Annotated in this window: 52 protein-coding genes and 1 pseudogene; 19 read left to right on the forward strand and 34 right to left on the reverse strand. The window is 64.3% G+C overall.

The window, feature by feature from the left end; all coding sequences use genetic code 11:
• From F0Q45_RS03105 to F0Q45_RS03155, 11 genes are all read right to left on the reverse strand, one after another.
• Window positions 1-825, reverse strand: an 825-nt coding sequence (locus F0Q45_RS03105) for a M56 family metallopeptidase (RefSeq protein ID WP_149652517.1), incomplete at its 3' end; no start/stop codon positions are given.
• Window positions 822-1,196, reverse strand: coding sequence for a BlaI/MecI/CopY family transcriptional regulator (locus F0Q45_RS03110; protein ID WP_149652518.1), 375 nt, complete (start codon window positions 1,194-1,196; stop codon window positions 822-824). The genes F0Q45_RS03105 and F0Q45_RS03110, both read right to left, overlap by 4 nt.
• Before the next feature lie 148 nt (window positions 1,197-1,344).
• Window positions 1,345-1,992 (reverse strand): hypothetical protein, encoded by a 648-nt coding sequence (locus F0Q45_RS03115; protein WP_262490848.1) that lies wholly within the window; start codon window positions 1,990-1,992, stop codon window positions 1,345-1,347.
• Window positions 1,993-2,002: 10 nt separating this feature from the next.
• Window positions 2,003-2,971 (reverse strand): MlaD family protein, encoded by a 969-nt coding sequence (locus tag F0Q45_RS03120; protein WP_149652519.1) that lies wholly within the window; start codon window positions 2,969-2,971, stop codon window positions 2,003-2,005.
• Window positions 2,968-4,017, reverse strand: coding sequence for an MlaD family protein (locus F0Q45_RS03125; RefSeq protein ID WP_149652521.1), 1,050 nt, complete (start codon window positions 4,015-4,017; stop codon window positions 2,968-2,970). Before F0Q45_RS03125 ends, F0Q45_RS03120 begins: the two co-directional genes overlap by 4 nt.
• Complete coding sequence (locus F0Q45_RS03130; protein ID WP_149652522.1) at window positions 4,014-5,147, reverse strand: MlaD family protein; 1,134 nt, start codon at window positions 5,145-5,147, stop codon at window positions 4,014-4,016. The genes F0Q45_RS03125 and F0Q45_RS03130 overlap by 4 nt, the downstream gene beginning before the upstream one ends.
• A gap of 1 nt (window position 5,148) precedes the next feature.
• Window positions 5,149-6,156, reverse strand: coding sequence for an MlaD family protein (locus F0Q45_RS03135; RefSeq protein WP_149652573.1), 1,008 nt, complete (start codon window positions 6,154-6,156; stop codon window positions 5,149-5,151).
• Complete coding sequence (locus F0Q45_RS03140; protein WP_149652524.1) at window positions 6,156-7,166, reverse strand: MlaD family protein; 1,011 nt, start codon at window positions 7,164-7,166, stop codon at window positions 6,156-6,158. Before F0Q45_RS03140 ends, F0Q45_RS03135 begins: the two co-directional genes overlap by 1 nt.
• Window positions 7,163-8,155, reverse strand: coding sequence for an MlaD family protein (locus tag F0Q45_RS03145; RefSeq protein ID WP_149652525.1), 993 nt, complete (start codon window positions 8,153-8,155; stop codon window positions 7,163-7,165). Before F0Q45_RS03145 ends, F0Q45_RS03140 begins: the two co-directional genes overlap by 4 nt.
• Window positions 8,156-8,158: 3 nt before the next feature.
• Window positions 8,159-9,040: an MlaE family ABC transporter permease gene (locus F0Q45_RS03150; RefSeq protein WP_149652526.1), complete on the reverse strand. Its 882-nt coding sequence runs from the start codon at window positions 9,038-9,040 to the stop codon at window positions 8,159-8,161.
• Window positions 9,040-9,945 (reverse strand): MlaE family ABC transporter permease, encoded by a 906-nt coding sequence (locus F0Q45_RS03155; RefSeq protein WP_149652527.1) that lies wholly within the window; start codon window positions 9,943-9,945, stop codon window positions 9,040-9,042. Before F0Q45_RS03155 ends, F0Q45_RS03150 begins: the two co-directional genes overlap by 1 nt.
• 522 nt (window positions 9,946-10,467) lie before the next feature.
• Here F0Q45_RS03155 and F0Q45_RS03160 point away from each other — a divergent pair.
• A complete protein-coding gene (locus F0Q45_RS03160; RefSeq protein WP_149652529.1) occupies window positions 10,468-12,195 on the forward strand; it encodes a GMC family oxidoreductase N-terminal domain-containing protein in 1,728 nt (575 codons plus the stop codon).
• A 468-nt stretch (window positions 12,196-12,663) separates the two neighbouring features.
• Here the strand turns inward: F0Q45_RS03160 and F0Q45_RS03165 are convergent, their stop codons facing one another.
• Window positions 12,664-13,272 carry a hypothetical protein gene (locus F0Q45_RS03165; protein ID WP_149652530.1) on the reverse strand — a complete coding sequence of 203 codons (609 nt, stop codon included), beginning with the start codon at window positions 13,270-13,272 and terminating at the stop codon, window positions 12,664-12,666.
• Between the two features lie 504 nt (window positions 13,273-13,776).
• Here F0Q45_RS03165 and F0Q45_RS03170 point away from each other — a divergent pair.
• Window positions 13,777-14,538, forward strand: coding sequence for a hypothetical protein (locus F0Q45_RS03170; RefSeq protein ID WP_262490849.1), 762 nt, complete (start codon window positions 13,777-13,779; stop codon window positions 14,536-14,538).
• Between the two features lie 28 nt (window positions 14,539-14,566).
• Here the strand turns inward: F0Q45_RS03170 and hsaB are convergent, their stop codons facing one another.
• The 4 genes from hsaB to hsaA are packed head-to-tail and all read right to left on the reverse strand — an operon-like array spanning window position 14,567 to window position 18,119.
• Window positions 14,567-15,133, reverse strand: coding sequence for a 3-hydroxy-9,10-secoandrosta-1,3,5(10)-triene-9,17-dione monooxygenase reductase subunit (hsaB, locus tag F0Q45_RS03175; protein WP_149652531.1), 567 nt, complete (start codon window positions 15,131-15,133; stop codon window positions 14,567-14,569).
• An 11-nt stretch (window positions 15,134-15,144) separates the two neighbouring features.
• Entirely contained in the window at window positions 15,145-16,059 is a 915-nt protein-coding gene (gene hsaC, locus F0Q45_RS03180) for an iron-dependent extradiol dioxygenase HsaC (protein ID WP_149652532.1), read from the reverse strand.
• Window positions 16,056-16,931: a 4,5:9,10-diseco-3-hydroxy-5,9,17-trioxoandrosta-1(10),2-diene-4-oate hydrolase gene (gene hsaD, locus F0Q45_RS03185; protein ID WP_149652534.1), complete on the reverse strand. Its 876-nt coding sequence runs from the start codon at window positions 16,929-16,931 to the stop codon at window positions 16,056-16,058. The genes hsaC and hsaD overlap by 4 nt, the downstream gene beginning before the upstream one ends.
• Before the next feature lie 3 nt (window positions 16,932-16,934).
• Complete coding sequence (hsaA, locus tag F0Q45_RS03190) at window positions 16,935-18,119, reverse strand: 3-hydroxy-9,10-secoandrosta-1,3,5(10)-triene-9,17-dione monooxygenase oxygenase subunit (RefSeq protein WP_149652536.1); 1,185 nt, start codon at window positions 18,117-18,119, stop codon at window positions 16,935-16,937.
• A 177-nt stretch (window positions 18,120-18,296) separates the two neighbouring features.
• Here hsaA and F0Q45_RS03195 point away from each other — a divergent pair, with 177 nt between their 5' ends.
• From F0Q45_RS03195 to F0Q45_RS03210, 4 genes are all read left to right on the forward strand, one after another.
• Complete coding sequence (locus F0Q45_RS03195) at window positions 18,297-19,382, forward strand: ferredoxin--NADP reductase (RefSeq protein ID WP_149652537.1); 1,086 nt, start codon at window positions 18,297-18,299, stop codon at window positions 19,380-19,382.
• Between the two features lie 38 nt (window positions 19,383-19,420).
• Window positions 19,421-19,960 (forward strand): hypothetical protein, encoded by a 540-nt coding sequence (locus F0Q45_RS03200; RefSeq protein ID WP_149652539.1) that lies wholly within the window; start codon window positions 19,421-19,423, stop codon window positions 19,958-19,960.
• 109 nt (window positions 19,961-20,069) lie between these two features.
• Window positions 20,070-20,414, forward strand: a complete 345-nt coding sequence (locus F0Q45_RS03205; RefSeq protein ID WP_149652541.1) for a hypothetical protein — start codon at window positions 20,070-20,072, stop codon at window positions 20,412-20,414.
• Between the two features lie 14 nt (window positions 20,415-20,428).
• Window positions 20,429-21,790 (forward strand): DUF2254 domain-containing protein, encoded by a 1,362-nt coding sequence (locus F0Q45_RS03210; protein ID WP_149652543.1) that lies wholly within the window; start codon window positions 20,429-20,431, stop codon window positions 21,788-21,790.
• 231 nt (window positions 21,791-22,021) lie between these two features.
• Here F0Q45_RS03210 and F0Q45_RS03215 read toward each other — a convergent pair whose 3' ends face one another.
• The 4 genes from F0Q45_RS03215 to F0Q45_RS28570 all read right to left on the reverse strand — a co-directional run bounded on the left by F0Q45_RS03215 (window position 22,022) and on the right by F0Q45_RS28570 (window position 24,110).
• Window positions 22,022-23,344 (reverse strand): APC family permease, encoded by a 1,323-nt coding sequence (locus F0Q45_RS03215; RefSeq protein WP_262490850.1) that lies wholly within the window; start codon window positions 23,342-23,344, stop codon window positions 22,022-22,024.
• Window positions 23,345-23,448: 104 nt separating this feature from the next.
• Window positions 23,449-23,577, reverse strand: coding sequence for a hypothetical protein (locus F0Q45_RS28985; RefSeq protein WP_262490851.1), 129 nt, complete (start codon window positions 23,575-23,577; stop codon window positions 23,449-23,451).
• 115 nt (window positions 23,578-23,692) lie between these two features.
• Window positions 23,693-23,881 (reverse strand): hypothetical protein, encoded by a 189-nt coding sequence (locus tag F0Q45_RS28565; RefSeq protein ID WP_223163867.1) that lies wholly within the window; start codon window positions 23,879-23,881, stop codon window positions 23,693-23,695.
• A complete protein-coding gene (locus F0Q45_RS28570; protein ID WP_223163868.1) occupies window positions 23,865-24,110 on the reverse strand; it encodes a mechanosensitive ion channel domain-containing protein in 246 nt (81 codons plus the stop codon). Before F0Q45_RS28570 ends, F0Q45_RS28565 begins: the two co-directional genes overlap by 17 nt.
• A 231-nt stretch (window positions 24,111-24,341) precedes the next feature.
• On the opposite strand from F0Q45_RS28570, the gene F0Q45_RS03225 reads away from it, so the two are divergent.
• Window positions 24,342-24,629, forward strand: a complete 288-nt coding sequence (locus tag F0Q45_RS03225) for a GlsB/YeaQ/YmgE family stress response membrane protein (RefSeq protein ID WP_149652545.1) — start codon at window positions 24,342-24,344, stop codon at window positions 24,627-24,629.
• Window positions 24,630-24,643: 14 nt separating this feature from the next.
• Here the strand turns inward: F0Q45_RS03225 and F0Q45_RS03230 are convergent, their stop codons facing one another.
• Window positions 24,644-25,384 carry a hypothetical protein gene (locus tag F0Q45_RS03230; protein WP_149652547.1) on the reverse strand — a complete coding sequence of 247 codons (741 nt, stop codon included), beginning with the start codon at window positions 25,382-25,384 and terminating at the stop codon, window positions 24,644-24,646.
• Between the two features lie 107 nt (window positions 25,385-25,491).
• Window positions 25,492-25,914, reverse strand: coding sequence for a YqhA family protein (locus tag F0Q45_RS30075; protein ID WP_149652576.1), 423 nt, complete (start codon window positions 25,912-25,914; stop codon window positions 25,492-25,494).
• A 298-nt stretch (window positions 25,915-26,212) separates the two neighbouring features.
• Between F0Q45_RS30075 and F0Q45_RS03240 the strand changes: the two genes are divergently transcribed.
• The 3 genes from F0Q45_RS03240 (at window position 26,213) to F0Q45_RS03255 (ending at window position 29,423) form a co-directional block, all read left to right on the forward strand.
• Window positions 26,213-27,577 (forward strand): cytochrome P450, encoded by a 1,365-nt coding sequence (locus F0Q45_RS03240; RefSeq protein ID WP_373424908.1) that lies wholly within the window; start codon window positions 26,213-26,215, stop codon window positions 27,575-27,577.
• A gap of 389 nt (window positions 27,578-27,966) precedes the next feature.
• Window positions 27,967-28,575 (forward strand): TetR/AcrR family transcriptional regulator, encoded by a 609-nt coding sequence (locus tag F0Q45_RS03250; RefSeq protein ID WP_262490853.1) that lies wholly within the window; start codon window positions 27,967-27,969, stop codon window positions 28,573-28,575.
• Entirely contained in the window at window positions 28,572-29,423 is an 852-nt protein-coding gene (locus tag F0Q45_RS03255; protein WP_149652549.1) for a phytanoyl-CoA dioxygenase family protein, read from the forward strand. The genes F0Q45_RS03250 and F0Q45_RS03255 overlap by 4 nt, the downstream gene beginning before the upstream one ends.
• Window positions 29,424-29,767: 344 nt before the next feature.
• Here F0Q45_RS03255 and F0Q45_RS03260 read toward each other — a convergent pair whose 3' ends face one another.
• The 5 genes from F0Q45_RS03260 to F0Q45_RS03280 form a co-directional block, all read right to left on the reverse strand.
• A complete protein-coding gene (locus F0Q45_RS03260; RefSeq protein WP_149652551.1) occupies window positions 29,768-30,412 on the reverse strand; it encodes an SOUL family heme-binding protein in 645 nt (214 codons plus the stop codon).
• 245 nt (window positions 30,413-30,657) lie between these two features.
• A complete protein-coding gene (locus F0Q45_RS03265) occupies window positions 30,658-31,242 on the reverse strand; it encodes a fasciclin domain-containing protein (protein WP_149652553.1) in 585 nt (194 codons plus the stop codon).
• A gap of 121 nt (window positions 31,243-31,363) precedes the next feature.
• On the reverse strand, window positions 31,364-33,118 hold the full coding sequence (locus F0Q45_RS03270; RefSeq protein ID WP_149652555.1) for a cytochrome c biogenesis protein DipZ: 1,755 nt from the start codon (window positions 33,116-33,118) through the stop codon (window positions 31,364-31,366).
• A 112-nt stretch (window positions 33,119-33,230) separates the two neighbouring features.
• A complete protein-coding gene (locus F0Q45_RS03275; protein WP_149652556.1) occupies window positions 33,231-33,896 on the reverse strand; it encodes a fasciclin domain-containing protein in 666 nt (221 codons plus the stop codon).
• A 135-nt stretch (window positions 33,897-34,031) separates the two neighbouring features.
• A complete protein-coding gene (locus F0Q45_RS03280) occupies window positions 34,032-36,155 on the reverse strand; it encodes an acyl-CoA dehydrogenase (protein WP_149652578.1) in 2,124 nt (707 codons plus the stop codon).
• A 280-nt stretch (window positions 36,156-36,435) separates the two neighbouring features.
• Here F0Q45_RS03280 and kstR point away from each other — a divergent pair, with 280 nt between their 5' ends.
• Entirely contained in the window at window positions 36,436-37,035 is a 600-nt protein-coding gene (kstR, locus tag F0Q45_RS03285) for a cholesterol catabolism transcriptional regulator KstR (RefSeq protein ID WP_188112767.1), read from the forward strand.
• A 6-nt stretch (window positions 37,036-37,041) separates the two neighbouring features.
• Here kstR and F0Q45_RS03290 read toward each other — a convergent pair whose 3' ends face one another.
• The gene (locus F0Q45_RS03290; RefSeq protein ID WP_149652558.1) at window positions 37,042-38,121 is read right to left on the reverse strand and encodes a LacI family DNA-binding transcriptional regulator; all 1,080 of its coding nucleotides are present in this window, start codon (window positions 38,119-38,121) and stop codon (window positions 37,042-37,044) included.
• A 111-nt stretch (window positions 38,122-38,232) separates the two neighbouring features.
• Between F0Q45_RS03290 and F0Q45_RS03295 the strand changes: the two genes are divergently transcribed.
• From F0Q45_RS03295 to F0Q45_RS03320, 6 genes and pseudogenes are all read left to right on the forward strand, one after another.
• The gene (locus F0Q45_RS03295; RefSeq protein ID WP_373424909.1) at window positions 38,233-39,153 is read left to right on the forward strand and encodes a metal ABC transporter solute-binding protein, Zn/Mn family; all 921 of its coding nucleotides are present in this window, start codon (window positions 38,233-38,235) and stop codon (window positions 39,151-39,153) included.
• On the forward strand, window positions 39,154-39,927 hold the full coding sequence (locus F0Q45_RS03300; protein WP_149652560.1) for a metal ABC transporter ATP-binding protein: 774 nt from the start codon (window positions 39,154-39,156) through the stop codon (window positions 39,925-39,927).
• Window positions 39,927-40,784, forward strand: a complete 858-nt coding sequence (locus tag F0Q45_RS03305; protein ID WP_149652561.1) for a metal ABC transporter permease — start codon at window positions 39,927-39,929, stop codon at window positions 40,782-40,784. The genes F0Q45_RS03300 and F0Q45_RS03305 overlap by 1 nt, the downstream gene beginning before the upstream one ends.
• Window positions 40,785-40,822: 38 nt before the next feature.
• Window positions 40,823-41,581 (forward strand): LamB/YcsF family protein, encoded by a 759-nt coding sequence (locus F0Q45_RS03310; protein WP_149652562.1) that lies wholly within the window; start codon window positions 40,823-40,825, stop codon window positions 41,579-41,581.
• Entirely contained in the window at window positions 41,581-42,501 is a 921-nt protein-coding gene (locus F0Q45_RS03315; RefSeq protein WP_149652563.1) for an MBL fold metallo-hydrolase, read from the forward strand. Before F0Q45_RS03310 ends, F0Q45_RS03315 begins: the two co-directional genes overlap by 1 nt.
• 46 nt (window positions 42,502-42,547) lie before the next feature.
• Window positions 42,548-42,763 (forward strand): annotated as a pseudogene (locus F0Q45_RS03320) (hypothetical protein); the annotation flags it as partial.
• Between the two features lie 77 nt (window positions 42,764-42,840).
• Here the strand turns inward: F0Q45_RS03320 and rlmB are convergent.
• From rlmB to F0Q45_RS28990, 6 genes are all read right to left on the reverse strand, one after another.
• The gene (rlmB, locus tag F0Q45_RS03325) at window positions 42,841-43,773 is read right to left on the reverse strand and encodes a 23S rRNA (guanosine(2251)-2'-O)-methyltransferase RlmB (protein WP_149652565.1); all 933 of its coding nucleotides are present in this window, start codon (window positions 43,771-43,773) and stop codon (window positions 42,841-42,843) included.
• Entirely contained in the window at window positions 43,773-45,191 is a 1,419-nt protein-coding gene (gene cysS, locus F0Q45_RS03330; RefSeq protein WP_149652566.1) for a cysteine--tRNA ligase, read from the reverse strand. Before cysS ends, rlmB begins: the two co-directional genes overlap by 1 nt.
• 42 nt (window positions 45,192-45,233) lie before the next feature.
• On the reverse strand, window positions 45,234-45,731 hold the full coding sequence (gene ispF / locus F0Q45_RS03335) for a 2-C-methyl-D-erythritol 2,4-cyclodiphosphate synthase (RefSeq protein WP_149652567.1): 498 nt from the start codon (window positions 45,729-45,731) through the stop codon (window positions 45,234-45,236).
• The gene (gene ispD, locus F0Q45_RS03340; RefSeq protein ID WP_149652568.1) at window positions 45,728-46,411 is read right to left on the reverse strand and encodes a 2-C-methyl-D-erythritol 4-phosphate cytidylyltransferase; all 684 of its coding nucleotides are present in this window, start codon (window positions 46,409-46,411) and stop codon (window positions 45,728-45,730) included. The genes ispF and ispD overlap by 4 nt, the downstream gene beginning before the upstream one ends.
• Window positions 46,412-46,429: 18 nt before the next feature.
• Window positions 46,430-46,918 (reverse strand): RNA polymerase-binding transcription factor CarD, encoded by a 489-nt coding sequence (gene carD, locus F0Q45_RS03345; protein ID WP_003419482.1) that lies wholly within the window; start codon window positions 46,916-46,918, stop codon window positions 46,430-46,432.
• A 323-nt stretch (window positions 46,919-47,241) separates the two neighbouring features.
• Window positions 47,242-50,268 (reverse strand): PE family protein, encoded by a 3,027-nt coding sequence (locus F0Q45_RS28990; protein WP_188112765.1) that lies wholly within the window; start codon window positions 50,266-50,268, stop codon window positions 47,242-47,244.
• 656 nt (window positions 50,269-50,924) lie between these two features.
• Here F0Q45_RS28990 and F0Q45_RS27490 point away from each other — a divergent pair.
• Both F0Q45_RS27490 and F0Q45_RS03375 read left to right on the forward strand, forming a co-directional pair.
• Complete coding sequence (locus tag F0Q45_RS27490; RefSeq protein ID WP_188112766.1) at window positions 50,925-51,617, forward strand: hypothetical protein; 693 nt, start codon at window positions 50,925-50,927, stop codon at window positions 51,615-51,617.
• Window positions 51,618-51,729: 112 nt separating this feature from the next.
• Window positions 51,730-52,287, forward strand: a complete 558-nt coding sequence (locus F0Q45_RS03375) for a hypothetical protein (RefSeq protein WP_149652572.1) — start codon at window positions 51,730-51,732, stop codon at window positions 52,285-52,287.
• Window positions 52,288-52,346 lie beyond the last annotated feature (59 nt).

A 52,346-nucleotide genomic window follows, 5' to 3' on the forward strand; every position in this document is an offset into this window, starting at 1 on the left:
AGCGAGCCGGGTGGCCCGGGCCAGCGTCGCGGTACCGGCGGCTCCCAGCGCCGCTGAGGCCATCGCCGGCGGCGCGGTCAGTGCCAGTAGTCCACGCACCAGCGCTATTTTCCCGTGGCGTCGCACCGCAGCATCATCAGCACACATCTCGAGCAGGTCTGCCACCACGTCGGCTGCTGCGGAGAACAAGGTAAGTCGTGGCAGGCTGGCGGCAATAGCACGCAGCGCCATGAGCAGGTCATGGTGACGACCTGCCAGGTGCGCATATTCGTGGGCCAGCACAGCTGCTAGCTGCTGCTCGTCGAGCCGGCCCAGAGCGGCGGTGGTGACCACTACCAGTGCGTGGGGTCGACCAGTTACGCAGTATGCGACTGGTTGCGGCGCCGGGACGACGACCACGTTCGGCCAGGCGCCGACGCCGCCGATCGCCCGAGCAGTCGCTGCATGCAGGCGACTGCGTGTTCTTTGCCTGAGCAGGTGATTGCCGATACGCCAACAGACGACAGCGGTGGTTATCAGGCCGGCAAACAACAGGCAGATCGCCAGCGCTGAGGCAATTGCATGCGGCAATCCCAATTGGCCGGTGAGTCCTAACGTCTCCAAGCACAAGGCCAGTGTCCGGTGGCGCCCCACGCTGTGCACGACGGCGATGCCCAATATCACCAGCGCAGCACCCCACGCGGCTATCGCTGCACAGACCATGGTCAGCCAACCCATCACGGCCAGCTGAGGATGCACACCCGTGCCGGTGACCCGGCGTAGCAGCAGCGGGCCGAACCAGGTCAACGCCGAGCCATACCCCAGCAACAGCAGGGCCACGTTCACGATTCATGCCGATCGATGATCCGGCGCAGCACGTCGCGAACCCGTGTTGATTCGTCCTGGTCCAATTGCTTGAGAAAAAACGTCAACACCAAGTCGGAATCTCCCCCGGCGTCGAAGGCGTCTCGCATGAGTCGGGCCGAATGTTCCTCGCGGGTCATGGTCGACCAGTAGCGAAATGCCTTTCCCGCCCGCTCACGCTGTAGCCAGCCTTTGCGGTACAAGTTATCCATGGTGGACATGACTGTGGTGTAGGCGATTTGGCGATCATGCGCCAAGTTGTCGAACACATCGCGAACGGTGACGACCTCACCACGCTTCCATACGCGGTCCATAATGACCGCCTCCAGCTCGCCGAAGCGCCGAACCTGCACAGCTCTACTCTCTTGAACGTCTCGATGTGTCGACCCTGACCACTGTAGTCACATCGCTCGCCGTTCGGGGTCCACGAGCGTAACGCCAGCGCGAAAAATCACGCGGAATAACGCAGTAGCGTTACGCTCGCGGATAATTCGAGCAGCACTACGGCCCTGCGTTCGGCGCATGGCTGCCGGTCTTAGGGCCAATATCGGAGACCTGCCAACTTTCGCCAACCTTGTTGATTGTGATCTGCAGCAGGATGAGCGATACTCGCGGCTCCGGATTTTGCAGGTTGCGAGTGGTCTGGGCCGCCGAAACCACCACCTGGTACACCTGGCCGGGCTGGGCAACCGCATCGGTGGCCAGCACCTCGCCGGTGGAGGTGACCTGAGCCTGCAGCATGACGCCCTTGAGCAGGTCGGTGGCATTGACGTACTTGTCCTGCAGCGCCTGCGAAACACCGCTCTCCACCGACCGGAAGAAGGCGTCCGGGTCCTCGAAGCTGTAGGTCAGCGACTTCAGCGCGTAATCCCTGGCCAGCTTGGCCGCTGTGGCCCGATCGGACTGGGCCCCGCGCAGCGCCGCCAACTCGTCGGCCACCTCGCGGTATTTAGCAAACCCGAATACACCACCGCCGAGCACCGTAGTGACAACGACGGTCGACACCCAGCGCCATGGCCGCTTCGGCCGAAACCGCAGCCGTGGCGGCCGTGGCAGCCAGCGGCGACCGCTATCGCCGGCAACGTCGCTTTGCTCGACATCCTCGACCAGGTCCGGCGATTCGGCCTCGCAGATGGTGTCCGTGGTCATCGGTGATCCTTCACTGTTGGTGCCATTCCGGCACGTTCACTTGCACGCGCAGTCCGCCGTTGTCGTTGCAGGTCGACTCCCAGAAATCGAGCCAATGCCCGGCGTCGACCTTGAAACCGCGCAGCGGCGCGGTGGCCGGCTCGAGGACTGTCGCGAAGGTACTCAGAGGTCCGGACAACATGTCCAGGTACTGGCCGAGGTTGGCCACCAGTGTGGGCAGTGCCGCCCCCGGCGCTAGGGCTCCGTCCAGCATGTGGGTGTACTCGTCGGTGTCGCGTACCAGCCTGGTCAGCGCCAGCACCGCGCCCGGCGTGAGGGTGCCGGCCTCGCTCAGCACCTCACCGGCGTGCAGGTCGCCCAGGCCGTTCGTCATCGTCGAGACATTGTTGAACAGCGTTGCCAACAGTTGCCTGTTCTCCCACTCCATCTTGGCGACCAACCCCGCCGAAGTGGCCAGCGAATCCAGGGTAGCGTCGCTGCCGGCGAGCGCTTGTGAGACGTTGGTGACGATGGTGCGGACATAACTCGGATTCACCGCCGCCAGCAACGTGTTAGCCCGGGCGAGCAGATCGCTGACCGTGACCGCCGCCGCGATCCGATCAGCCGGTATCACCGTGCCCTCGCTGAAGTATGGCGGCGCAATATGTTTCGGCTTGAAATCGATGTACTGCTCCCCGACGAGGGAAAGGTTTTGCACACTGATCACGCTGTTCGCGGGAATCGGATGGGCCGGGTCGAGGTCGATCGACACTTTCAGTCCGGTCGGCGTGGTTCGGATTCCCGTCACCCGGCCCACCTGGATACCGCGCATCGTGACCTGCGACGTGGGCAGTAGTCCGCCCGAGTTGTCCAGCAAGAGAGTGATCCGGGTGGGTTGTGCGGCTGGATTGATATCGAGCACGCCGAGCGACAAATAGGCTGCGCCGAGCACAGTGATGACCGCCAGGATCACCAAAGTGGTTGCGGCATTGAACTTCATGGCAGCAATCCCATCGTTCGCATCGCCGATATCGCTTGGTCGGCTTTGTCGGCGGGATCACCTACCCCCGGGTTGCCACGTGGCGAATGCACTGCAGAGACGCTGAATTTCGGCCCGCCATTGCCGAAGAACGGAACGAGCTTGTCCCGGATCAATCCGACCAGCTTGTCGGCAACCACCGGCACCGTGGTGTCAGCTGCCGCCATGGAGCCGACCAGCGGCGTGATGTAGGAAAGCATCTGGATGAAGTCAGACGTGTTGGGCACCAGCAATTCCGCGCCGCTGCGGCCGAGGTCCTGGAAGTCGACGGCCAGCTCGATGATGTCCGGTAACACTTGCGACATCGCGTCCAGCTTGCCCGGTCCTTCGGTGATCAGTCGGTCCAAGGCTCCCGTATTAGTGATCAGGCCCCGGCTGATGTTCTGGGTGCTGGAAAGGATTTTGTCGATCGCATCCTGGTTAGCCGCCAGGTCGTGCAGCACTCCGGCCAGCTTCGCCCGGATCCGGTCCTGCTCGGCCGGGTCTTTCGGGAACGCCTTGTTGAGGTTGATCACCGTTTCTTGCAACGTGTTCAGGTCACCGCCGGTGACCAGGTTCGACACCCCCCGCAAGATGTCCTCGACGTTGTCGGCCGGGACCGTATTGTGCAACGGAATGGTGTCACCGTCGTGTAAGGGAGTGGGGACTGGTTGCTCCGGTGGCAGCAGGGCGATGTAGATGTCGCCGAGCACGGTGGCCTGACGCAGTTCGGCGTGGGTGTTTTGCGGCAGCTTGACACTGCTGGACACGTCGACGTAGGCGACTGCCGTGCTGCCGACCAGCTTCACTCGGTCCAGGACGCCAACGCGTATGCCACCGAAGTCCACTTTGGCCCTGGCCGGCAGGTTGAGCACACTGGAAAATTCGACTTTGATGGTGTACTTGTCCCCCGGGACATAGGAACCGGGTACCGGCAACCGGGTCGGGTCCAGTGAGCACGCCGCCACCAGGCTGATGAGCAGGGCGCCGAGCAGCGCCCGCAGTGTGCGTGAGGTTGGTCGGGTCATGGCAACGCAGCCCCCAGGAGGAGATCGGTCAAGCCGAGGGTGACTGGGTCGGAGGCGGTACCGGGCGCACATGCTGCCTCGCTGCCGGGGGTGTTCCGTTGCCGCAGCACGCTACAGACGGCGCTGGCCTGCGATGGTGAAAGCGCAACTTGCGGTGGGATGTAGGTGACGTTGTGGGTACCCCAAGCCGGTTCGTACTTCGAGGCGAGCCAGTTGGTCAACGGCGGCAAGGCATTGATGAAGCCCACGATGTGCGGGGTGTAGGCGTTGAGGATATCCCGGATCCATGGGATCAGCTTGTCGGTGATGTTGTGATAGACCCGCGGCGCAAACCGATTCAACGCATCGATCAGGATCGGCAGCGCGTGCGCCAGATGGTCGAGCGCAGCCGCAAAGCCGTCCGCGAGCCCCTGCGTCATTTTCAGGCTTTCGGGCAGGGTGTGGATCACTGAGGAGATGGTGTCCCAGTGTTGCAGCAACGTCGATGTCAGGATCTCGCCGTTCTCGACGAGCTGGCGGGCGTCAACGTCGGCCTGATAGGGGTCGCCGATAACGGCTGCCAGGTCTCGCATCGTGTGGTTGAGTTGTCCGCCGGTGCCCTCCAACGAACGGCTTGCTGCTTGCAGGCTGTCGTTGATGGCTTGCGCGCCGGGCGAATCCGAAGGGTTTTTCCCGTCTGCGGATCCCACGATGGCGGTGGCGAGTTTGTCGACGGCAGAGAATGTTTCGCTGACGCCGATCGGTGTCTTGGTGGATTCCAGCTTGATGCAGTGCGGGCCGGTGAACTTGGGGCCGCTGGCATAGGTCTTGGTGAGCTCGACATGCCGATCGCTCATCACCGACTGCGAGTAGGTGACCGCGCCCACATCGGCTGGCAAATCGAGTTCCTTGGCGACGGTGAAGTCGACTCGAACATGATCGGGCATGTTGGTGATCGCGGTCACCGAGCCTACGTCGATACCTAGCAGCTGCACTTTGTTGCCGGGATACAGTCCTGCGGCATCGGTGAATTCGGCGCACAGGGCCCGGTTGCTGTTGAATCTCGGCAGCGCGATCTTGGTGCCGATCACAGCGACAGCGGTGACTGCGACGATCGCCGTGCAGGCAAGCAGGATAGGCTTTTTCGTCATCTCAGCAGCGCCGCACGATGCTGGGAAGACACAGGTCCTGGCCGGGCACCGATCGGTGGCTCTCGTCGACGACGACACCGTTGCCACTGAGCATCGGCACTACGATGCTGAGAATCTGGCCCAGGCCCTCGGCGGCCTGGCCGACCCGCTCCGGATGGGCAACCAAAGTGTCGATAACATCGTCGATTCCGTTGACGGTGGGCGCGATCTCGCGGCTGTAGAACACCATGATGCGGTCGGTGATCCGGGTCAGCTCGGATAGCAGGGCAAAGAACTCGATGATGTCGACGGACTTGGAGGTATAGCGCTGTCCCACCAACGTAAATTGCTCGAGCAACGCCACGAGTTGTTTGCGACCCGAGACCAGGGCGCTGCTGGAATGTTTGACGAAGTCCATACCGCGATGGAAGTCGTCGTTCATCTTGCTCAACGTTGCGGTCAACTCGTTTGCGGACTGCAGGATGTCCCGCAGCGCATTGGGATACTTGTTGGTGGCGTAGGCGAGCTCGGTAAAGGTGTCGTGGATGACCTGGCCGTTGACCTCCTTGAGGAACGAGGTGACCTCCTGGATCATGTCGTTGCCCTCGAACGGCGTCTTAACCCGTTGCGGCGGAATCACATTGTGGCCCAGCGGCAGTCCGCCTTGCGGCTCGAGCGCCACAAAGTGCCCGCCCAACGGGGTCAGCAACTTGACGTCCAGGGTGGATTGCGAGCCGACGACGACCGATCGCTTGACTTCGAAGGTTATTTCCACGACAGTCCGGTTCAGCCGGACATTGGTGACTTTGCCTACCGGGACGCCGGCGATACGGACGTCGTCGCCAACACGAAGGCCCCCGGAGTTGGCGGAGTTCGCGGTATAGCTGATCTGCCCAGTCGGATTAAGGTAGGCCACCCCGGTGGTGGCTAGCACGACCACGATGGCGACGATGCCGATCATCCCGAGCCGACGGCTGCGGGCCGCCGCCGCGTGTTCGTGGAGTGCGCGATGGTATCTGCCGAAGATCATTACCGGCACACCACCAAATCCTGTTGCGCGAATGACACTTGCCCGATGCCAGGAAGGTGGACTTGGCCGTGGGAGCAGGTGAAGGTCGGCGTGGCCTGCTGGTCGCGAACCAGCCAGTCCCGCAAGCCCTGGATCAGCGCGGGCACCAGGGAGAGGCCGGCGATGATAGTGGGCGTCTGTGGGAACATTCGGCTGGTCATGTCGTAGAGCGGCACCGTCGATCCGTCGAAGGAGCGCTCGGCATATTGCAGAATGTGCACGAGGCTGCGCAGCAGCGGCAATTCCACATCGATCGAGGTGCGAAACTCGTCGGCCCTGGAGGTAAAGGTCGACAGCAGACCGTTGAGCGAGGCGATGAGCCGGAAGAGCTGCTGCGACCTGCCGCCCAAGTCACGCGAGATCTCGCTGAGATTGCGGACGAGCACGCTGATGACGGCTTGGCGGTTGATCGCAAACTTGGAGATGGCGTCCAGATCGCGTAGCACCGGGCCGATTCCGGTGTCGTCACCTTGGATCATCCGCAGCAGGTTCTCGCCGAACTGGTTGAGCTGGGCAGGGTCAAGCGTGGTGAATACCGGCCGAAATCCGTTGAACAACTTGGTGATATCGAACGATGGAACTGTCTGTCCGATCGGGATGGCCGATCCCGCGGGCAGCCGTTCGCCCGGCGCGGCGGGTTGCACCAGTTCTACATAGCGCTGTCCGAGCAGATTCTGAAAGCGCACGGCAGCAACGGTATTCCGATACACCGGATGCTCGTTGAGCGCGGTGAAGTCGACCTTGGCGGTGCGGCCTTCGAGCCGGACGGCCTGGACCTTGCCGACTTGCACTCCGGAGATGCGCACGTCGTTGCCGACATCGAGTCCCGATACGTCGGTGAAGGTCGCGGTGTAGCGCACGACAGATCCGTTGACCGGGCTGCGCAGGGCGGTCAGCACGATGACCGCGCACACCGTGGCAACCGTGGTGAACAGGGTCAGCCAAAACGCTGATCTGGAGACCTTCCTCACCGGCCACCCCCTGGCACGGGCGCACCCGGCGACGTGTCGAAGGTGACCTCGGCGCGCATCCGCACCTCGCCGTCGACAACCGAAAAGGCAGTGCTGGTGCGATCGAACAGGCCGGAGAGCCGGTCATAAGCCGGCGCCAGGCTGCCCAATGCGTACATGGTCGGGATCTCGATGTTCATGATCGCGCCGAGCAGCTGGATGAGCCAGGGGTGGTGCTGCAGGGAGATCTGTCCGGCATCCCGGAGCAGCTGGCCGGTTTGGCGCATGACCGTAGTGGTGCGGTCGACGCCGCCCGGCACGACCAGCGGGTCAAGCGCGTCGAGCAGGCCGCCGGTCTGGCCGACGACGGGAAGGGAGTCACCCAGACCGTTGACGAACGATCCCAGCACCGAAAGTGATTGGGAGAAGGGCACGGTCTGGGAGTCGGCGAGGATCTTGGCGAAATCCAAGCCGGCCTTGGCCGCCGGCTCGATCAGGTCGGCGTGCCGGCGTAGCACCTCGATGACGTGCTCGAACTCGGGTGTGTCGAAGATCCGACTCAGTCGCTGCCCCTGACGCAGCAGGCCGGTGACCGAAGCTGCCTCGACGTCGTTGCGGAGCACCAAGGTTTGATTCGCGGACAGCGGGGGTCCGGTGCCGTCGCTGACGAGTTCAACTGCGGCGGTACCGAAGACGTTCGAGGAGGTAAACCTCGCTACGGTGTCGACGGTCAGTGCCCGGGCCTGCCGCGGGTCGAGCAGCACCGTCATCTGCTGCTTGTTGTATCCGGTCGATTCCAGTGTCTTGACCGACCCGATGGCCAGGCCGTGGAACTTCACCTCGGCGCCCGGCGCCAGGCCCTCGCCGATGGTGTTGGCGATCACGGTCAGCTTGAACGTGTCGTCATAACTGCCTCGGGCCGCCTGATACAGCGCGGTGCCCACGATGGTCAGCACCACGGCCACAGCGAGGCCGCGAATGCGTAAGGCGTGTGAACTGGGTGCCCGCATAACCTAACCCGACAACCTCAGACCGGGGTTGTTGCCCCAGAACAACAACGTGAGGACCATGTCGGTGATGACGACGGTGACCAGGCTGGCGCGGATCGCGCGGCCCGAAGCCTGCCCGACCCCCTCGGAGCCACCGGCGGCGTAATAGCCTTCGTAGCAGTGGATTGCGACGATCAGCACCACGAAGATGGTCGCTTTGACCACCGAGCAGGCCACATCTGCGGGCTGGATGAATGAGTCGAAGTAGTGGGAGTACGTACCTGTCGATTGGCCGTGCACGTTGACCACCAATGCACAAGACACATAGCTCAAGATCAGGGCCAACAGGTACAGCGGAATGATGGTGATCATCCCGGCGATGACGCGTGGCGTCACCACGTACGGAATGGACGGGATGCCTTGGGCTTCCAGCGCGTCGATTTCCTCTGAGATCCGCATGGCGCCGATTTCGGCGGTCATCCGGGTGCCGGCTTGGGCACCAAACCCGATGGCCGCGATCATCGGTGCCATCTCTCGTGTGTTGGCGTAGGCGGAAATGAATCCGGTAAGCGGTCCCATGCCGACCATGTCTAGAGCGGCATACCCCTCGACTCCGACCGAACCCCCGATCGCGGCGCCCATAAACGCCAGTACGCCGATGGTCCCGCCACCGACGATCAGCGAACCATTGCCCCAGATCATGTCGACCAGAAGCGTTCCGGTATGGCGCCGGTAGCGCGAGACGGTTCGCGGAATCGCGCTAAGTACTTGGGCCAGGAAGGTGGCCTGGTGCCCGAGGCGCTCGAACACCGAGCCGCCTCGATGGGCCGCCGCCCACGAGAACCGCAGCGCGGTACCCAAGCCAAAAGGCAAATGCCGCGACGGCGTCGCCGTATACCCAGCCATCAGCCCACCTTCGTCGGCATGAACATGGAGACCAGTTGAGTGATCACCAGGTTGAGGACGAAAACGGTGACCACGCCGAGGACGACAGCCGCGTTGACCGCGTCGGCTACCGCGCGGGGGCCGCCTCGAGTCTCCAGACCACGTTGGCACGCGATCAGGGTCACGATCACCCCGAACAGCCAGGTCTTGAGCAACGCAATGACGACATCTCCGACGGTGGCAAACGACCCAAAGGAGGCGATATAGCTACCGGGAACGCCGGATTGGAATCCCACATTGATCACGTAGCCCGCGGAGAGGCCCATGAAGATGATGAAGACGCACAACAGCGGGGCCACCACAATGATTGCCGCCAGCCGCGGCGTGACGAGTCGTTGTACCGGGTCGATGCCCATAACCCGCAGCGCGTCCACTTCGTCGCGGATGCTGCGAGCGCCGAGGTCGGTGGTAACCGCGGAGCCAGCCGCGCCACCGAGCAGCAAGGCGGCCACGATCGGCGCGGCCTGACGGATGACACCCAGGCCACCGGCCGCACCGGAAATCGACGTCGCGCCCACCTGCTGGATAACGCTGCCCACCTGAACAGCGACAATTACCCCGAACGGGATGGAGATCAGCAACGCCGGAATCGCGGTAACCCCCACGATGAAGGAGGCTTGGTGCAGGGTGTCGCGCCAGGGATGGCGCAGCCGGATCACGTCGGTGATCAGGTAGGCAATGGACTGCGTGGCTAGCTCGACGAAGCGGCCGAGGGTCTGCAACGACGCGTCGGCCTGGCCGACGACATGGCGCCAGGGCTTGATCAACACAGCCGCTACCGGCTGGCCGCGGCCGGGTCTGCCCGCCATCAAGGGCGCGGCGGCAGGTGATTGCGGCGCAGCCGCTCGGGGAATGACCAGACTCATCGTGTTCCGCCCGGGCCGGCCCGGCGATTCGGCGGCGCTCCACGCACACCGGTGGGCGCGTTCGTACCCCATTCGAAGGCGGGCGCATTCGGTGTCGACGCAGCCAAAAAAACTGGCTTTGTCAACAAAGACGACATGGCGATTCCTTTAATCAGGGCGAGCGGAACGAGTGATGAACGGATGGTATTGATCGCGTCGAAAACAACGATAACAGTTATTGAATCGAATCGTGAATGTTATCTGATTGTTATAATCATTTATTGTCCATCAATTTGACAATTACGACATTGGCGCCGATCTCCCGCAGCTTGTCAATTCGGACGTACAGTTCGCGCATCCTGGCCTTGGTGATGTCACCGCAGGACCAAGAGACCATCAGCTGCGTCGATGTAAATGATCTTGACAATTACTGAGGCGATTTTTCAGCGCAATCTATTCAGTAATGATCTTCAGCGGTTTAGGCTGCGCTACGGATTTACTGACTCGTCGGGGCCGAGCGCCCCGAGACGGAGGGGGGCGGTCATGACGGAAACAGCTACGGTTCTGGCCAGGTCAACGGATGCGTTACGCAGCGAGTACGACATCGTCATTCTTGGTTCCGGTTACGGCGGCGCTATTCCGGCCGCGCGCCTCGGGATCGCGAACGCGGCTGCGGACGGCAAACTCAACATCGCGGTGCTGGAAAGGGGAGCCGAACATCGCACCGGCACCTTCCCGGAGTCCGAGAAGGAGGCGCTGGCAGAACTGCGTCCGCCCAATCCACTGGGATTAATCGAAATCGACCGGTTCAAGACCATCGACGTGATCCGCGGAAACGGCCTCGGGGGCACGTCGTTGATCAATTTCAACGTGGCGATCGTCCCCGATCGCGAAGTGTTCCTCGCGTCCTGGCCGCGGGAGTTTCAACGGCTAGTCGAGCAGCAGCGCGAGGGCGTCGGCGGTTTGGCGGAATACTTTGCGCGGGCACGCCGCATGCTCGGCGCCGTGCCGTATGCGGAGAACGTGTCGCTGCGCCGGGTTGAGGCATTTACGCAAATCGCCAAAAACGCGGGCGCTCAGTTGCAGATGCTCGACATCACCGTCAGCACCGAAGATCGGGTCACCAAGTACGGCGTGCAGCGGCGACGCTGCCCCAATCACGGCGGCGACGGCACTGGCGACAACACCGGTTCGAAGAACACCCTGATGACGAATTACCTGCCGATGGCCGCGCATCACGGCGTCGAAATGTTCTGCGGCGTTGAAGCTCAACGCATCGAGCCGACGGGCGATGGCCGGTGGCGGGTCATCGCTCGGAGCACCAGCGAAAAAGAAGGAAAGCACCGGGGCAGCGAGATCGTCGTCACCACCCGCCACGTCATTGTCGCCGCGGGCACCCTCGGCAGCAATGAGATCCTGATGCGTTCTAGTCAGGCCGGGTTAAAGCTGTCGACGCGGCTAGGCAAAAACTTCAGCGGCAACGGCGACAACTTCGCTATCGCCTACAACACCGACATGCAGACCGACACCCAGCCCTGGGCGACCACCGACGGGCCGCCCCGATCCGATGTGGCGTGCGGGCCGAGCATCACCGCCCTCATGCGTTTCGGCGCCGACCAATCCGACTTGCGGAAGCGATTCACCGTGGAAGATGTGTCGTTACCCCGTGCGCTGGTCGACAGCTTCCGGTTGGGGTTGATGGGATTGGCCGCCACCAGCTATCGCGATTTGCGGCGGTCGAAGCTGGACCGCTGGCGTCGCGACATCATGTTCAACACCCACGGTGCGATGAACCACTCACTCGGATTCTTGATCATGGTGCACGACAACTCCGACGGTGAACTGGTCCTCCGCAAGAACGGCACGGTCAGGATTGACTGGCCGGGGGCGCCTACGGAGGCCGTCTATCGCGACGTGGACGCGATCATGAAACCGGCCGTCGAGGCGATCGGCGGAACGTACATCAAAAACCCGCGCTGGGATAAGCGTTTCCTGGGTAAGCATCTGATCACCGCTCACCCCATGGGCGGGTGCGTTACGGCCGACAACGTCGACGCCGGTGTGGTGGACCACGCCGGGCGCGTATTTCGCCCGGACGGCGGCACCTACGACGGGCTCTATGTCTGCGACGCGTCGGTGATCCCGCGTGCCATTGGAGTCAACCCATTCCTAACGATCTCGATGTTCGCCGAGCGCACCGCCGAACTGCTGCGCAATGAGCTCGCACTGCCCGGATACCACCCCGGCGCCGAGGCCGACGACCGAGTGTGAGCGCGCCGAGCCAAAAAAGGCACCCGGTTGGCGGTCGAATCCCTAACGATGCGGGCGTCTACCGGATGAACTAGCACGAAAGCCATCACGGCCACCGCCGCCACTGCCGGCGCGATTCGCCGTCGACCCGTCGGCGTCACGTCGCTCCGCCTTTTCGCCTCGATACCTCCTGTAGTGATCGATTTACCCGATCGATGAGGGCCAGCGTGGTAGGAAACGCACAACGTATCTGAGCGGTACAATCACCTCCCGTAACATGGGCCGCCAAATAGTAGCTGGTCAACACGATTTCCCACGACGAGCCATCGGGCGTGCACGCGTTCGGCTACCCGTCAGCTAAATATTCACGCCACAGCTCCGCGCAGAACGCAGCCGCTAGCCCGATATGGCTGTGGCGCACCAAAATTCGCCGCGCGGACGCGGGTGCGGCGCCAGCGCGACACGAACGATTGGAGAGCGGACGCGCGACTACGTGCGCAGGGCAAAGAAACCGATCATCTCGTAGCGGTCCCGGGGTAGCCGGAAGAGGATCTTGCCAAGATACGTGCCGGGCACCACCTCGACCAGTTCGTCACGAATACTCCGGATGATGAGACGGGGGTTGGCTTCGACCTCGGAGTAATCGATAACCATGACCTGGGTGCCGGGATCGGCCTTGCCGGCATCGTTGTAGGTCTTGAAGTCGAAAGCGAGTTTGCCGTCGGTTGAATCCTTCATCTTGTACAGCGGCCACAGTAGTTTGGATGGAAGCCTCGCACCCGAAATCATCCGGTTGTCGCCAGTGTGACCCTTTGAGTCAAACCTTTTTCCGCGCCATGGCATCCATAGGCTCGTGACGAACCGGACGGCTGCGTCGAGCACGGAGTTCGTCGTCGTCATGACGAGGATGCCGTTGGTCGGCCCGTCCAGATCGGTTGGTGGGGTGCCTAGTTTGAAAATCGAATTGAGTTGAGTCTCAGCGCCCGAGCGATCCGACTTTGCCGCTTCTTTGAGATCGACAATCCATTGCCAGGCCTCTTCCGCCGCGTCGCGACTCCGAAGATCGGAGACGCGAGATGCAGCTGTTTGCAGTGACATTTCGTACCCTTATCTGTGGTTAGGACCCCGCGGCGGGGTCTGTGGTTGTTGATGTGCCGTGGTCCCGGTTCCCCATGCTGTGCGCGATGGAGGAAAGCCAGCGCTCTCAGCAGGCGCTACATCGGCGGTAACGCGCAACGACCCAGATGTTAACTCCGCCACACCGCAATAGGAACAGGTTTTGGAAAAGATAACGACAATTTCCTGGACGTCCGCTATTACCCATCAGCGGTGTAGCTCGGTATGGCATTCCAAGCCATTTCTGGCACGTAAAACTTTTGTACACAGCGCGTCCACTCATTGTACACAGCCGGCTGCCCTAACGCATGGGTGTAAACGTGGTCGACACGGCGTTTCGGCAGCGTAGACGGTACGCCCGTGGGTGCTTTCCGGTAGCGAATGCCGGCTAGTGGATGAGCCTGCTGATTCGATTTCTACCGAGTCGAGAAGTGGCATCCAATACCTTATTGGCGAACCCGGCCGGGAGCGGTATTGTGCAGCTGCATGAATTCTGCGACACGACTTATCGCCGTTATCGCGGTCATTATCGCTGCGGCGTTGTGTCCCAGGGCTGTCGCCGATACCTCAAACCTGACGGCCTGCCCGCACACGGCTGCAGTGATCAATCCCAACGCCCAACTGGCCCATCCAGACTGCCGGCTGCACGCTGGTGATCGCGTCGGACTGAATTTCGACGTCAGGTACTCGACGACGCCAGAAGCGCAGGGGCTCAGGGCCGCCAAGGTCGTCGTAACCGATACCACAGGCACGGCCGTCCAAACGATCGATGAGCTGCTCGAGCCGTCGAGTCCGAGCGGAGTCGGGTTGCAGGACCTCGACGGGGACGGCCGCCAGGAGTTAATCATCCCGATGGCTCAGCGCATTTTTCACGGGAGCCCCAACACGCGGTTCTCGGTGTGGCGCGCGGTTGGCGATAGCACTCACTTCGAACGCACCCAAATGCTCGGACAGGCAGTGTATTCCAGCGGTGACGGCTACGTCGTCGCTAACGGCGGCTCACCCAATAGCCGCGACCTCACCTTCTACCTACCCACCGGCGCGGGACTCACCCTCGTGGTGGCGCTGACCATCGAAGCCGAGCAGGTAGATCTGGGCACCCAGCGAGTCCTTACCGTGAGTTGTCGCGCCCACCAGGAAGACGGCTCGCACGCCATCGATATGAATGTCTCTCAGTCACAGGACACTTTCTGCGATTCGCCTGCGGCTCGTGCTATCTGGCCTGGCGCCCAACGGGTAACGCTGTGACCTGGGCAGGCTGCGCGGTGCCAACCGATCAGAGCCAGGTGTCCGGGGTGGTGGCGGTCAGAAAAGCTTCGAGGTCGTCACGCCACTGAGCCGGCGTAGTCTTGTCGGGTTCAATGCCGGTGTACTCGCCGCGGTAGAACAGTAGTGGCCGAGGCTTGATCTTCGGGACCTCCGAGAGCGAATCGACCGCGCCGAACACCACGAAGTGATCACCGCCGTCGTGTACTGACGCTACCGCGCAGTCAATGTAGGCCAACGATCCGTCGATGATGGGCGACCCTAAAGACGAAAGATGCCAACCTATTCCGGCGAATTTGTTGGGGTCCTTAGACCCGAAACGCGCCGAGACGTCCTTTTGTTTCTCGGTCAGCACGTTGACGCAGAAGCGGCCGCTGGCCTCGATGGCCTGCCACGACCGCGATACTTTGGTAGGGCAGAAGAGCACCAGCGGTGGGTCCAGAGATAATGCTGCAAACGACTGACACGCGAAACCGCTTGGAATGTTGTCGTGCACCGTAGTAATGATGGTGATCCCGGTACAAAATTGGCCCAGCACGTTGCGGAACGTACGCGGGTCAATCGGTGCGGCAGCCATGAGTACGGCGGCTAGCCTTGGGATGACCCGGTGATGCCGACCGTGAAGTCATGACCCCACAAGCTGACCGCGGTGCTCTCCCGCGCGATCCAGTCGTGATCGTCAACTTGCCTTCCTTCACAACCGAATTCGACGTCGAATCCGCCGGGGGTCTTCATGTAGAACGACAACATCAGATCGTTGACGTGCCGTCCTAGGGTGGCCGACATGGGCACCTTGCGGCGCAGCGCCCGGTCCAGGCACAAGCCCACGTCATCGGAATTCTCCACCTCGACCATCAGGTGCACGATGCCACTGGGCGTCGGCATCGGCAGAAACGCCAAGCTGTGATGGCGGGGGTTGCAGCCAAAGAAACGCAGCCAAGCCGGCGCACCATCAGCGGGCCGTCCCACCAGCTGCGGTGGCAACCGCATCGAATCCCGCAGCGTGAAGCCGAGCACGTCCCGGTAGAAGTGCAGCGCCTCGGCGTCGTCGCGAGTGGTCAACACCACGTGCCCGAGCCCCTGCTCACCGGTGACGAACCGGTGCCCGTACGGACTGACCACGCGGCGGTGCTCCAAAGCAGCGCCGTGAAAGGCCGCCAACGGGTTGCCGGACGGATCGGAGAACAGGATCATCTCGTCCACCCGGCGGTCGGCCAGCTCAGCGGCATTGGCTTCCTTGTAGGGTGTGCCCTCCACATCGAGCCGATTCCGGATCTCTTGCAGGCCTTGAGCATTGGCGCATTCCCAGCCGGCCTCCGCTAGCCGGTCACGCTCACCGGGCACAATCACCAGGCGAGCGGGGAAGTCGTCCATCCGCAGGTACAGGGCTCCCTCGGTGTTGCCCTTACCCTCGACCATGCCAAGGACTTTGAGACCATACTCACGCCAGGCGGCCATATCGGTGGCCTCGATCCGGAGATAGCCCAGCGACCGGATGCTCATCTGGCACCTCCCAAGAAATCGATCGTCAGCTTGTTGAATTCGTCGAACTTCTCCACCTGAGCCCAATGTCCACACTGCCCGAAGACGTGCAACTGCGCACGCGGGATGGTCTTCAGCGCGACCAGTGCGCCGTCCAACGGATTGACCCGATCTTCGCGTCCCCAAATCAGCAATACCGGCTGGCGCAGGCGGTACACCTCGCGCCACATCATGCCAAGCTCAAAGTCAGCCCCTGCGAACGACTTTCCCATAGCTCGCGTGGCCGCCAATGACTCTGGGGTACTGGCCAGCTCGAAACGCTGGTCCACCAACTCGGCGGTGATCAGCTTTTTGTCGTAGACCATGACCCGCAGGAACGCCTCGAGGTTCGCCCGGGTGGGCTCGACAGAGAACTTCGACAGCTTCTTGACGCCCTCGGTCGGGTCGGGGGCAAACAGATTGATGCTCAGCCCGCCGGGACCCATCAGCACCAGCCGACCAGCCCGGTCCGGGTAGTCAAGGGCGAAGCGTACCGCGGTGCCCCCGCCCAAGGAATTACCTACCAAGGGAACCCGGGCCAAGCCCAGTTGGTCGAAAAGCCCCTTGAGCGCGGACGCGGCGTAGCGGTTGAACTGCCCGTGCTCAGCACGCTTGGCGGAGTGGCCGTACCCGGGCTGATCGACTGCCAGCACATGAAAGTGCTTGGCCAGCACCGCGATATTGCGGGCGAAATTCGTCCAACTCGACGCACCGGGGCCGCCGCCGTGCAGCAGCACCACGGTCTGCTCGTGGCCGACACCAGCCTCGTGATAGTGCAGCCGCAACGGCCCGTCAACGTCGACCGCGGCATAGCGCGACGTGGATTCGAACGTCAATTCCTCGGTTGCGGTCATGGCCTAGACCATGGTGTCGCCGGGAGGCAACCCGAACTCGTGGTTACCGAAAATCACGTACGCGCGTTCCGGGTCGTTGGCGGCGTGCACCCGGCCGGCATGGGCGTCGCGCCAGAACCGCTGAATGGGAGCGTCATTGGACAGCGCGGTGGCTCCGGACGCCTCGAACAGCCGGTCGATTGAGGCGATCGAGCGGCCAGTGGCGCGCACCTGGTCACGCCGAGCGCGGGCCCGCAGCTCGAAGGGAACCTCCTTGCCCGCGGCCAACAATGCGTACTCGTCGCCGACGTTGCCCATCAACTGGCGCCAGGCGGCGTCGATGTCGCTGGCCGCCTCCGCGATACGAACCTTCGCGAAGGGGTCGTCCTTTGCCTTTTCCCCGGCGAACGCTGCCCGCACCCGGTTGCCTTGATGCTCCACGTGCGCAGCGTACGCGCCATAAGCCATGCCAACGATCGGCGCCGATATCGTGGTGGGATGCATTGTCCCCCAAGGCATTCGGTAGACAGGAGCGATATTTGTCTGCAGTCCCCCGGCGGTGTGGTCGTTCATCGCCTTGTAGGACAGGAACCGGTGCCGCGGCACGAACACGTCCTTGACCACCAGGGTGTTGCTGCCGGTGCCGCGCAAGCCGACCACGTGCCACACGTCGTCGATCGCGTATTCGGTGCGCGGGATCAAGAAGCTCCCGAAATCGACCGGCCGACCATCCTTGATCACCGGGCCGCCGACGAACGTCCAGGTGGCGTGGTCACAGCCCGACGACCAATTCCACGAACCGTTCACCAAGTAGCCGCCGTCGACAACGACACCGGCGCCCATCGGCGCGTATGAGGAAGAGATCCGCACCTTTGGGTCCTCGGCCCACACCTCCTCTTGGGCCTGCTGGTCGAACTGCGCCAGGTGCCAGTTGTGCACACCGATAATCGACGCCACCCAGCCGGTGGAACCGCATGCGCTCGCCAACCGCCGCGTCGCTTCGAAAAACAATGTGGGATCACACTGCAGACCGCCCCACTGTTGGGGCTGCAAGAGGGTGAAAAAGCCGGCCTCCTCAAGCGCGGCGACGGTCTCCTCGGGCAACCGACGCAGTTCTTCGGTCGCCCGAGCACACTCCCGAATCTGCGGCAGCAGATCATCGATGGCCGCCAACACCGCCTGCGCATCGCGCTGTTGAATGGACGTCACTTACGTTTGCCTCCTGGGAGTGCGGCCTGTTCGACGACCGGAGTGGACGACCGAATTGAACTTAGAGAAAGACTAGAACACGTTCCGATTTGTGTCGAGCAGGGTATTCCTGCGGCTGGTAGCGGTGCGGATCGGGTTTTCTATAACATGTTCTAGTTAAAACAGAGAGGCAGGGTATTGACCGAGGCAGTCCCTGACGAACCGCTCGGCAGCCACGTCCTGGAACTACAGATTGCCGAGGTCGTCGCCGAAACTGGCGAGGCGTGCTCGCTGGTGTTCGCGGTTCCCGACGGGCCGAGCGATCCAGCTATCCCACCGGAGCGGCTGCGTTATGCGCCCGGACAGTTCCTGACCCTGCGCGTTCCTAGCGACCAAACCGGCTCGGTGGCTCGCTGCTACTCGTTGTGCAGCTCGCCCTTCACCGACGACGCGCTCACCGTCACGGTCAAAAGAACCGCGGACGGATACGCGTCGAACTGGCTGTGTGACCACGCGCACCCGGGCATGCGAATTCATGTCTTGGCACCGTCGGGCAACTTTGTGCCCACAACGCTCGACGACGACTTCCTGCTGCTGGCCGCCGGCAGCGGGATCACGCCGATCATGTCGATCTGCAAGTCGGTGCTGGCCGAAGGCAGCGGACAGGTGATACTGGTCTACGCCAACCGCGACGACCGCTCGGTGATCTTTGGTGACGCACTGCACAAGCTGGCAGAAAAGTATCCGGGTCGGTTCACGGTGGTGCACTGGCTGGAGTCGCTGCAAGGACTACCTAGCGCGACCGCGCTGGCCCAGCTGGCTGCCCCGTATACCGCGCGGCAAGCCTTCATTTGCGGCCCGGGTCCGTTCATGAACGCGGCGCGCCAAGCCCTGGAGGCGCTGAAAGTTGCTGCGCAGCAAGTACACATCGAGGTGTTCAAGTCGCTGGATTCCGATCCGTTCGCGATCGTGAAACTAGAGGATGTCGGCGGCGACGACACTGAGCCACCGGCCACCGCCGTGGTGGAGCTGGACGGTGAGACCCACACTGTGTCCTGGCCACGAAACGCCAAGCTGCTTGATGTCCTGCTGGCCGCGGGCCTCGACGCGCCGTTCTCGTGCCGGGAAGGCCATTGCGGCGCTTGCGCCTGCACGCTGCGCAGCGGCAAAGTCACCATGGAAGTCAACGACGTGCTGGAGCAGCAGGATCTCGACGACGGGCTCATTCTGGCCTGTCAATCTCATCCGGAATCTGATTCGGTAGAAGTGACCTACGACGAGTAGTCGCGGGCGCTATGTTCATCCTGGCGGAAGGATGCGAGATGAAGCGGCTGGTGGCCGGTCCTCCGATAGTCGCAGCGATCGCCGGAGTGTTGATTGCGGTGACCACTCCGCTATCCCGGGCGGCGAGCAACACCGCCACCACCTTGTTTCCTGTCGATGACGTCACCCAGCTGGAGACGCATACCGTCCTGAACTGCCACTCGAACGGCAGCTGCGACTTTGTCGCGGGGGCCAATCTGCGGACGCCTGACGGCCCGGCTGGCTTCCCGCCCGATCTCTGGGCCCGTCAAACCACCGAGATCCGGCCAACGAACCGCCTGACCTATCTGGATGCACACGCCACAGGCCAGTTCGAGCGGGTCATGAAAGAAGGCGGGTCCGACGTGATCACCACCGTCTACTTCGGCGAAGGCCCGCCGGAGAAATACCAGACGACCGGCGTCATCGATTCGACGAGTTGGTCGACCGGCAAACCGATGACCAACGTAGGCGTCATCGTGTGCACGCACATCCAAGTCGTCTACACCGGGGTCAACCTCACCTCGCCCAGCACCTGCGCGCAGACCACGTTCTCCTAAGGCGTGTCCAACAACTGGCTGCGGTCCAGTTGTCGGAGGGGCAGGGCGATTTTGTCGCAGAGACTGGATCGCGGGGAATAGTTTCGGCTGAACCGGGTATATCGGTTCGGTGACGGTGCGGCGGTTGGTCGTGTTCGGTGGTGTGGTGGCGCTGGTGGTCGGCCTCGTGGGTCTGGTGGCTCCGGTTTCAGTCTCGCTGCAGGCGCAGACGGTCGGCTGCGGTTCGCCGATAGCTCCCGACTTCTCCGGGGCTCGTGCGCACGATGACCGCGGCGCCGCCAATGTCCCTGTTCCGGGGGGGATTGTCGCGGATGTGAATTTCACTCGGCTGTGTGAGATGGAGCTGCAGGACCGGCGAATCTGGACCATCACGCTGGCCGCGGTCGGAGCGCTACTCATTGTGGGCGCGGCGGTGTCTGCTGCACGGTCGCGCCGGATGACACGGTCACCGTAGGCGGGCTCCCCGCGATGACTCGGCACACGCCGAAGAGCAGCTGGGTATCGGCAATCGACGCGTTGCGCACGCAGCTGTGGCCGTTGCCGATGACCGGTGTGATGAGCGCGCTCGCGGCCGGGTTTGTGCTGCCGCATGCGGACAGCGCGCTGGCGAACACGATGCCCGCGGCCGTGTCGGATCTGTTCTTCGGGGGCGGAGCGGCAGAGGCGCGAGAGGTATTGGCCACGATCGCCGGCTCAGCGATCACGGTGACGTCGCTGACGTTCTCGCTGACCGTCGTCACGCTGCAGCTGGCCAGCGGGCAGTACTCGCCTCGGCTATTGCGCACCTTCGCACGCGACCGCTTCGTGCAAGGCACACTCGCGCTGTTCTTGGCAACCTTCGTCTACGCGCTCACGATTCTGCGGACCGTGCGCGAAGGCACAGCCGGCAACGGGCTTTTCGTACCGAAGCTGTCGGTGACGATGGCCTACCTTCTGGCCCTGTCCGCCGTCGTCTTTCTGGTGTTCTTTCTCGCGCACCTGGCGCGCGGGATCCGAGTGGAAACGTTGATCAGCACCGTTCACTCCGATGCCTCGCAGACCGCAAACGAGGTGTTTGCCGGCAGGGACAATAAACCGGCCGCATTCGTGCCAGCTGTCCCGGCGTGGGCTAGGGAATTATGCGCAGGGTCCACCGGCTTCGTGAACAACATCGACTCGGACTCCCTGCTGTCCGCGGCCGAACACGCCGATGCCGTGATAATGGTTTTCCGCACGCCCGGGGAATGGCTGGTCGCCGGCACACCGATCGCATCCGCCTGGCCGCTCCAGGGAGCGGCCAGGCTTGATCGGGACGTGCTGAAATCCCTAGGCGACCGCGTGAGGGCCGCAGTGCGAACCAGCGACGAGCGGACCACTGTCGAAGATGTTGCCTTCGGCCTGCAACAGTTGACCGATGTGGCGGTCAGGGCATTGTCGCCGTCGCTGAACGACCCGACCACCGCTATCCACACGTTGGGACACAGCGCGGCGCTGCTATGCGAACTAGTCCAACGCCGGCTCGGACCCAAGGTCGTCACGGACGACCAGGGCGTAATGCGGGTGGTCGTTCGCCGCCCGGATCTAGTCGAGCTGTTGGACCTCGCGGTGTCTCAGCCGCGTCGATACGGCGCAAGTGACCCCAGCCTGCTGTCGAGGCTGTTCGAGCTGCTGCAGGAGGTTGCGTGGTCGGCCACCGATCCCGAGCACAAGACCGCCATATCGGATCAACTGGCCCGGCTCCGGCACACGGTGTCGCAACAGCGGTTCGATGACAGCGAGTACGCCCATCTGGCGCGGCTGGGGCGAGCCGTGGAGGCCGCGCTGGCCCATGCGTGGCGGCCCCAAATTTGAACAGTGTTGACGGCGAGCTACTAATCCTCCGCCGAGGTGACGTCCTCACTCAGCACGATCGTCGCGAGCGTCGAACCCAACGCGACGGTGACAACCAGATCGAGGGCGTTGAGTTTGGCAAGTGTCCCGTACCCGAGAAGCGAAGAACCAGCACAGCCACACGTAGGCGCCGCCTCCTCACAGCACAACACGGGCCAACGCCGCCGACGGATCAAACCACATCTCAAGGGCTTACCCATTTCGGGGACTCCCCGTCGTCGACTGGCTGTCGCGGCGACGGACGGCGAACCACTGGGCCAAGACCATCACCGCAACGACGACCACGGTGATCACTAACGTGAGAACATCGGTGCGAAATTTCATGATCACGAACGGGACGAGAACCAGCAGGTCCAGCGCGATCGCCACCCAGGGAACCCACACCCTGGCCTCGACCTCGTCCCTCAGCCGGCGGATAAGTCCCCAGTGGATGGCGATATCCATCGACAGGTACAGCATGGCCCCAAGCGAAGCGATCTGGCTCAGGTCGAAGAACGCGGCGGTGAGCATCGCCAGCGTCGCCGTGATCAGCAGCGACTGGCGACGCACCGCTTGGGGCAGTCCCGGCACTTGCTTCATGTCCCGCAGCATGTCGTCGAGCCGCGCCGAGAAGAGGCTGGCCAGCAGCCCGGACAACGTCGCCACGACCGCGACGGCGACAGTGAGCCGAACACCCCAGGAGCCGAAGAACGGCTCGGCGGCCCGGGCCAGGGCGTAGTCGCGGGCCGCGACGATTTCGGGCACCGACAGGCTTCCCGCCACTGCGACGGTCAACAGCAGGTAAATCACCGTGCACACGGCGATGGCAATGACGATCGACCGGGCGATGTTGCGTTTGGGACTCCGGATGTCGTTGCCCTGGTTCGTGATGGTGGTGAAGCCTTTGTACGCCAAGATGCACAGCACGGTGCCGGCCAGGAAGCCAAGCCAGCCGTCACGCGGTGGTGTCTGGTCCTCGCCACCGGTGAGCACGCGACTCAGCGAAGACATTTCGGTAGCAGCAATTCCGGCGACGGCCAGCATGGCGATGCCGGCGATCTTGATCACGGCAGTGGTTGTCGCCGAACGCTCGACCCACCTGTTGCCGACAAGGTTGACCACCGTGGCGGCGGCAATGGCCACCACGGCGAGAACCGGGACCCATACGGCCGAGCCCTGCAGCCCGAACGGGCGCAACAGGTATGTGCCGAAAGTCCTCGCAAGCAGGCCCTCCGCCAGGATCATCGACACGTACATGAAGAGTGAGAAGACGCCCGCCGTCACGCCGGGGCCGTAAGCGGCCTTGAGCAGCATCGCGATTCCGCCGGACGACGGATCCGTGCTGGAGTATCGAACGTACGAGTAGGCGCTGAAGCCCACCACCACCGCTCCGGCCAGAAACACCCACGGCACCCACGAGCCGGCCAGCTCCGCGACTTGTCCGACGAGGGCGAAGATCCCGGCGCCGATCATCACCCCGGTTCCCAGCGCCACGGACCCCGTCAGTGAGAGTTTCTTGCCGGCCGCCGCCAACACACAACTCCTCCCGATTGAGATGCCACCTGCGGTGGCCTACCCGTGCCGGCGATACGAAACCAAAGGAGCAGCGCAGCAGGCGGTTCGGCGTGAGCACCTATCGCTCAGTCGGCAGATCTCACCCGTACCGGCGGCAGCCCGACGATTTCGTAGGTGGCCAAGGCGATTTCGATCCCCACCGCGTCGAGCCGGTCCAGCACCTCGCGGGTCATCTGGTCCTTGACATCGCGCACGCCGTGGACATCGGCAGGAAGCGGACCGTGAGCTCCAGCCAGTTGTCGGTGAGCCGCCAATAGACCTTGGGCTCGATGTCGATGTCGCGCACGAAGTACTTGCGCCGCATACTTTCTAACGCATTTTCTGGCATCTCGCCGGCGGCGACGGAATGTCGGGCGCCTCGAGCAGGATCCGCTCGGCGGCGTGACGTTCGGCCCGGTAGGTGACCGGGATCGTCATTTCCTCCCACAGATAAGGAAAGTCGCGGGTGTAGTTGTAGATGGGCTCGTCGAAAACCTTGTCGTTAGTCACGGTCACCACGCGTCCCGTGTAATGACGGCTCGTCACCCACTGCGGCGGCTCCGCGCCCTGCAGTACCGGCGGTCTTTGTAATTGTGGTCTTGATGAAGCCCAGGCCGATGACGTCTCCGCGCACCCCACCCATCGTGCTCCGGTCACCGATGTTGAACGTGTCACCGCGCGGGATGACGAAGTAGCCGGCGGCGGCGGTGATCACGCGCTGCAGAGCGAAGGCGAGACCCGCAGTCACCAGCCCTATGCCAGTGGGCTCCAGAACCGGGCGCGTTCGTTTCCCTCTCTCGCAGAAACAGCCGCACCGAGGCCCTTCCCGCCCTGCCGGCGCCAATTCGACACCCGTCCAAATGTCGTGGCGTCGTCACTTCTCAGAGTCAACGAATCGGTAGCGGACTTCGGGTTAAGACACCCCCATCGCGGGAACAACCTCGACATGAATCGATGCCATGGCTGATAGGAGTGGGCAATGTTCTGGACAATCCTTACCGCGATCATCGGTGGTCTGATTATCGGCGCACTCGCGCGCTGGGTGATGCCGGGAAAGCAAGACATCGGCGTGTTCATGACGATCCTGCTCGGCATCGCCGGATCATTCATCGGCTCGTGGATTTGCTACAACGTGTTCGACTACCAGAACCAAGGGGGAGGCTGGGCGGTTGTTCCGTTCCTGGTCGGCATTCTCGTCGCCGTCGTACTGATCGCGATCTACCTCGGCGTCACAGGCCGCAGCCGGCGCGCCCGCAGGGCGATGTAATTACCCGGTCGCCGCTATGCCCCGACTCGTCGCACGGATCGCTGGTTGGCTACTCCGCGGCAGCGATGGGGGTCATCCAGGCTGGCCAGGTGACGCCAGGAGGCGATGGCGCAGCCGGTGATCCTAGCGAATCGATCCGAGGCCGCAGTACCGGTCGCAAGCGCATGAGCGCGCACAGCGCTTCCGGTCACCGCATCGAGGGCCCCTTGGCGGTGATCGTCGGCGAGCAAGGTGGATTGCCAGGCCGCCTGCAAGGCATGGGCTCCGGGAAGCGTGGAGGCAGGGCCATAACTGCGTGCGGCGCCCACGACGACGTCATATGCGGCTTCCCAGCTGGCCGGGCGCGGCATGTCGGCCCGGGCAGCGCGGCGGTGCAACTCAGCGATGTCGTATATCGCCTGCATGGTGGTGATCCGGACATACTGGACCACTCCCCAGCTCGGGCTGGTCAGCAGGTCAGCCACCCAGGCATGCACCACGCTGCGGGCTACGCCGGCGGTTCCTACGGTTTGCCAGCCCAAATCAAGGGCGAGCATGCTGTCTTGCGGTGACAGGTAGTCCCCGGGCCCGGCCAGCAGATCGTTGCACGATTGCACGAAAGCAGCCAGCGGCCGAGCCGAGCAGGCGGGGAAATCGCTGACCCGCGCATCGCCGTTGATATAGGAGATGACGTTCATTGCGCACCCTTTGCCCGATCCAGGCCGGTGTGAGCCCTTGGCCAACCTTAGGGGGTGGGTGATGCGGTCGAGGTCCATGGCGCTTCCCTAACGTCCTGTGGCGGCGTCCGCGTCGCCCCCCTAAACCAACGCTAGATAGCGAAAACGCTTTGCAACAATAAGTTTCGGCATGAGTTTGGTATGAGTCAGGCGGCGAGTTCGGCTCCGAGCCCGCACGCTCGCGAACGACGGCTCGTTGGCCTTAAACAACTCGTCCGCCTGACACAGGTACGCCGCGACGTCAGCCCTGCTGCTCGCCGAAGCGAATGAACAACGCAAGGGAGATGCGTAACGACGGCGGTGGCCGCGCCGTAATACAGCGTGTCTAGGGCACCGGTCATCAGCATGCGTTCGACGAACTTGATCACGATCACAACCACTAGCACCTGAATGATCGGTCGCTTCAAATCGCCCAGGTTATGCACGGTCAACCACTCGGGCAGGTGAAGGTCGGCCACGAAGAGCTCAAACAGGCCCAGAGCCCAATGAGTTGCACCGTCGCCACCAAGAACAGGTCCACGACTTCGAGCAGGGTGATCACCGAGGAATCCTCCGCCAACCGCTACCAGCTAACACCGCAACGAGTTCCACGGCCCGCCCCAAGGCCACAGCAAGGTGACCGCAGTCGTCAGGGCCAAACCGCACACCGCAATCACGATCAAGAAGCGGAGGCGCTCCACAACCGATCGCACGATCCACCATCTTGCGCTGACGCCCGTTGCGGCGCAGCCGACAACCTCGCCGCACACCCCTGTCACGATTGCCCTGCTGAGCGTCGACACTATGGCGGCATCGTGGTACGGCAGAGTACCGTCGGTTCTTACCTCCGGTACACCACCGTACCATCCCGATGTTGGGAGCAACACCGTGACGAACCAAGCAATCTCTGCCATCAAACCGGCCACCAACGAGTCGCCTGTAGTCACCTTGCCGCCGACTCCCCGAATCCCAAAAGCGCTGCAAGGCATCACTTTCTCGATCTCGCGACGATGGACAGCCCAGCAGCTGGCGCGCCACTACGGCAAGGTGTTCACCCTCAGCCTTCCCGTATACGGCCCTTCGGTGGTGGTCGCGGACTCGCAGCTGGCCAAGCAGGTCTTCACCGCCAGTCCCGAGGCGCTGGGCAACATCCAGCCAAACTTGAGCCGGGTGTTGGGACGCGGTTCGGTGTTTGCTCTCGATGGCGACGATCACCGACGGCGCCGGCGGCTGCTGACCCCGCCGTTTCACGGCAAGAGCATCAAGACCTACGAACACATCATCGAGGAAGAAACCCTTCGCGTGATCGCCGACTGGCCTGACGGGCGCAGCTTCGCGACTTTGCCATCAATGATGCGCATCACCCTCAACGCCATCTTGCGAGCCGTCTTCGGCGCGGACGGCGACCAACTCGACGAGCTGCGCAGGCTGCTGCCGCCGTGGGTCACGCTGGGATCACGACTGGCAACACTGCCTGCTCCAAAGCGCAGCTATGGCCGCTATACCCCGTGGGGCCAGCTGGTGGCACAGCGCCGCAAGTACGACGCCATCGTGGACAAACTCATTGACGACAAGCGCGCAGACACCGATTTCGAGCGGCAAAACGACGTGCTGGCGCTGATGCTGCGCAGCTCCTACGAGGACGGTTCACCCATGTCGCGCAACGATATTCGCGACGAATTGCTCACTTTGTTAGGCGCCGGTCACGAAACCACCGCGGCCACCTTGGGATGGGCGTTCGAACGGCTCAGTCGCCATCCCGAGGTGCTGGCTGCGCTGTCCGCGGAAGCCGGCACTGACGACAACACGGTGCGGCAGGCGGTGATCCTGGAGGTGCAACGAACCAGAACGGTCATCGATATTGCCGGTCGCCACGTCTGGGCGCCCGCATTTGAATTAGGCGACTGGGTCATTCCCCACGGATATTCGATCCTCGTCAGCATTTCCCAAATCCACGACGATGCAGAGCTTTTCCCCGACCCGGAGCGTTTCGAGCCACAGCGCTTCCTAGCAGCCAAACCGTCAACCTACGCCTGGATTCCGTTCGGCGGCGGCACTCGACGCTGCGTAGGCGCCGCCTTCGCCAACATGGAGATGGACATTGTGCTCCGAACGGTCTTGCGCCACTTCACCATTGAATCCACCACCGCGCCCGGGGAGAGATGGCACTCCCGCGGCGTTGCCTACACCCCCAAAAAAGGCGGGAAATCGTGGCGCATCGACGCCACTGACACTGTGCTCTCACGCGCTTAGCCGGACGGGGAAGGCGCTGGCACGAATTGTTCAGGTTGAACCGAACCCGGACCGGCTCGCCGGTAAGCTCGATGAGGGAAACGCAGCCAACAGCTCCTCGAAGAACCTGCAACGGTATAAATCGACCCGGCCGGTTCGTACCGGAATGAGCGGGCACGATTGACGTAGCTGCACTCCTTGTACCGCCAGGCCCCTGTCATTGCATAGGCGTGGACGGCCGCCCGGATATCAACATCTGGCAAACCTCCCTTGAATTGATACAAAGCGAAGCTAATTACTTGTATTTGTCGCTTGGTTTCATCGTCCCTGGCCGACCCATGTAATACATTTCGCACGATGCGCCTGATCAGGTCTAGTTATTGAGCTGAACTCAACTTATGCTTGAATTCGTGCCGGTGGGGACGACATCAAGGGCGTCGGCAACGCAGCGCGCTTTGCTCGACGCTGCCGTCGCAGAATGGGCGGAAACCGGAGAGCTAGAGGTTGCCGCCGTCGCGCGACGGGCGGGGGTCAGCGCCGGCCTGCCGTACCGGTATTTCGGAACCCGGTCCGGGCTGCTGATCGCGCTGGTCCAAGATTTCTACCACCGACTGGGCACTGCCGTGACATTTCGCAACTACGCGGCCCCGACATGGGCCGGACGGGAGCGCCAGCGTATCCGCGACTGGCTGAGGTTTCTTTACGCTGAGCCGTTGGCCCCGCTGGTTTTGGGCGGGCCATTGGGTGACGGCGCCGTCGTCGCCGAAAACGCCCGCCTGTTGCAGGAGCTGGCTAACGTCGCTGCGCACAACATTAAGCATGCTCAGCGTATCGCCGAGCTGCCGGCCGACCGAGATCCGCACCTGCTCGCCGTCGCCACGTTGTCGGGCGTCCACGCCATGAGCACGCTCGCGCTCAGTCGAACGCCTCGCCCACCTGCCCACGAGGTTGTCGATCAGGTGTGGATATTTGTGGCCGGCGCGGTCGGCCTTGCCCGCGAAGGGATTCGGGAAACATGAGGGTAAAGAGCGACATTTCAACCCTTGACGACTTGTCCGGCGATCTGGCCGGCCGCTACCGGTGGACGCCAAGCGCGGGCGCCTCGGTGGATCGCGCCCTGGTCAACGCAGACCTGGCAGCCCTGGCCCGTGACGGCTACGTCATTTGGGAAAACCTTCTGAGCGACAACGAATGTCGGCAAGTCCGCGATGCGGTGACCCCACTGCTCAGTCACGGCGGGCGCAACTCGTTCGAGGGACACCGCACGCAGCGGCTGTACAGCGTATTGACCAAGACCCGAGTTTGCGACCGGTTGGTGGAGCATCCGCGAGCCCTGGCGGTGCTAGATCGACTTTTGCTGCCCAACTACCTGCTCTCTGCACTGCAGGTCATCAACATCCAGCCAGGGGAATCCAGTCAACTGTTGCACTTCGACGATGCCTTCTACCCGATTCCCAGGCCCCGCCCTGCCCTTGGGGCGGCCACGATTTGGGCGATCGACGACTTCACCGCTGCCAATGGCGCCACCAGGGTGATTCCGGCAAGCCATCTTTGGGATGACCGACGGCCGACGTCCAGCGACGTTGGCCAGCCTGTCGTCATGCCAGCCGGCTCGTGCATTTTCTTCCTGGGAACCCTCTGGCACGGCGGTGGCGCCAACAGCTCAGCAGCGGCGCGCCTGGCGGTGACAGCGCAATACTGCCAACCCTGGTTGCGACCACTCGAGGCCTTTACGCTGTCGGTGCCGACCGACGTCGTCAAAGTCGTTTCTCCGGACATCCAACGCATGCTCGGTTACAGCATCCATCCCCCGTTCGTCGGGGCAGTCGACGGCCAGCATCCGCTACGGCTACTCGAGCAGCAATGACCATCGTCATGGATAAGACAATGCCCAGTCGCGGCTCACGACATCGAACGTCCTGGACGACAGTAGATGTCGGCGTTGCGGACCGATGGTGGTGAGCTCCGTCGCCGCGTGCCTCGTGCCAACCATCCGCTGCATCGACGCGGGCATTCGGAGGGCCGGACTCGCTCGTGGAAAACGGCTGGCCTGATTGAGATCGTCACTCGCGTGCGCTGCGCGAGCCGTCAGAGGCTGCCGCGCCTCGCCAGCCAGATGCTTTCGAACGCCAGCTTCGCCGTGGCGCCAAGGACCACCAGCTCGCCGAGCTCGAAATGGTCGGTGCCCAACTCGCGATTCGGCACCGCTGCTCAGGGGATGGCGGTAACCGGCACAGCAATTTCGTTGCGGCGCAACATAGGGATGGTCCACGGTGGATCGTAAAACCATGCCGCCGGTGTTCCGGTCGACGCGAATCCGTGCTCGCGCAAGGTGCGCAGCAATTTAGCGGTCTGCGATGCGACTGCGGTCTCAGTGGGGATTCCTGAGAATCGTAGCACTGCAACGGTTTCGGGCGGGACGTTGACCAACGTGACTTCCGAGTCGTCGGGTAGGGGCAGCGAATCCATGGTCTTGTCAGCGGGCATGAAGAAACGAATCACCCAAACCCCGTCGGCCGCAGCCCGCTGTGAGACCGGCGCGGTCATCGCGATCTTTTCACCACTGGCGCCAGCCGAATGCTGTACTACCGGCGCCGTCATGGCTATCTTGACCGTGGCGTGGTTCGCGCCGAAGATGTATCGCGCGAGGCGGCGAAATCCGATGTTGCGCGCAGCTTCCTCACCCGCCCTCACGGTGGTCTCTGCCGCGATCCGCGGGCCGTAGTGGCGAATCTCCACGCCGTCGGTCAGCTGCTCGCTGCTGTGGCGCGGTTCCTCGGTGCCGCAGCGTAGTCCAACCACGGAACCGGCCGCTTCGGTCAGGCACCTGATGACCGTCTGGATCTGTTTAAGCATCGCCGTTCCCCTCAATGAGTTCTTAGCGTTGAGTCCCTGTGTTCGGCTCCTGCAGCACGATGCTCGCCGCTGCGCCCGCGTTGGTATGGAGCGTGGCACCGGGTTGACCAGACCGATGACCCAGCGGTTTCGAAGGCCACCTGTTAACAACATTAGCCTTCAAGTTGACTGCTGGCCCCGGCCAGGAACGAGACGGTCGAGTACCTGGCCGGGGACCCGTCAGCAAGCGGCTCGCAGAGGTGCGGCTACGCCGGCGGCATCAACACGGTGTCGATCATGTAGACCGTCGCGTTGGCGGTAGGCACTCCACCGCACACCACGCCAGCGTTGTTGACGCTCATGTTGTTGCCCTGGCCGCTGACGGTCACGTTGGCACCCTGAAGCGTCTTGTGCGGGCCGACCACTTTGGCCGGGCTCAGCTGGCCTTGCACCACGTGGTAGGTCAGGATTCGGTTCAACAAACCTGAATCGGTCTTGAGCTGGTCGATGGTGGACGCGGGCAACTTGCCGAACGCCGCGTCAGTCGGCGCGAAGACCGTGTACTGACCATTGTTGAGCGTGTCAACCAGGTTCACCTGTGGGTTGAGCTGGCCCGACACCGCTGAGGTCAACGTGGTGAGCATCGGATTGTTGGAGGCCGCTACGGCCACCGGGGCCAGCGACATTCCCTCGACCGATCCCGGCCCGCTGGGATTTGCGGCCGCGTACTCCGCACATCCCGGCCCAACCAGATCTGCCGCGCCGGCAGTTGGGGCGGTGACCACCCCAAGAGCAGCGATGGCTGCCGCCGCTAAACCTGGTACGGCAACTGACCGTTTCTGTAGCTTCATCGCGTATCGGCTCCTCGTCGTATCATTGACGGCGTTGCACCGTCTACATCATTTCGGACATTGTTTATTCGGAGCCGCTAAGGCTCTGGACGGCTGGTTACCCAATCGCTGGTGATTTGATTCATCCGTAGGTGAAGGAGTAGATCTGCAGGCCTTTGCCGGGGCGAACGTCCAAGGTGCCACCCTGGACGTTCTCATCAGCGACGATCTGGTGTAACGTGGGCGGCCCGCTGATCGGCACTGTGAAGGACTGTCCGTCGCGCGTTACCGTGAGCTTCCCGGCTCCGCCGACGACAACATAAACGTTCTTAGCGCGGTAGTTGAGTTTGATACTGGCGTCATCGCTTTCAGCCGTCGCGCCCTGATAATCCAGCGACCACTGGCCGCGTAGTGCGAAGCTGTCGGCGGCAAGGTTTGGCGGATAGTCGAAGGTTGCCGTGCCTTCGTCGTACTGTCCGCCGCCGCCGTAGTTCACCACCTTGCCGACGCCAAAGTAGGTCTCGGGAGTGGTTTGTTGGCGCGGGGTGCGGTCGGTCGCGTCGACCGGCGCTGGGAGTTTGACCCCGGGACTGGCGTCGCCGATCAGCTGTCTGATGAGGCTCTCGGTGACATCGTAATCGCCTTCGCCGAATTTGATGTGTCGCACCGTGCCGGTGGCGTCGATGAGATACTCGGCAGGCCAGTACCGATTGCGGTAGTTAGTCCAGGTGGAGTAGTTGTTGTCCAACGCAATGGGGTACGTGATGTTCAGGTCAGCGGCGCCCTTGACAACGTTGCCGGGCACTTTCTCGAACGCGTATTCGGGGGTGTGGACGCCGATAACCTCGAAACTCAGGTTTTTGTAGGCGTTGTACCAGCCGACAACGTGCGGGATGGCGCGTTGGCAATTAATGCACGAGTAGGCCCAAAAGTCGATCAGCACGACCTTGCCACGCAAGGATTTCAGGTCGATCGGTTTGGCGTCGGGCGTGTTCAGCCAGCCCACGATACCTTTGAGATCGGGTGCTGGACCGCAGTTTTCGAGCTGTGTTCCGCCGTTACTGCAATTGGACAGTTGCGCATTCTGGTCGGTGACAATGCCACCAAGGCTAAGTTTTTCCCGGATCTGCTGATCGCTGCCGAGTTGGTCTTGCAGCGAGCTGGTGTAATCGGGAATGGCCCGTTGCAGCAATGCGGGCAGGTTGAACACCAACGCCACCGCAAGCAGAATCGTCACGATTCCAGCCGCCAAACGGATTTCACGCTGACGACGCCGGAAAGCGCTCACCCGCTCAGCCACCCGTTGGCCGGCCAGTGCGAAGAACAACAATGGCAGCGCGGCGCCGAGCGCGAACGCCATCGTCAAGACCACGGTGCCCACACCGATGTTGGCGGTCGCGCCGGCCACCACGATCGCTGCCAGCACCGGTCCCGCGCAGGGGACGTAGAGCACGCCTAATGCCAGGCCGAGGCCAAACCCGTTGCCGCGGCTGCCCACTTGCTTTTGCGGAATTCGGGAGAACGGCCGCTCCAGCAGCTGTTCGAACTTCGGGAAGATCAGGCCCAGGCCGATTGCGGCTAGCGCGAGCAACGCGACCCAGCGGATGGCGTCTGGTGGCAGGTGCAGCAGCGACAGCAATGCCGAGCCCAGCAAGGTGACCAGGCTGAAGCTCAGCACCAGGCCGCCGATCACTCGGTAGGGGCGTAACGTCTCTGACAGTGCGCGTTTGGGCTTCGTCGCGACAGCGAGGCCACCACCGGATTCATTCTCCGCGGCCGTCGCTGGGCCGCTTTTCTGTGCGCCTGCAAAAAATATCACCGGCAGTACCGGAAGAATGCAGGGTGATACGCCGGTGATGAGGCCGCCGACAAAGCCAATCAGCGCGAGTGTCAACATGTTTGGTATTCGGTGCCGTTGCCATTTCGGATTGGTGCTAACTGCACAATAGGAAAACAGCCCGGCCGTGGCCGGGCTGTTTGGCTAGCGTCGCCAGATAAGGCTATTGGCGCTACTGGCTTGGCGGCATCAGGACCGTGTCAATCATGTACACAGTCGCATTGGCCGTGCGGACGCCACCGCATACCAGTCCCGCGTCGTTGACCTTGAGGCCGCTACCCTGGCCGGTCACGTTGACGTTGGCCCCCTGCAGGGTCTTATGCGTGCCGTCGATCTTGCTGGGACTCGCCTGGCCCTGCACCACGTGGTAGGTCAAGACGCTGCTCAGCAGCTGTGAGTCCGTCTTGAGCTTGTCGATCGTGGCGGCCGGCAGCTTCTCGAATGCGGCGTTGGTCGGCGCGAATACCGTGTACTGGCCACTGTTGAGGGTGTCCACCAAGTTCACGTTCGGGTTCAACTTGCCGGACAATGCCGCAGTAAGGGTAGACAACATCGGATTGTTCGACGCTGCCGTGGCCACCGGATCCTGCGCCATCCCGGCAACCGACCCGGGGCCGCTGGGATTCTGCTTGGCGTATTCTCCGCAGCCCGCACCAATCAGGTCAGCCGCGGGATCGGCCATCGCCGATGTCGACGCCGGCGCCGCCATGCTGGTGGGGGCACTGCTGCTGGTCGACTGCCCGGTAGCTGACTTGTCGCTCGAACAAGCCGAGAAACCCCCGATTGCGATCGCCGCGAGGCTTGCCGCAGCGACTGTCCTGGCCCATGCGTTCATCATTGCGTTTCGACTCCTTCATCACCGGACGGCCGTGTGCCGCTCTTGTCGGACAGAGGTGATTCGGAGACACAGCCGTTGCGGACGGGTGCCGATATCGACCGAATTTGGCGCCCCCGGAGGCACCCTGCGCGGGGACTAACGCGGCAGGCCCAGGAGGCGCTCGGCGGCCACGGTGAGCAGTATCTGCTCGGTGCCGCCGGCGATGGTCAGGCAGCGGGTGTTGAGGAAGTCGTAAACCGCCTCGTTTGCGACGAGACCACCGCCCTCGGACACATCCATCATGTATTCGGCCAGCGCCTGACGGTAGCGGACTCCGATGAGCTTGCGCACGCTGGATTGCGGTCCTGGATCCCGGCCCCCCACCGCGAGCGCAGCGATGCGCTGATCAAGCAGCGCTCCACTCTGCGCGGTGACGATCAACCTGGCCAAGCGATCCTGTTGGGCGACATCGAGATTCATCTCGGCAAGCACCTCGAGCAGCTGTTCCATCGGATTACCCAGCGCGGTACCGGTGGCCATCGCCACCCGCTCATTTGCCAGCGTGGTGCGGGCCAGCCGCCAGCCATCGTTGACCGCACCGACCACCATCTCGTCAGGCACGAACACGTTGTCCAGGAAAACCTCGTTGAATAGTGCGTCGCCGGTGATCTCGCGCAGCGGGCGGATCTCGATACCAGGAGACGTCATGTCCAACAGGAAGTAGGTGATGCCCTGATGTTTCGGCACATCAGGATCGGTTCTGGCCAGGCACACCCCCCACCTGGCCAGGTGCGCCTTGGACGTCCATACCTTTTGCCCGGTGAGCAGCCAGCCGCCGTCAGAGCGCACCCCTTTGGTCCGCAGCGACGCCAGATCCGACCCGGCTCCTGGCTCGGAAAACATTTGGCACCATAGGAATTCACCACGCAGGGTGGCCGGCACAAAGCGCTCGATCTGTTCTGGAGTGCCATGCTCGAGGATGGTTGGCGCCGCCCACCAGCCGATCACCAGGTCTGGCCGCACGACGCCGGCCGCCGCCAGCTCCTGATCGATCAGCAACTGTTCGGCCGCAGCAGCGCCGCGCCCGTACGGCGGCGGCCAGTGCGGGGCCAACAGCCCAGCCTCGGCCAGGGCAACCTGGTGCTTTTCCTCCGGCAGCGCGGCGACTCTGGCGACTGCCGCGGCGATCTCGGGTCGCAGGCTCTCGACATCGGTGAGATCGACCCCCAGCCGACGACGGACCCCGTCTTGAGTCAGTGCGGCAACGCGGCGCAGCCAGCGCTCGGCACCGCCAAGGAACCGGCCGATGCTGTGCGCCCGGCGCAGATACAGATGTGCGTCGTGCTCCCAGGTGCAGCCGATACCGCCCAGCACCTGAATGCAGTCTTTAACGTTTGCCGTTACGGCGCCAATGCCGATACCGGCTGCCACCGCCGCCGCAATCGCGAACTGGCTATCATCCGACTCGCCAGCAGCCCGGGCCGCATCGGCGGCGCCTACCTCGGCCTGTTCGGCCCGGCATAGCATTTCCGCGCAGATGTGCTTGATGGCCTGAAAGCTGCCGATCGGCCGGCCGAACTGCTCACGCACTTTGGCGTAGGCCACCGCAGTGTCCAGCGCCCACCGAGCCACTCCGGCTGCCTCCGCCGCCAGCAAGGTCGCGGCCAAGTCCGCTATCCGTCGCCCCGCCGCGTCCACTGCGTGCGCCGGCGCCGATGTTAGCACCACTCGGGCCAGCGGCCGGGAGAAGTCTGCGGACTGTAGTGGCTCCAGCGTCACGCCCCCCGCAGTGCTGTCAACCAGCAGCCACTGATCCTGGGCCGGCAGCAGCAACAGGCCACCGGTTGCGGCACCCAGCACCAAGGGCGCCGTGCCCGACGCTCGTCCGGCCGGGCCGTCGAACCGCAACTCGCCTTCCAACGCCAACCCGGCGAAACGCGCTCCGGATGCCAGCTCGGCCTGCAACTCCGAATCGGTGATCACCAGGCTGGCCAGCGCGGTGGTCGCGACCGGGCCCGGCGCCAGGGCCTTGGCGGCCTCTTCGACCATCGCGCAAAGGTCCTCGATGCTGCCGCCAGCCCCGCCGTGTTCCTCCGGGACGGCGACGCCGAACAGTCCCAACTCGGCCAGCCCCGCGAAAACCGGGCGCCAGGCATCGGGATGGCCGTGTTCGATGGCACGGCCGGCCGCAGTCGCAGTTTGCCCAGCGACCGCGGTGCGGGCCCAGTCGCGCACCAACTCCCGCGCTGCGAATTGCTCGTCGGTGACGGTCGCTACCACCTTCAGCCCTCCCATCCTGAGAATCTTTTGCTTGAAGATGTCCGAGACCCATTCACGGCCACTAGAACGTGTTCTAATAGTGCACATCATCAGCCGTCAAGTCGATCGCTATTAGGCCAGTACACGACGTTACCCATGCCGCCGGGAGGTGGGAAATGCACGCACAGCCTGCGTATCGTTTGCCAGCGCACCACCCCGGAGAGGAGTTGCTCGCTACATGTCGCCAGCGAACACGAGTTCGGGCCGCGCCTCGGACCCGCAACCTCGCGAGGTCATGAAGGTGGCGGTACTGGCTGAGTCCGAGTTGGGTTCGGAGGCGCAGCGCGAGCGTCGCAAACGCATCCTGGATGCCACCCTGGCCATCGCGTCTAAGGGTGGCTACGAAGCGGTGCAGATGCGTGCCGTGGCGGACCGGGCCGATGTCGCAGTCGGCACGTTGTACCGGTACTTTCCGTCGAAGGTGCACCTGCTGGTTTCGGCGCTAGGCCGCGAATTCAGCCGCATCGATGCCAAGACCGACCGTTCTTCAGTCGCCGGGAGTACTCCGTTTCAGCGGCTTAACTTCATGATCGGCAAGCTCAACCGTGCCATGCAGCGCAATCCGCTGCTTACCGAGGCGATGACCCGCGCCTACGTCTTCGCCGACGCCTCGGCGGCCAGCGAGGTCGACCAGGTCGAGAAGCTCATCGACAGCATGTTCGCACGGGCGATGGCAGAGGGCGAACCGACCGAGGATCAGTACCATATCGCCCGGGTGATCTCCGATGTGTGGTTGTCGAATCTGCTTGCCTGGCTTACTCGCCGCGCCTCGGCGACCGATGTCAGCAAGCGGCTGGACCTCGCCGTACGCCTGTTAATCCGCGATCACGGAGGCGGGTAATTCCGGTCAAGCCGGCGGTCCGGAGGTACGTCCCCGGATTAGCTCGGTATCGAGTAGCTCAACGACCGGCAGACCAGACCGCGGTGGCTGCTGTACCAGTTCACCGGCGCGTCGGCCCTTGTGCAAGCTGGGTTGCGACACTGTGGTGAGCCCGCGGCCGATCGCTTCCGGCACGCCGTCGAACCCGGTGACCGTCATCTGGCCCGGCACGTAAATGCCGTGTGCGCGCAGGTAATCCATAGCCGAGAGGGCCAAGATATCCGCGGTGCACATCAGTGCGGTAATCCGGGGATTGGCCTGCAGCGCCACCTTGGCGGCACTGCCGCCGGATGTCGACAGATGCTCGTCGCTTTCCACCACGGTGAGTGAATCCGGGTCCACGCCAGCGGCCGTCATCGCCTCCCAGACACCGATAATGCGCTCGCGCTGCACGTCGAAAGTCGGCGATTTCAGCCTTTCCGCGTCGACGCGGTCTTGGCGCCGGTCATGGCCCAGTCGCATGGTCAGCAGCCCGATCTCCCGGTGACCCAAGCCGAGTACATAGTCGGCGATCTTGCGCATCGCCGCCCGGTCGTCGATGCCCACCCGGGATACTCCGGGCAGGTCCTTGGGTTGGTCGACCACTACCACCGGCAGGCGCCGCTGCAGGACCACCTGCAGGTAGGGATCGTCGTCGCATACCGAGTAGACGACGAATCCGTCTACCCCGGCATTGAGCACGGCAGCGGTGCCGTCCTGGCGGCTCCGGCTGGAGCCGACTGCCACCAACAACAGGCCCTGCCCCAGCTCTTCGCACGATTGCGCCACGCCCGCCACGAAATCGCGGGCAGCGGGGTCGTTAAAGAAGTAGGTCAACGGTTCGGCCATCACCAAGCCCACCGCTCCGGCTTTGCGGGTGCGCAACGATCGCGCCACCGGGTCCGGCCCCGCGTATCCCATCCGCTTTGCCGTGGCAAGCACCCGTTCGCGGAGATCAGCGGAAAGCTGATCCGGCCGGTTGAACGCATTGGAAATGGTGGTGCGCGACACCTTGAGCTCAGCCGCCAACGACGCCAGAGTGGCCCGCCGGCGCGGTGTGGGACTCACGTTCGGTGAGGCTACAGCGGGCCCGCTCGCAGGGCCACGCGGCTCGGACACCCGACTTTCTCGTGGAAACGATTTTCATTATTATCTACGCACGTCGGCGGCCGAGAGGATATGAGCATGAGGCTTGTCAGGGTGACGCGACTGTCGCTTCCGGGGTTGGCCATCCTGCTGTGCCTGGTCGGTTCGTTTGTCTTTTCCGGCTGCGGGATCGACACACACCCGGGCGCCGCCGCCGTGGTGGCTGCGACCGACGTGTGGGGCAGTGTGGCACGCGCGGTCGTCGGCAGCCACGTCGCCGTCAAAGCCATCCTTGCCGGCGCCGCGGCCGATCCACACTCGTACCAGGCCACTGCTGCCGATGCCGCCGCGCTCGCCGATGCCGACGTAGTGGTCTACAACGGGGGCGGTTACGACCCGTGGGTCGACCGTTTGCTCGCCGAGCATCCGCACATCCGGTCGGTCGACGCCTACGCGCTGCTGGACGCCGTCGTCGAGGGAACACCACCCGACGAGCACGTCTTCTACAACCTGAGCGTCGCCAAGTCTGTCGCCGCCGCTATCGCCGAGCGGCTCACGGTGATCGACCCGACCAACGCCTCCAGCTATCGGGCCAACGCGGCCGAGTTTGGCCGTGGCGCCGACGCGATTGCCGATTCCGAACGCGCCATCGCCGCGGCGTACCCAAGTGCCGGTGTCATCGCCACCGAACCCGTCGTGCACTACTTGCTGGCCGCGTCGGGACTGGTCAATCGCACCCCGGGCGCGTTCGCGGCGGCCAATGAGAACGGCGACGATCCCGCCCCCGCCGACATGGCGTCCGTCTTGGACCTGATCAACCGTCGGCAAGTGGCAGCGTTGCTGGTCAACCCGCAGACCACCACCGCGGCCACCGCCGATCTGCAGGCAGCGGCCCGCCGCGCCGGTGTGCCGGTGACTGAAGTATCCGAGATCTTGCCTGCGGGCACCGACTACCTGACCTGGCAGCGCAACACCGTCAATGACTTGGCCGCCGCGTTGCGGTCGGGCCGCTGAGTGCCTCCGGTGGACCACGACGCGGTGGTGCTGCGCGGCGCCCGATTGGCGTTCGGTGAGCGCACGCTTTGGGACCATCTGGACCTGTCGGTGGCGTCCGGTGAGTTCATTGCAGTGCTGGGCCCCAACGGCACGGGGAAGACGTCGCTGCTTAAGGTGCTGCTGGGACAGCTTCGGCTCGACGGCGGCGTCGCGCTGGTCGATAGTCCGATTGGGTATGTGCCGCAGCACCATCCGATTGACCGGGAAGTGATGCTGCGCGGGCGCGACCTGGTCCAGCTGGGAGTCGACGGGTCCCGCTGGGGCACCATGCCGCTGCGGTTGGCCAGTCGGGTTAGCCGGCGGCAGGCGGTGCTTGGGGCGCTACAGCAGGTCAACGGCGAACACCTGGCCGACGTGCGGGTTGGGCTGATGTCCGGAGGAGAGCTGCAGCGCGTGCGCATCGCGCAGGCATTGGCCAGCGACCCCGCCTTGCTGCTGTGCGATGAACCGCTGCTGGCCTTGGATCCCGCCAACGCCCGCCTGGTGTCGATGCTGCTCGATCGTCGCCGCCGCGAAGCCGGAACCGCGGTCATCGTCGTGACCCACGAGGTGAATCCAATCCTGCCGTTCGTGGACCGAGTGCTGTATCTGGTTGACGGCCGATTCCGGATTGGCACCGTCGAGCAGGTGATGACCACACCGATACTGTCGGCGCTGTACCGGGCAGACATCCAGGTCGTGCGGGTCAAAGACCGTTTCGTGGTGGTCGGCGCGCCGGACGGGCAGGCATGATGAACGACCGCGTCGCCGACATGCTGCACCACCTGTTCGCCTTCGACATCACGGCCCATCTGCTTAGGCATGACTTCGTCCAGCAAGCATTGGTGGCGGCGGCGCTACTGGGATTGGTGGCCGGCCTGATCGGGCCTTTCATCGTGATGCGTCAGATGTCGTTCGCGGTGCACGGCTCGAGCGAATTGTCGCTTACCGGAGCCGCATTCGCACTGCTGACCGGGTTTCAGGTCGGTATGGGCGCACTGGTGGGCAGCGCTTTGGCCGCGGCGCTGTTCGGCGTCCTCGGTCAGCGCGCCCGAGAACGCGATGCGGTGATCGGTGTGGTGCTGGCGTTCGGGCTGGGACTGGCGGTGTTGTTCATCCACCTCTATCCGGGACGAAGCGGCACCAGCTTCGCGCTGCTGACCGGCCAGATCGTCGGGGTGGGTTATTCCGGGTTGACCATGCTGGCGCTGGTGTGCGTGCTTGTCGTCGCCGTGCTGGCCATCTGCTACCGACCGCTGTTGTTCGCCACCGTTGATCCAGAAGTCGCCGCCGCCCGCGGCGTCCCCGTGCGTGCGCTGGGCATCGTGTTCGCTGCGCTGGTTGGTGTGGTGGCCGCCCAGGCCGTCCAGATCGTCGGAGCGCTGCTGGTGATGTCGCTGTTGATCACCCCGGCCGCCGCGGCCGCTCGAGTGGTCGCCGCACCCGGTGCGGCGATACTGGCCTCGGTGGTTTTCGCCGAGTGCGCGGCGGTCGGCGGAGTAGTGCTATCCCTGGCGCCCGGTGTCCCGGTGTCGGTGTTTGTGGCCACTATTTCGTTCATCATCTATCTGCTGTGCCGGTTGCTCGGACGGCAGCCCTGGGCCGCTTGATGCTGGTCGCACCTGCGATCCCCCAATAAGCTGGGCAGGTGGGATCTGTCGACCTCAACGCCGACTTGGGCGAAGGATTCGGCGCCTGGCAGCTCGGTGACGACGATGCCATGCTCGCGATCGTGACCAGCGCCAACGTGGCATGTGGCTTCCACGCCGGCGATCCGGCCGGCCTGTTGCGGGTGTGCCGGTCGGCGGCCGACCGCGGCGTGCGGATTGGAGCTCAGGTGGGTTACCGCGACCTGCACGGGTTCGGCAGGCGCTTCATCGACGTCGACGCCGAGGACTTGGTTGCCGAGGTGGTGTATCAGATCGGCGCGTTGCAGGCGATCGCACAGGCCGGCGGTTCAATGGTGTCATACGTCAAACCCCATGGCGCCCTCTACAACACGATAGTGATCCACCGTGAGCAGGCGGCTGCCGTGGCCGAGGCGGTGCGTTTGGTGGACCCGGCGCTGCCGGTGCTGGGCATGGCGGGTTCGGTGTTCTTCGACGAAGCCGCCCGCGTCGGCTTGCGCACAGTTGCCGAAGCGTTCGCCGATCGCGCGTATACGTCCGGCGGGCAGCTACTTTCGCGCCGGGAACCCGGCGCGGTACTGGACGATGCCGCGGCGATCGCCGACCGCGCGCTGAACATGGTCGCCTCCGGCCAAGTCATCGCTGTCGACGGCATTTCGGTCCCTATTCAGGTGGAATCGATTTGCGTTCATGGTGATTCGCCGGGCGCTGTGCAAATCGCGACCGCAGTGCGTGATCGGCTGCAGGAGGCCGGCACCGAGATCAAGGCGTTCAGCTGATGCGGCTCAAACTTGGTCGACCTGACCTTGCTCGCTATTCGAACCGTTTCACTGTGCCCGCGGCCCAGCCTGATTCGCCGCTATCGGTGATGTGGATCGGGGTATCGACACTGCTGCTCGACGACGGCTCGTCGGCATTGATGACCGACGGCTACTTCTCCCGGCCCAATCTGGTGCAGGTGGCGCTGGCCAAGGTGGCACCTTCGCCGCAGCGCGTCGAGCGTTGCCTGGCCCGGGCCCAAGTGTCGCGGCTTGCCGCCGTCATCCCGGTCCACACCCACATCGACCATGCCATGGATTCCGCGCTGGTGTCCGACCGCACCGGCGCACAGCTAGTCGGCGGCGAGTCCGCGGCCAACGTCGGGCGGGGCTATGGGCTGTCCGCAGACCGCCTGGTGGTCGCGGTCTCCGGCAAGCCAATTGCGTTGGGCGCCTATGATGTTACGCTGGTCGAGTCGCGCCACTGTCCGCCGGACCGGTTCCCCGGCGTGATCACTGCGCCAGTGCGGCCGCCGGTGCGGGTGGCGGCCTACCGCTGCGGTGAAGCCTGGTCGATGCTGGTATGCCACCGACCGTCGGCGCGGCGAATGTTGATTCAGGGCAGTGCCGGTTTCGTCAAAGGCGCACTGGATGGTTATGCCGCCGAAGTCGTCTATCTCGGCGTCGGCCAACTGGGCCTGCAGCCACGGTCATATCTGCTTGACTACTGGACCGAAGTAGTGCGTGCGGTGCGCCCTCGCCGGGTAATTCTCATCCATTGGGACGACTTCTTTTGTCCACTCTCGAAACCGCTGCGCGCAATCCGATACGCGGCCGACAACTTCGACGTGTCCGTCCGTATCCTCGACGAGCTGGCTACTCAGGATGGCGTCGCGTTACAACTGCCCACCGTGTTTCGGCGCGAAGACCCGTGGGCGTGAGGAGCTTCCGAGCCTTGCGGTGCAGAATCGCGGCCGAAAGTTAGTTCTGCGACGAGTGCAACTCGCCGGCCAGGGTGTCATCATCGGGAGTGTCACGGAGTTGTTCGCCGACGTGGTTCGTGCGGTGGACATCGCTTTGGTCACCGTGGATCCCGAGCGGTTGTGCGAGATCCTGGCCGACCTCGCCAGGCGCGCGGCGGTGGTAGTGCGGCGTTATGGCGGCACGGTGGATAGGTTCACCGGTGACGGCATCATGACCATGCGCTGCGCGTGTCCGCGAGCAGACGCAGAATCGCACTAATTCTTGCCGATTCATGCGAGTCTGCGTCTGCTCGCCAGTCAACGCCTGCGCTGGCGCGCGATTTCGGCGAGCACCACCCCGGCGGCCACCGAAGCGTTCAATGATTCGGTCGGGCCGGCCATCGGGATGGACACCACCTGATCGCAGGTTTGCCGCACCAACCGGGACAGCCCTTTTCCTTCCGAGCCGACGACCATCACCAATGGGTCAACGCCGTCCAGCTCGTCCAGCACGGTGTCGCCGCCGGCGTCCAAACCGATCACCCGAAGTCCGCGGTCGGCCCAATCCTTCAGTGTCCTAGTGAGATTGGTGGCCCTCGCCACCGGAATCCGGGCGGCCGCACCCGCGCTGGTGCGCCACGCGACCGCCGTCACCGAAGCCGAGCGCCGTTGCGGAATCAGCACACCATGGCCACCAAAGGCGGCCACGGAACGCACGATTGCGCCGAGGTTGCGTGGATCGGAAATATTGTCCAGCGCCACCAATAACGGCGGCGGCTTGTCCATGGCGGTGGCGATCAGATCGTCAGGATGGGCGTAGCGGTACGGCGGCACCTGCAAAGCGATGCCCTGATGCAGGTGATTGGCAGTCATTCGGTCCAGATCGTCCCGCGGCACTTCGAGGATTGAGATTCCTAGATCGGCTGCTCGTGAGACGGATTCGGTTAATCTCTCGTCAGCTTCGGTGCCCAGCGCAACGTAGAGCGCGGTGCCCGGAACGCCGGCCCGCAGGCATTCCAGGACAGGGTTACGGCCAAGCACTGTCTCGGTCTCGTCGGTTCGACCCCTCCCTGGGCGGCGCGGCTGCGCCTTAGCCCGCTTTGCGGCGGGGTGATGCGGACGCTTATGCGCCGGCGGCGTGGGACCACGGCCTTCCAGCGCTCGACGGCGCTGACCGCCCGAGCCAACACTGGTGCCCTTCTTGGTTCCGGATTTGCGGACTGCCCCCCGCCGTTGCGAATTGCCGGCCATTACTTGCCGTCACCGCCAAGCATCCACTGCGGGCCGTCGGCGGTATCGGTGACCTCGACGCCGGCGTTCTTGAGCCGATCGCGAATCTGGTCGGCCAGCACCCAATCACGCTGCTCGCGCGCCTGCTCCCGGTTCTCCAGCTCGGCCTGCACCAGCACATCCAGCGCCGCCAGGGCGGCCGATGTTTCGTCGCGCGATTCCCAGCGTTCGTCGAGTGGATCGCAGCCCAGGATGCCCATCATCGCGCGAATTGAACTGGCACTCTGCAGGGCAGAGTCATGGTCGCCGGCGTCGAGTGCCCGGTTGCCTTCTGCACGCGTGTGGTGAATTTCGGCCAGCGCGATCGGAACCGAGAGATCGTCGTCGAGCGCTTCGGCGAATCGTGGTGTCCAGCTGCCGAGCGGCACGGCCCCAACCCGGCTGCGCACTCGGTGCAGGAAATCCTCAACTCCCACATAGGCTTTCACCGCGTCCTGCAGAGCGGTATGGGAGAACTCCAGCATCGAGCGGTAATGGGCGCTGCCCAGGTAGTAACGCAGCTCGGGCGCCCGAACCCGCTGCAACATCGCCGGTATGGCCAACACGTTGCCCAGTGACTTGCTCATCTTTTCGCCGCCCATGGTCACCCAGCCGTTGTGCAGCCAGTAGCGGGCGAACCCATCGCCGGCAGCCCGGCTCTGCGCGATCTCGTTCTCATGGTGAGGAAAGATCAAATCCATTCCACCGCAATGAATATCGAACTCAGACCCTAAATAGCTACGGGCCATCGCCGAGCATTCCAGATGCCAACCCGGACGGCCACGGCCCCAGGGCGTCGGCCAGGACGGCTCACCGGGCTTTTCACCCTTCCACAGGGTGAAGTCGCGTTCGTCGCGTTTGCCGGTAGCCACCCCCTCGCCCTGATGCACATCCTCGATCCGGTGCCCGGACAGCTGACCGTATTCCGGGTAGCTGAGCACATCGAAGTAAACATCTGAGCCGCCGGCCCGAAGATCGCGGTAGGCGTGACCGGTTTCAAGCAGGCGTTCGATCAACTCGATCATCTGGGTGATATGCCCGGTGGCTCGCGGCTCGGCCGACGGCGGCATCACGTCGAGGGCGTCGTAGGCGGCGGTGAATGCGCGCTCGTAGGTGGCCGCCCATTCCCACCATGGCCGACCCGCTGCGGCGGCCTTGTTGAGTATCTTGTCGTCGATGTCGGTGACGTTGCGGATGAACGCGACGTCGAAGCCTCGCGCGATCAGCCAGCGTCGCAGGATGTCGAATGCCACGCCACTACGGACATGTCCAATGTGCGGCAGGCCCTGAACGGTGGCGCCGCACAAGTAAACCGAGACGTGCCCGTCGCGCAGGGGGACGAAATCACGCACAGCGCCGGTCGCCGTGTCATGAAGCCGCAAGCGTGCGCTATCGGTCACGACGTGCCAGCTTACTGCCTGCTACCGCAAGAGCGGGGGACCCTACTGTGCTGTGAACGGTTCCCGCAGCGAAACCACCAATGCCGTCGCGATGGCGGCCCTACCCTCGCCGCGCCCCGTCAGACCAAGTCCGTCGGTGGTGGTGGCCGACACCGACACCGGAGCATTGAGTAGTCGCGACATCACGGCTTGCGCCTCGAGGCGTCGCCAACCGATCTTGGGCCGGTTGGCGATCACCTGCACGGCAGCATTACCGACTCGATAGCCCCGATGGGTGATCAGCTCGACGACATGACGAAGCATTGTGGCCCCGCTGACCCCTTCCCACCGCGGATCGTCGACCCCGAACACATCGCCGATGTCACCCAGGCCCGCTGCCGAGAGCACGGCGTCACACAACGCATGAGCAGCGACGTCACCATCGGAGTGTGCGGCACAACCGTCGGCGCTGGGGAACAGCAGGCCCACCAGCCAGCACGGGCGCCCGGGTTCAATCGGGTGCACGTCGATACCCAGACCCACCCTCGGCAGCCCGCTCACCGGTGCACGATCGCATGAGCCAGTAGCAGGTCCAGCTGGCTGGTGATCTTGAACGCCAACTGGTCACCCGGCACCACCTGCACCTGACCGCCGATGTGCTCGACTAGTGAGGCGTCATCGGTGAAGTCACCAGTTCCGGCGTGCTGGTATGCGCGCAAGAGCAAGTCGGTGGCGAAACCCTGCGGGGTCTGCACCGCCCTGAGCCCCGCCCGTTCGGGAGTGCCCACTACTACGCCGTTGGCGTCCACGGCCTTGATGGTGTCGGTGAGCGGCAATGCCGGCACGACGGCGACGTGGCCATCGCGCAGTGCTTTGACCACACGCGCGACCAACGCGGGCGGTGTCAGCGCCCGCGCTGCGTCATGCACGAGCACAAACTCTGGCGCGGCGGTCTGCGCTAGGGCCGACAGTGCCTGACGCACGGTTTCGGTGCGGCTGGCACCGCCGGCCACGATCATGGCCTTGTGCCCGAGGATCAACGTCGCCTCGTCGGTGCGATCAGGGGGTACCCCTACCACGACCGTGTCGATGACAGCCGACTGCAGTAGACCGTCGACCGTCCGCTCGACCAGACTTTGCCCGTCAAGTTGATAGAACGCCTTAGGTACGCCAGCAGCCAGCCGTTGGCCCGACCCTGCGGCCGGCACAATCGCCGCTACGGCGCCTGTTCCCTCGGCCATCTAGAAGCCTCGGGATCTTCAGGAAGCGGCGGCCAGAACCTCGTCCAGGATGGTCTCCGCCTTGGCGTCATCAGTGCTCTCAGCGAGCGCCAGCTCGCCGACCAAAATCTGCCGGGCCTTGGCCAGCATCCGCTTCTCTCCGGCGGACAAGCCGCGTTCCTGGTCGCGGCGCCACAGATCGCGCACCACCTCAGCCACTTTGTTCACATCGCCGGAAGCGAGCTTCTCGAGGTTCGCTTTGTAACGGCGTGACCAGTTGGTGGGCTCTTCGGTGTGCGGGGCACGCAGAACCTGGAAAACTTTGTCGAGGCCTTCTTGGCCGACGACGTCGCGGACTCCAACGTACTCAGCGTTCTCAGCCGGCACACGAACGGTCAGGTCGCCCTGCGCCACTTTCAAGACGAGATACTCTTTTTGTTCCCCTTTGATGGTTCGGGTTTCGATCGCCTCGACTAACGCTGCACCGTGGTGTGGATAGACGACGGTGTCACCGACCTTGAAGATCATCTGATTTGAGCCCCTTTCGTCACTCCATGCTAACACGCCGCCCTCCCGCACGCGGATCAACTGCGCAGGTCAGGGGCATCGCAGCCGAAGATTGGGGGTTGACAGGCGATTCAAGACGTGCATCGCCGCGCCGATTGCCGGCTGTCACCGCAATCTCGAGCGCGCTCTGTGGTGCGGAAGCCGAAAACTCACCCGTCGGGCAGCGCCGCCAACTCTTGCCGGGTGGGACGAGGTCCCGCTGACCAACTCGATGGAGCATGGCCACCCGGTGCCGGCAGGTTGGTCGACGCTGCCAGCAGAGAGTTCAAGTACCGCCGTCGGGGTTAACTAGAGGCGCCCGCCTGACCGTCTACGCCCCGGACTCCGTTGGCACCGGACCGGCCGTCAGCTCCGTCACCACCTCGAGCGATGGTGCCATTCTTCCCGCCAGCGCCCCCGGCACCACCGTCACCGCCGGAGCCGCCGGCGCCCCCGGAGCCGGCCTGACCGCCGAGGCCGTGGCTGCCCGCAATGCCTGCCGTTGCCGCACCGCCGGCCCCGCCGGCGCCGCCGTTACCGCCGGCACCACCGTTGCCGCCCACACCGCCGTCACCGCCGGCGCCGCCCATTCCGGGGGCAGAATCTCCCGTCAGGACGGGGATTTTGCCGAATGGGCCCCCGAATCGGTAAATGTCGCCGCCGCCGCCACCACCACCGCCGCGACCGCCACCCGCACCGTCGCCGCCCCCGCCGCCTTGGCCGCCTTGGCCGCCTTGGCCGCCATTGCCGGATTCCCAACCGCCGGCACCACCGGCTCCGCCTTTACCGCCGGTCCCGCCGGCAAAGGCCGACGCACCAGCACCGCCCCTACCGCCAGCACCACCCTTACCGCCAATAGCGTTGTAAGCGTCGGCGTCGCCGCCCTTGCCGCCATCACCGCCGTTCGCGCCCGCACCGCCATTCCCGCCGGCGCCGCCCTCGCCGCCGAAAGCTTGACCTATGTCAACCACGTCCGCACCGTCGAGAACAAGAAGTTCGCCAGTTGCGAATCCCCCTCGTCCGCCGGCACCGCCGTCACCACCGGCACCGCCAGCACCGCCCTTCCCGCCCTTGCCGCCCTGACCGAAACCGGCAGAGGCATCACCCTGGCCGCCGTCACCGCCCTGCCCACCCTTGGCGCCGAGGCCACCGGCTCCGCCCTTGCCGCCGTCGCCTCCCTGACGATCGCCAGGGCCAGAATTGCTCGCACCGTCACCTCCGTCGCCACCCCAAATGCCTGTTCCGGTCCCGCCCGAGAATTGGACTGCGTCTTTACCGTCAAAGCCGTCGCCCCCTCCGGCCGGCCCGGGGAGCCCGTTGTCGGCCTGTCCAGCTTTGGGGAGGGGAGTGGGGTTGACACCGTCTGCGCCGTCCGCGCCGGACCCACCATCGCCCCCGGCGCCACCGCCGCCGATTCGCCCCGCATTGCCGCCGGCACCACCCCACCCGCCGCTCCCGCCAGCCTTCCCTACTCCAGCCGGGGTGGCGTCACCGCCGTCCCCCCCGGCACCGCCATTACCGCCAGCTGGACCGCTAGCACCCTCGCGACCGTCAGCACCATTGAAATCGATCCCACTGCCGCCACCGCGTCCGGCCGCCCCGCCGAAACCGCGATCACCGCCGTCACCGCCTGAGCCACCGCTGCCGCCGTTGGGCCCGTTGCCGCCGTCACCGCCAGCTCCGCCATTTCCGGCGCTACCGCCGATGCCGCCGTCACCACCGCGACCCCCCAACGCGGTCGGCGAGAAGCCACCGTCGCCACCGTCCCCACCCTTGCCGCCGGGCGCTCCGCGCCCGCCACCACCACCGTCTTGGCCGGTGTCCTTGGCACCGTCAGCCCCGGCTCCGCCGTTTCCACCGACACCGCCGGCACCCCCACTGCCGCCAGCGCCACCGAAGCCTAAAGCGCTCCCACCAGCCCCGCCCGAACCGCCTTTCCCACCGGCTCCGCCCCGCCCGCCGTCGGTACCGGCCGCGCCCGCGGCGCTGGCATCGGCGCCGGCCATTCCCGAACCGCCGGGTCCACCGGCGCCACCGATGCCGCCATCACCGACGCGCGTGGCGTCCCCGCCATCACCACCGGGCCCACCGTCACCACCGACTCCGCCGGGCGCTGTCGTATTTCCGCCGGCACCGCCGACGCCACCAGCACCACCGGCTTGCTCAGCTTGCAGCGACCGGACGGCGTCGCCGACGTTGTAGGAGAGGAAGCCGCCGCGGCCACGGCCACCGTCGACGCCGTCGAGTCCCTGGCCGCCGCCCTGTCCGCCGGCACCGCCAGCGCCGCCGCTGGTTCCCGCGCCGCCAGCGCCGCCTGCGCCACCGGCGCCGCCAGCGCCGCCAAGGCCGGCCAGCCCGCCTCGGCCGCCGGCACCAGCCAGCAGCCCGCCGGCGCCTCCGGCACCGCCATCACCGCCAGGTCCGCCGGTCCCACCGCGAGCGCCGTCACCGCCATCACCGCCCGCAACGCTTAGGCCCGCCACCCCGGCGCCGCCGGCACCGCCAACACCGCCAGTACCGCCCATCCCGCCGCCTCCACCGGCACCGCCGTCACCCAGCAGCAGCCCGCCGCGTCCCCCGCCACCGCCGGCACCACCAGCCCCACCTACAACGCCGGCGCCCCCGTCAGCACCTGGATCTCCGACGGCACCGTTGGCGCCGCTGAAACCAACCCCGCCGGTCCCGCCGTCACCACCGCGACCAAACCATCCGGCGTCACCACCGCGACCGCCGATCCCGCCGGCCCCACCGCCGATCCCGCCGGCCCCCCCAGTGCCATAGAACAGCCCACCGGCCCCACCAGCCCCGCCCGCCGCGCCCAGACCGCCGGATCCGCCAGCTCCGCCATGCCCAATCAGGCCCGCAGCTCCGCCGGCACCACCCGCCTGACCGGCAGCACCAGCCGCACCACGGCCACCGTTGCCCCACAACAACCCGGCGTCGCCGCCCGCCTGCCCCGGCGCGTTGGCATCGACGCCATTACCGATCAAGGCACGCCCTAGAAGCGTCTGGGTCGGCGCATTGACGACGCCCAACACCACCTGCTCAACGTTGGCGAATTCGGCGGCGACATATGCGGCTGCGCCGCCATTCAGCGCCCGCACAAACTCGTCCTGCGCCCACGCGATCTGCGCAGAAAGCTCCTGATACTGGCGCCCATAGCCGCTGAACAACGCCGCAATCGCCGCCGACACCTCATCGCCAGCTGCAGCTGCCAACTGCGTCGTCGTCGCCGCCGCCGTCGCATTGGCCGTGCTCACTACCGAGCCGACCGCCGCCAAGTTCGCCGCCGCGCCGGACACCAATTCCGGCGCCATCAGAAGAAAGGACATGACAAACCTCCATCAACCGACGGCCCCCACTCACCTGCCGGTATAGGTAATGGCGATGTCACCGCCATGAAATCTTCGTGAAGTGGCCACCTAGATCCCGAATCGCACCCGCCCTCGACACCGGCATTGCCACCGGCGACGCCTGCCTATTGCCGTGCAACGCCGAATCACCGCCAGCGTGCCGTCATGCAACCAATCCAGCTCAAAACCCAGGAGAGGCCCCTGGGCGAACCCGATTGAAGGCCCGCCTGCCTGGCTAGCCGTCGTCGGCCTGATCGCCAGCGGTCGCGGCGCCGGTCAGAACTCCCAAACCGCCAACCAGAGCCCGCCGTCAATTACACCGGCTCACAATCAACAACGTGGCGCTGCGCGACATCCGCATTTAGGCCCTGCAGCGCACCGGCGATTTTCCGTAACCCGGCAAACCAGCGAACTTGTTGCTGGTGGCCGACGACCAATCGCCCCGAATGTGGCAACGCATTTGGGTTCACTTAAGCGCAGTCATGCCGCCCACACAGCAGCCGGACCGCCTTTGGTTTCTGCCGCGTGGGTCCGCCAAAACGGCATCTCGTCCCCAATCAGCTGGAGAAACCCGCCTGGCCGTCGCTGCCGCGCGCACCCTTCGCACCGGACGCGCCGTGGTTACCGGCCGCAGCGTGAGCACCGCGGGGACTGTTTTGCCCGCCGGAACCACCAACACCGCCATCACCGCCCTTGCCGCCGCTACCTCCGAGGCCGCCGGCACCGCCGGCGCCATGGCTACCGCCGGTGTCGTCCCGTCGCTGCACGTCGACTACAAGACCGCCAAGATCAAGCAGTATCACCAACAAAGGATGGCGCTGCGCACCGAAACCACCATCAACAACCCCCACGACTTCGGCGTCACCAAACGGCTGACCAGCCTGCCCGAACTTCGGCAGCTCGGCTATTCCGCCAACCGGCGCCTGCTCGGCGTCCAAACCATCAGCCTCGACCCGATCCGCGGCGCTAAGGCCTTCACCGATCTCACCACGCCCCTCGTCACCGACTCCGGCACCCGCGCCTGCGTACCCACGGCCTCATCGAACGCATCCCCCGCCGCCAGCGCTACCGCGTCACCGACACCGGGCAGCAACACGCGCTGCTGTTCACCCACACCCACAACCATCTACTCCGCACCGCCCTGGCCCAAACCAGCGACCCCAGCCCACCCCAGCCATCCCCGCTTCGCCGAGCAGCACACGCCTACCAGACCGCCTTCGACGACCTCACCCGCCAAGGCGGCTCGCCGCCTGAACCCAAAACAACCCAACCCCAAACCTGACTCAAGAATCACGGTTGGGCCACTTAAGCTACCAACAGGCCCTTAGTCGACACCAGTGCTACCGCCGGCGAAACCAAACTACTACTGTGCATAGTTGAATCGCTGTCAGCATGCCGTCATGTGACCTGCCATGCTCCGAACTCAGCAGGAGGCATTGAGTGAAGCTCTGCAAGATCCGCCTCTCCGTGGCGGGCCTGGTCGCAGCGATCGCCACCTTGACCAGCGGCTGCGGAACCGGTCAGATCTCCCAGACGGCGTCGCAGGAGTCCGCCGTCAACGGCAACCAGCTAACTATCAACAACGTTGCGCTACGCGACATCCGTGTCCAGGCCCTGCAGCGCACTGGCGATTTTTTGCCACCGGGCAAGTCAGTGGACTTGGTGCTGGTCGCCGTCAACCAATCCCCGGACGTAGCCGATCGACTGGTGAGCATCACCAGCGAGGCGGGCACGGTGACGATGAGCGGCGATGCTCGCTTACCGGCGGGCGGCATGCTGTTTATCGGCACGCCGGACGGCCAGGTCGTCGCGCCAGGCCCCCTTCCGTCCAATCAAACCGCCAGGGCGAGCGTCATGTTGAACAAACCCATCAGCAACGGCCTCATGTATAACTTCACCTTCAATTTCGAAAAGGCCGGGCAGGGCACCGTCATGGTGCCAATAGCAGCGCCCCTGGCTGAGCCACACGAGCAAACGCCGACTCCGGGCAGACCGTAGCGCGGCGTTGTCGGCTCGGGGTTGATGCTCCTATTGATGTCATCCCTGAAGGGGAGGGG

The sequence above is a fragment of the Mycobacterium simiae genome, assembly GCF_008370645.1.
GTDB classification, from domain to species: domain Bacteria; phylum Actinomycetota; class Actinomycetes; order Mycobacteriales; family Mycobacteriaceae; genus Mycobacterium; species Mycobacterium simiae_A.

Coding starts and splice junctions, on each gene's coding strand:
- F0Q45_RS03115 (WP_262490848.1), bottom strand. CDS start 1,992: ATGACCACGGACACCATCTGCGAGGCCGAATCGCCGGACCTGGTCGAG.
- F0Q45_RS03120 (WP_149652519.1), bottom strand. CDS start 2,971: ATGAAGTTCAATGCCGCAACCACTTTGGTGATCCTGGCGGTCATCACT.
- F0Q45_RS03125 (WP_149652521.1), bottom strand. CDS start 4,017: ATGACCCGACCAACCTCACGCACACTGCGGGCGCTGCTCGGCGCCCTG.
- F0Q45_RS03130 (WP_149652522.1), bottom strand. CDS start 5,147: ATGACGAAAAAGCCTATCCTGCTTGCCTGCACGGCGATCGTCGCAGTC.
- F0Q45_RS03135 (WP_149652573.1), bottom strand. CDS start 6,156: ATGATCTTCGGCAGATACCATCGCGCACTCCACGAACACGCGGCGGCG.
- F0Q45_RS03145 (WP_149652525.1), bottom strand. CDS start 8,155: ATGCGGGCACCCAGTTCACACGCCTTACGCATTCGCGGCCTCGCTGTG.
- F0Q45_RS03150 (WP_149652526.1), bottom strand. CDS start 9,040: ATGGCTGGGTATACGGCGACGCCGTCGCGGCATTTGCCTTTTGGCTTG.
- F0Q45_RS03155 (WP_149652527.1), bottom strand. CDS start 9,945: ATGAGTCTGGTCATTCCCCGAGCGGCTGCGCCGCAATCACCTGCCGCC.
- F0Q45_RS03160 (WP_149652529.1), top strand. CDS start 10,468: ATGACGGAAACAGCTACGGTTCTGGCCAGGTCAACGGATGCGTTACGC.
- F0Q45_RS03165 (WP_149652530.1), bottom strand. CDS start 13,272: ATGTCACTGCAAACAGCTGCATCTCGCGTCTCCGATCTTCGGAGTCGC.
- F0Q45_RS03170 (WP_262490849.1), top strand. CDS start 13,777: ATGAATTCTGCGACACGACTTATCGCCGTTATCGCGGTCATTATCGCT.
- hsaB (WP_149652531.1), bottom strand. CDS start 15,133: ATGGCTGCCGCACCGATTGACCCGCGTACGTTCCGCAACGTGCTGGGC.
- hsaC (WP_149652532.1), bottom strand. CDS start 16,059: ATGAGCATCCGGTCGCTGGGCTATCTCCGGATCGAGGCCACCGATATG.
- hsaD (WP_149652534.1), bottom strand. CDS start 16,931: ATGACCGCAACCGAGGAATTGACGTTCGAATCCACGTCGCGCTATGCC.
- F0Q45_RS03200 (WP_149652539.1), top strand. CDS start 19,421: ATGAAGCGGCTGGTGGCCGGTCCTCCGATAGTCGCAGCGATCGCCGGA.
- F0Q45_RS03210 (WP_149652543.1), top strand. CDS start 20,429: ATGACTCGGCACACGCCGAAGAGCAGCTGGGTATCGGCAATCGACGCG.
- F0Q45_RS03225 (WP_149652545.1), top strand. CDS start 24,342: ATGTTCTGGACAATCCTTACCGCGATCATCGGTGGTCTGATTATCGGC.
- F0Q45_RS03230 (WP_149652547.1), bottom strand. CDS start 25,384: ATGGACCTCGACCGCATCACCCACCCCCTAAGGTTGGCCAAGGGCTCA.
- F0Q45_RS03255 (WP_149652549.1), top strand. CDS start 28,572: ATGAGGGTAAAGAGCGACATTTCAACCCTTGACGACTTGTCCGGCGAT.
- F0Q45_RS03260 (WP_149652551.1), bottom strand. CDS start 30,412: ATGCTTAAACAGATCCAGACGGTCATCAGGTGCCTGACCGAAGCGGCC.
- F0Q45_RS03265 (WP_149652553.1), bottom strand. CDS start 31,242: ATGAAGCTACAGAAACGGTCAGTTGCCGTACCAGGTTTAGCGGCGGCA.
- F0Q45_RS03270 (WP_149652555.1), bottom strand. CDS start 33,118: ATGTTGACACTCGCGCTGATTGGCTTTGTCGGCGGCCTCATCACCGGC.
- F0Q45_RS03275 (WP_149652556.1), bottom strand. CDS start 33,896: ATGATGAACGCATGGGCCAGGACAGTCGCTGCGGCAAGCCTCGCGGCG.
- F0Q45_RS03295 (WP_373424909.1), top strand. CDS start 38,233: ATGAGCATGAGGCTTGTCAGGGTGACGCGACTGTCGCTTCCGGGGTTG.
- F0Q45_RS03305 (WP_149652561.1), top strand. CDS start 39,927: ATGAACGACCGCGTCGCCGACATGCTGCACCACCTGTTCGCCTTCGAC.
- F0Q45_RS03315 (WP_149652563.1), top strand. CDS start 41,581: ATGCGGCTCAAACTTGGTCGACCTGACCTTGCTCGCTATTCGAACCGT.
- rlmB (WP_149652565.1), bottom strand. CDS start 43,773: ATGGCCGGCAATTCGCAACGGCGGGGGGCAGTCCGCAAATCCGGAACC.
- ispD (WP_149652568.1), bottom strand. CDS start 46,411: ATGGCCGAGGGAACAGGCGCCGTAGCGGCGATTGTGCCGGCCGCAGGG.
- carD (WP_003419482.1), bottom strand. CDS start 46,918: ATGATCTTCAAGGTCGGTGACACCGTCGTCTATCCACACCACGGTGCA.
- F0Q45_RS28990 (WP_188112765.1), bottom strand. CDS start 50,268: ATGTCCTTTCTTCTGATGGCGCCGGAATTGGTGTCCGGCGCGGCGGCG.